Annotated in this window: 53 protein-coding genes, 3 tRNA genes and 1 pseudogene; 37 read left to right on the top strand and 20 right to left on the bottom strand. The window is 67.2% G+C overall.

Translation table 11 applies throughout. The features are described from left to right. Positions 1-81: 81 nt before the first annotated feature. The 3 genes from GSQ87_RS08635 (at position 82) to GSQ87_RS08625 (ending at position 1,893) form a co-directional block, all read left to right on the top strand. Positions 82-822: an NTP transferase domain-containing protein gene (locus GSQ87_RS08635; protein WP_216839142.1), complete on the top strand. Its 741-nt coding sequence runs from the start codon at positions 82-84 to the stop codon at positions 820-822. Further along, on the top strand, positions 819-1,619 hold the full coding sequence (locus GSQ87_RS08630; protein ID WP_158915083.1) for a phytanoyl-CoA dioxygenase family protein: 801 nt from the start codon (positions 819-821) through the stop codon (positions 1,617-1,619). The genes GSQ87_RS08635 and GSQ87_RS08630 overlap by 4 nt, the downstream gene beginning before the upstream one ends. Positions 1,620-1,722: 103 nt before the next feature. Beyond that, positions 1,723-1,893: a DUF1328 family protein gene (locus tag GSQ87_RS08625; protein ID WP_158915082.1), complete on the top strand. Its 171-nt coding sequence runs from the start codon at positions 1,723-1,725 to the stop codon at positions 1,891-1,893. A gap of 51 nt (positions 1,894-1,944) precedes the next feature. Here GSQ87_RS08625 and GSQ87_RS08620 read toward each other — a convergent pair whose 3' ends face one another. Beyond that, the gene (locus tag GSQ87_RS08620; protein ID WP_158915081.1) at positions 1,945-3,639 is read right to left on the bottom strand and encodes an AMP-binding protein; all 1,695 of its coding nucleotides are present in this window, start codon (positions 3,637-3,639) and stop codon (positions 1,945-1,947) included. A 196-nt stretch (positions 3,640-3,835) separates the two neighbouring features. Here GSQ87_RS08620 and GSQ87_RS08615 point away from each other — a divergent pair, with 196 nt between their 5' ends. Next, complete coding sequence (locus tag GSQ87_RS08615) at positions 3,836-4,426, top strand: DNA-3-methyladenine glycosylase I (protein WP_158915080.1); 591 nt, start codon at positions 3,836-3,838, stop codon at positions 4,424-4,426. Here the strand turns inward: GSQ87_RS08615 and phaC are convergent. Continuing rightward, a complete protein-coding gene (phaC, locus tag GSQ87_RS08610; protein WP_158915079.1) occupies positions 4,423-6,318 on the bottom strand; it encodes a class I poly(R)-hydroxyalkanoic acid synthase in 1,896 nt (631 codons plus the stop codon). The genes GSQ87_RS08615 and phaC overlap by 4 nt on opposite strands. Before the next feature lie 52 nt (positions 6,319-6,370). Here phaC and GSQ87_RS08605 point away from each other — a divergent pair, with 52 nt between their 5' ends. From GSQ87_RS08605 to GSQ87_RS08545, 13 genes are all read left to right on the top strand, one after another. Further along, positions 6,371-7,105, top strand: a complete 735-nt coding sequence (locus tag GSQ87_RS08605; RefSeq protein ID WP_158915078.1) for a hypothetical protein — start codon at positions 6,371-6,373, stop codon at positions 7,103-7,105. Continuing rightward, positions 7,102-8,394: a homoserine dehydrogenase gene (locus GSQ87_RS08600; protein WP_158915077.1), complete on the top strand. Its 1,293-nt coding sequence runs from the start codon at positions 7,102-7,104 to the stop codon at positions 8,392-8,394. Before GSQ87_RS08605 ends, GSQ87_RS08600 begins: the two co-directional genes overlap by 4 nt. 94 nt (positions 8,395-8,488) lie before the next feature. Beyond that, the gene (gene recJ / locus GSQ87_RS08595; protein WP_158915076.1) at positions 8,489-10,291 is read left to right on the top strand and encodes a single-stranded-DNA-specific exonuclease RecJ; all 1,803 of its coding nucleotides are present in this window, start codon (positions 8,489-8,491) and stop codon (positions 10,289-10,291) included. Positions 10,292-10,355: 64 nt separating this feature from the next. Continuing rightward, positions 10,356-10,430: transfer RNA gene (locus GSQ87_RS08590), tRNA-Glu, on the top strand. A gap of 386 nt (positions 10,431-10,816) precedes the next feature. After that, complete coding sequence (locus tag GSQ87_RS08585) at positions 10,817-11,446, top strand: cold-shock protein (protein ID WP_158915075.1); 630 nt, start codon at positions 10,817-10,819, stop codon at positions 11,444-11,446. Between the two features lie 107 nt (positions 11,447-11,553). Continuing rightward, on the top strand, positions 11,554-12,342 hold the full coding sequence (locus GSQ87_RS08580) for a glutaminyl-peptide cyclotransferase (protein WP_158915074.1): 789 nt from the start codon (positions 11,554-11,556) through the stop codon (positions 12,340-12,342). Positions 12,343-12,396: 54 nt separating this feature from the next. Further along, a tRNA-Pro gene (locus GSQ87_RS08575) sits at positions 12,397-12,473 on the top strand. A gap of 37 nt (positions 12,474-12,510) precedes the next feature. Continuing rightward, positions 12,511-12,816: an ETC complex I subunit gene (locus GSQ87_RS08570; RefSeq protein ID WP_158915073.1), complete on the top strand. Its 306-nt coding sequence runs from the start codon at positions 12,511-12,513 to the stop codon at positions 12,814-12,816. Between the two features lie 12 nt (positions 12,817-12,828). After that, positions 12,829-12,905, top strand: a tRNA-Arg gene (locus GSQ87_RS08565). A 162-nt stretch (positions 12,906-13,067) separates the two neighbouring features. Beyond that, positions 13,068-13,712: an isoprenylcysteine carboxylmethyltransferase family protein gene (locus GSQ87_RS08560; RefSeq protein WP_158915072.1), complete on the top strand. Its 645-nt coding sequence runs from the start codon at positions 13,068-13,070 to the stop codon at positions 13,710-13,712. A 91-nt stretch (positions 13,713-13,803) separates the two neighbouring features. Beyond that, on the top strand, positions 13,804-15,474 hold the full coding sequence (locus tag GSQ87_RS08555; protein WP_158915071.1) for a M28 family metallopeptidase: 1,671 nt from the start codon (positions 13,804-13,806) through the stop codon (positions 15,472-15,474). A gap of 17 nt (positions 15,475-15,491) precedes the next feature. After that, complete coding sequence (locus tag GSQ87_RS08550; protein WP_158915070.1) at positions 15,492-16,112, top strand: TIGR02466 family protein; 621 nt, start codon at positions 15,492-15,494, stop codon at positions 16,110-16,112. Positions 16,113-16,134: 22 nt separating this feature from the next. Further along, positions 16,135-16,935, top strand: a complete 801-nt coding sequence (locus GSQ87_RS08545; RefSeq protein ID WP_158915069.1) for an RNA methyltransferase — start codon at positions 16,135-16,137, stop codon at positions 16,933-16,935. Here the strand turns inward: GSQ87_RS08545 and GSQ87_RS08540 are convergent. Next, positions 16,932-17,702 (bottom strand): pseudouridine synthase, encoded by a 771-nt coding sequence (locus GSQ87_RS08540; protein WP_158915068.1) that lies wholly within the window; start codon positions 17,700-17,702, stop codon positions 16,932-16,934. The two genes, GSQ87_RS08545 and GSQ87_RS08540, sit on opposite strands and share 4 nt — an antisense overlap. 163 nt (positions 17,703-17,865) lie before the next feature. On the opposite strand from GSQ87_RS08540, the gene GSQ87_RS08535 reads away from it, so the two are divergent. Both GSQ87_RS08535 and GSQ87_RS08530 read left to right on the top strand, forming a co-directional pair. Continuing rightward, a complete protein-coding gene (locus GSQ87_RS08535; RefSeq protein ID WP_158915067.1) occupies positions 17,866-18,555 on the top strand; it encodes a response regulator transcription factor in 690 nt (229 codons plus the stop codon). After that, complete coding sequence (locus tag GSQ87_RS08530; RefSeq protein ID WP_158915066.1) at positions 18,552-19,910, top strand: HAMP domain-containing sensor histidine kinase; 1,359 nt, start codon at positions 18,552-18,554, stop codon at positions 19,908-19,910. The genes GSQ87_RS08535 and GSQ87_RS08530 overlap by 4 nt, the downstream gene beginning before the upstream one ends. 86 nt (positions 19,911-19,996) lie before the next feature. On the opposite strand, the gene GSQ87_RS08525 is transcribed toward GSQ87_RS08530, so the two are convergent. The 3 genes from GSQ87_RS08525 to GSQ87_RS08520 form a co-directional block, all read right to left on the bottom strand. Continuing rightward, the gene (locus GSQ87_RS08525) at positions 19,997-20,752 is read right to left on the bottom strand and encodes a hypothetical protein (protein ID WP_158915065.1); all 756 of its coding nucleotides are present in this window, start codon (positions 20,750-20,752) and stop codon (positions 19,997-19,999) included. 212 nt (positions 20,753-20,964) lie between these two features. Then, a complete protein-coding gene (locus GSQ87_RS22935) occupies positions 20,965-21,090 on the bottom strand; it encodes a hypothetical protein (protein ID WP_256375879.1) in 126 nt (41 codons plus the stop codon). Between the two features lie 78 nt (positions 21,091-21,168). Then, positions 21,169-21,762, bottom strand: a complete 594-nt coding sequence (locus tag GSQ87_RS08520) for a sigma-70 family RNA polymerase sigma factor (protein WP_158915064.1) — start codon at positions 21,760-21,762, stop codon at positions 21,169-21,171. Between the two features lie 124 nt (positions 21,763-21,886). Between GSQ87_RS08520 and egtB the strand changes: the two genes are divergently transcribed. After that, complete coding sequence (egtB, locus tag GSQ87_RS08515; RefSeq protein WP_254062829.1) at positions 21,887-23,206, top strand: ergothioneine biosynthesis protein EgtB; 1,320 nt, start codon at positions 21,887-21,889, stop codon at positions 23,204-23,206. A 25-nt stretch (positions 23,207-23,231) separates the two neighbouring features. Here the strand turns inward: egtB and GSQ87_RS08510 are convergent, their stop codons facing one another. Continuing rightward, positions 23,232-23,441 (bottom strand): general stress protein, encoded by a 210-nt coding sequence (locus GSQ87_RS08510; RefSeq protein WP_158915063.1) that lies wholly within the window; start codon positions 23,439-23,441, stop codon positions 23,232-23,234. Between the two features lie 235 nt (positions 23,442-23,676). Here GSQ87_RS08510 and GSQ87_RS08505 point away from each other — a divergent pair, with 235 nt between their 5' ends. The 3 genes from GSQ87_RS08505 (at position 23,677) to GSQ87_RS08495 (ending at position 25,680) form a co-directional block, all read left to right on the top strand. Continuing rightward, on the top strand, positions 23,677-24,291 hold the full coding sequence (locus GSQ87_RS08505) for a DUF1345 domain-containing protein (protein ID WP_254063123.1): 615 nt from the start codon (positions 23,677-23,679) through the stop codon (positions 24,289-24,291). Positions 24,292-24,481: 190 nt separating this feature from the next. After that, positions 24,482-25,264: a response regulator gene (locus GSQ87_RS08500; protein WP_158915061.1), complete on the top strand. Its 783-nt coding sequence runs from the start codon at positions 24,482-24,484 to the stop codon at positions 25,262-25,264. Positions 25,265-25,374: 110 nt separating this feature from the next. After that, entirely contained in the window at positions 25,375-25,680 is a 306-nt protein-coding gene (locus GSQ87_RS08495) for a hypothetical protein (protein WP_158915060.1), read from the top strand. Positions 25,681-25,686: 6 nt separating this feature from the next. Here GSQ87_RS08495 and GSQ87_RS08490 read toward each other — a convergent pair whose 3' ends face one another. From GSQ87_RS08490 to GSQ87_RS08475, 4 genes are all read right to left on the bottom strand, one after another. Next, positions 25,687-26,421, bottom strand: coding sequence for a hypothetical protein (locus GSQ87_RS08490; protein ID WP_158915059.1), 735 nt, complete (start codon positions 26,419-26,421; stop codon positions 25,687-25,689). A 39-nt stretch (positions 26,422-26,460) separates the two neighbouring features. Further along, positions 26,461-27,750, bottom strand: a complete 1,290-nt coding sequence (locus tag GSQ87_RS08485; RefSeq protein WP_371416662.1) for an ATP-binding protein — start codon at positions 27,748-27,750, stop codon at positions 26,461-26,463. Positions 27,751-27,821: 71 nt separating this feature from the next. After that, positions 27,822-28,586 carry a response regulator gene (locus GSQ87_RS08480; RefSeq protein ID WP_158917468.1) on the bottom strand — a complete coding sequence of 255 codons (765 nt, stop codon included), beginning with the start codon at positions 28,584-28,586 and terminating at the stop codon, positions 27,822-27,824. A gap of 75 nt (positions 28,587-28,661) precedes the next feature. Continuing rightward, entirely contained in the window at positions 28,662-30,311 is a 1,650-nt protein-coding gene (locus GSQ87_RS08475; protein WP_158915057.1) for an amino acid permease, read from the bottom strand. 124 nt (positions 30,312-30,435) lie between these two features. Between GSQ87_RS08475 and hrpB the strand changes: the two genes are divergently transcribed. After that, positions 30,436-32,886, top strand: a complete 2,451-nt coding sequence (gene hrpB, locus GSQ87_RS08470; RefSeq protein WP_158915056.1) for an ATP-dependent helicase HrpB — start codon at positions 30,436-30,438, stop codon at positions 32,884-32,886. Positions 32,887-32,933: 47 nt separating this feature from the next. On the opposite strand, the gene GSQ87_RS08465 is transcribed toward hrpB, so the two are convergent. Together GSQ87_RS08465 and GSQ87_RS08460 are read right to left on the bottom strand one after the other, a co-directional pair. Then, a complete protein-coding gene (locus GSQ87_RS08465) occupies positions 32,934-33,725 on the bottom strand; it encodes an RNA methyltransferase (RefSeq protein ID WP_216839138.1) in 792 nt (263 codons plus the stop codon). Positions 33,726-33,727: 2 nt separating this feature from the next. Beyond that, positions 33,728-34,654: a class I SAM-dependent methyltransferase gene (locus GSQ87_RS08460; protein WP_371416661.1), complete on the bottom strand. Its 927-nt coding sequence runs from the start codon at positions 34,652-34,654 to the stop codon at positions 33,728-33,730. Positions 34,655-34,739: 85 nt separating this feature from the next. On the opposite strand from GSQ87_RS08460, the gene GSQ87_RS08455 reads away from it, so the two are divergent. After that, positions 34,740-35,723, top strand: coding sequence for a threonine/serine dehydratase (locus GSQ87_RS08455; protein WP_158915055.1), 984 nt, complete (start codon positions 34,740-34,742; stop codon positions 35,721-35,723). A 5-nt stretch (positions 35,724-35,728) separates the two neighbouring features. On the opposite strand, the gene GSQ87_RS08450 is transcribed toward GSQ87_RS08455, so the two are convergent. Next, complete coding sequence (locus tag GSQ87_RS08450; protein ID WP_254062828.1) at positions 35,729-37,963, bottom strand: lytic transglycosylase domain-containing protein; 2,235 nt, start codon at positions 37,961-37,963, stop codon at positions 35,729-35,731. Positions 37,964-38,134: 171 nt separating this feature from the next. Here GSQ87_RS08450 and dapA point away from each other — a divergent pair, with 171 nt between their 5' ends. Together dapA and smpB are read left to right on the top strand one after the other, a co-directional pair. Beyond that, a complete protein-coding gene (gene dapA / locus GSQ87_RS08445) occupies positions 38,135-39,031 on the top strand; it encodes a 4-hydroxy-tetrahydrodipicolinate synthase (RefSeq protein ID WP_158915054.1) in 897 nt (298 codons plus the stop codon). Beyond that, positions 39,028-39,498, top strand: coding sequence for an SsrA-binding protein SmpB (gene smpB / locus GSQ87_RS08440; protein WP_158915053.1), 471 nt, complete (start codon positions 39,028-39,030; stop codon positions 39,496-39,498). The genes dapA and smpB overlap by 4 nt, the downstream gene beginning before the upstream one ends. A 3-nt stretch (positions 39,499-39,501) precedes the next feature. On the opposite strand, the gene GSQ87_RS08435 is transcribed toward smpB, so the two are convergent. The 3 genes from GSQ87_RS08435 to GSQ87_RS08425 form a co-directional block, all read right to left on the bottom strand. Next, positions 39,502-40,812 carry a TCR/Tet family MFS transporter gene (locus GSQ87_RS08435; protein ID WP_158915052.1) on the bottom strand — a complete coding sequence of 437 codons (1,311 nt, stop codon included), beginning with the start codon at positions 40,810-40,812 and terminating at the stop codon, positions 39,502-39,504. 126 nt (positions 40,813-40,938) lie between these two features. Beyond that, positions 40,939-41,595: a uracil-DNA glycosylase gene (locus tag GSQ87_RS08430; RefSeq protein ID WP_254062827.1), complete on the bottom strand. Its 657-nt coding sequence runs from the start codon at positions 41,593-41,595 to the stop codon at positions 40,939-40,941. A 4-nt stretch (positions 41,596-41,599) separates the two neighbouring features. Next, positions 41,600-42,220, bottom strand: a complete 621-nt coding sequence (locus tag GSQ87_RS08425; protein ID WP_158915050.1) for an NYN domain-containing protein — start codon at positions 42,218-42,220, stop codon at positions 41,600-41,602. Between the two features lie 6 nt (positions 42,221-42,226). Between GSQ87_RS08425 and folK the strand changes: the two genes are divergently transcribed. The 3 genes from folK (at position 42,227) to GSQ87_RS08410 (ending at position 45,523) form a co-directional block, all read left to right on the top strand. Beyond that, the gene (gene folK / locus GSQ87_RS08420) at positions 42,227-42,766 is read left to right on the top strand and encodes a 2-amino-4-hydroxy-6-hydroxymethyldihydropteridine diphosphokinase (protein ID WP_158915049.1); all 540 of its coding nucleotides are present in this window, start codon (positions 42,227-42,229) and stop codon (positions 42,764-42,766) included. A gap of 70 nt (positions 42,767-42,836) precedes the next feature. Continuing rightward, on the top strand, positions 42,837-43,196 hold the full coding sequence (gene rpoZ, locus GSQ87_RS08415) for a DNA-directed RNA polymerase subunit omega (protein ID WP_158915048.1): 360 nt from the start codon (positions 42,837-42,839) through the stop codon (positions 43,194-43,196). A gap of 248 nt (positions 43,197-43,444) precedes the next feature. After that, the gene (locus GSQ87_RS08410) at positions 43,445-45,523 is read left to right on the top strand and encodes a RelA/SpoT family protein (RefSeq protein ID WP_254063122.1); all 2,079 of its coding nucleotides are present in this window, start codon (positions 43,445-43,447) and stop codon (positions 45,521-45,523) included. A gap of 23 nt (positions 45,524-45,546) precedes the next feature. On the opposite strand, the gene GSQ87_RS08405 is transcribed toward GSQ87_RS08410, so the two are convergent. Further along, entirely contained in the window at positions 45,547-46,350 is an 804-nt protein-coding gene (locus GSQ87_RS08405; RefSeq protein WP_158915047.1) for a hypothetical protein, read from the bottom strand. A gap of 197 nt (positions 46,351-46,547) precedes the next feature. On the opposite strand from GSQ87_RS08405, the gene GSQ87_RS08400 reads away from it, so the two are divergent. The 5 genes from GSQ87_RS08400 to tuf all read left to right on the top strand — a co-directional run bounded on the left by GSQ87_RS08400 (position 46,548) and on the right by tuf (position 53,133). Next, positions 46,548-48,494 carry a S9 family peptidase gene (locus tag GSQ87_RS08400; protein ID WP_216839136.1) on the top strand — a complete coding sequence of 649 codons (1,947 nt, stop codon included), beginning with the start codon at positions 46,548-46,550 and terminating at the stop codon, positions 48,492-48,494. A 345-nt stretch (positions 48,495-48,839) separates the two neighbouring features. Next, entirely contained in the window at positions 48,840-49,211 is a 372-nt protein-coding gene (gene rpsL / locus GSQ87_RS08395) for a 30S ribosomal protein S12 (RefSeq protein WP_158915045.1), read from the top strand. A 13-nt stretch (positions 49,212-49,224) separates the two neighbouring features. Beyond that, positions 49,225-49,698, top strand: coding sequence for a 30S ribosomal protein S7 (gene rpsG / locus GSQ87_RS08390; protein ID WP_158915044.1), 474 nt, complete (start codon positions 49,225-49,227; stop codon positions 49,696-49,698). 109 nt (positions 49,699-49,807) lie between these two features. After that, a complete protein-coding gene (gene fusA / locus GSQ87_RS08385; RefSeq protein WP_158915043.1) occupies positions 49,808-51,886 on the top strand; it encodes an elongation factor G in 2,079 nt (692 codons plus the stop codon). A gap of 56 nt (positions 51,887-51,942) precedes the next feature. After that, positions 51,943-53,133 (top strand): elongation factor Tu, encoded by a 1,191-nt coding sequence (gene tuf, locus GSQ87_RS08380; RefSeq protein ID WP_158915042.1) that lies wholly within the window; start codon positions 51,943-51,945, stop codon positions 53,131-53,133. Between the two features lie 262 nt (positions 53,134-53,395). On the opposite strand, the gene xth is transcribed toward tuf, so the two are convergent. Beyond that, positions 53,396-54,175, bottom strand: a complete 780-nt coding sequence (xth, locus tag GSQ87_RS08375; protein ID WP_158915041.1) for an exodeoxyribonuclease III — start codon at positions 54,173-54,175, stop codon at positions 53,396-53,398. A gap of 40 nt (positions 54,176-54,215) precedes the next feature. After that, a complete protein-coding gene (locus tag GSQ87_RS08370) occupies positions 54,216-54,548 on the bottom strand; it encodes an iron-sulfur cluster assembly accessory protein (protein ID WP_158915040.1) in 333 nt (110 codons plus the stop codon). Between the two features lie 119 nt (positions 54,549-54,667). Between GSQ87_RS08370 and GSQ87_RS08365 the strand changes: the two genes are divergently transcribed. Together GSQ87_RS08365 and GSQ87_RS08360 are read left to right on the top strand one after the other, a co-directional pair. Beyond that, positions 54,668-55,858, top strand: coding sequence for a deoxyguanosinetriphosphate triphosphohydrolase (locus GSQ87_RS08365; RefSeq protein WP_254062826.1), 1,191 nt, complete (start codon positions 54,668-54,670; stop codon positions 55,856-55,858). 145 nt (positions 55,859-56,003) lie between these two features. Further along, a pseudogene (locus GSQ87_RS08360) lies at positions 56,004-56,208 on the top strand (SPOR domain-containing protein); the annotation flags it as partial.

Genomic DNA, 56,208 nt, shown 5'->3' with positions numbered 1-56,208 from the left:
TTCGGCGATGAGATATGCCTATCGTCACACCAGCGCAAACAGGACGTAATGAAATTGTCACCGTTGTCGGACTGCACGGCGTTGATCCTGGCCGCGGGCGTGGGCCGGCGGCTGGGGGACAGCCACGCCGGCCCCAAGGTTCTGCTGGAGTTTGACGGCGTTTCGTTGCTGGAGCGACACCTTTCCAACCTGACCGCTTGCGGCGTAAGGCGCGTCGCTATGACAGTGGGTTTCGAAGCAGAAACGATTCAGCGCGCGGTGGCGAAACTCCACCCGCGAATCGAACTCAGTTTTCTCACCAATCCACGGTTCCGCAACGGCAGCCTAGTCTCGCTGCAGGTGCAGGGCGAGCTTCTGCGGGCGGGCGGGGACATCCTGCTGATGGACGGCGATGTGCTTTGCGACGCCCGGATGATCGCGCGACTCGGACAGGGCGCGGCTGAGAACACCTTGCTGGTGGATCGTCACCTCGAACCGGGCGACGAGCCCGTAAAGTTGTGCTTCCGCAAGGGAGCGGACGGTCGCGACCGGATCGTGGATTTCCGCAAACAGCCGGAGCACGCCCACGACTGGCATGGCGAATCGGTCGGCTTCTTCCGCTTCTCGGCTCAGACCGCCGCCGAGCTGGCGGATCGATGCGATCACTATGTGGATACGGGCCGCCTCGACGTGGAATACGAAGAGGCGATCCGGGACTTGATGCTGGCCGAACCGAATCGATTCGGCGCGGTGGACGTCAGCGACCTGCCCTGGACCGAAATCGACTTCGAGGAGGACGTCGCGCGCGCCCGCTTCGAGATCCTGCCGCAGCTGGTGTCATGAACGCGATCACGCCCACCCAATCCGCCCCCGACACCCGCGACGGCCCTCTCGGGCCGCAGGATCTGGAGCACTACGCCCGCACCGGCTGGCTGGCGGCCAAGGGTCTGTTCACCGCCGAAGAGGCCGCCGAGATCGGCCGCTGGAGCGATGCGGTGGTGGCCATGCCGGAGGTCCCCGGCGAGCACATGGTCTATTACGAGAAGAGCCTGCTCGACGCCGAACGCAAGGTGATCCAGCGGATCGAAAACTTCTGCCCTTATCATGCGGGCTTCGATGGCGTCGTGCGGGGCGGCCGGTTGCCGGCGGCGGTCGAGCAGTTGATGGGCGGCCCTGCCGTGCTGTTCAAGGAGAAGATCAACTTCAAGATGGCCGGCGGCGCAGGCTTCGATCCGCATCAGGATCAGCAGGCGGGCTGGTCGACCTATGCCGCCATGTTCGTCACCGCCCTGGTCTGCATCGACCGGGCGACGGTGGAGAACGGCTGTCTGGAGATGAGTGATGCGCCCCGCTACGCCGGCCTGATCGGCCAGGAATGGGTCCCGTTGACCGCTGACGAGATGGCCGCCTTTAAGCTAATCCCCGTGGAGACCGAGCCTGGCGATGTGCTGTTCTTCGACAGTTATGCGCCGCACGCCTCCAAGCCGAACCTGACCGACCAGCAGCGTCGCATCCTGTATCTGACCTACAATCTCGCCGCCGACGGCGACCATCGCGCCCAGTACTATGCCGACAAGCGTGCGAGCTTTCCGCCCGACATCGAGCGCGAGGCGGGACGGGAGTACAGGTTCCGGGTCTGACGGCGCTCGCGTCTAGAGGGCGGCGGCAGGCCGAATCCAGCTTTGCAGGAACAGGCGGCGAGGTGAGGCGTTGGGTCTTCCAGATGAAACTGGAGGGACGACAATGCTGAAATGGGCCATTATCTTCGCGATCGTAGCCGTGATCGCCGGCGCGTTGGGTTTCGGGGGTATCGCCGGGGCCGCCGCAGGTATCGCCAAAATCTTGTTCTTCTTGTTCGTCGTGGTTTGCCTGCTGTTCCTGGTGCTGGGCTTCACCATCGCCAAGAAAATATAGCGCGTTTATTCGGATTTCACCTCCCCCGTTTCGTGGGGGAGGTGAAGTCGCCTACTTCGCCGGAGCCCGATCCTTCAGTATTGTGTCGCGCAGCTGTCGGCGCAGCACCTTACCGATATTGCTCTTGGGCAGGCTGTCGACGAACTTGACGGCCTTGGGCGTCTTGTAGGCGGCGAGCCGCTCGCGGGCGTAGGCGATCAGCATCGCCTCGGTCAGGTTCGGGTCCTTGCGCACCACCACCGCCAGCACGCTTTCGCCGGAATGCTCGCTCGGCTGGCCGATCACCGCGGCTTCGGCGACGCCGGGATTGTGGGCCAGCACGTCCTCCACCTCGTTGGGATAGACGTTGAAGCCCGACACCAGGATCATATCCTTCTTCCGGTCCACGATCCGCAGCCGCCCGTCGGGGTCCAGCTTGCCGATGTCGCCGGTCTTGAACCAGCCGTCCGCGTCGAGGGCCAGGGCGGTTTCCTCCGGCTGGTTCCAGTAGCCGTGCATGATGTTGGGGCCGCGCACGCAAATCTCGCCGACCTCCCCCGACGCGACCTCGTGGCCTTCGTCGTCGAGGAACTTCAGGTCAAGCGACGGCACCGGCAGGCCCGAGGCGCCGGTGAAGGCGGGCTTCATCAGCGCAGGCGTCACGCTCAGCACCGGCGATGTCTCGCTGAGCCCGTAACCGCTCAGGATCGGGTTGCCGGTCATTTCCTCCCAGCGTTTCGCCACCGCGGTTTCGGTCGCGGCGCCCCCGGCGATGGTGAAACGCAGCTGGCTGAAGTCGATGGTGTCGAACTTCGGATGGTGCATCATCGCGTTGAACAGCGTGTTGATGCCGATGAACAACCGCATCTTCAGCGGTGCGATTGTCTTTATCAGGTCGTCCAGGTCGCGCGGATTGGCGATCAAGACGTTGTTCATCCCCAGAGACAGGAAGCCGAAGAAGGCTCCCAGGGCGTAGACATGATAGAGCGGCAGCGGCGTGACCGCGACATCGCCCGCCTTGGTTGGCGGCTCCACGCCGCACTGCATGAAGGGGATCGACTGCAGGATGTTGGCCACCAGGTTGCGGTGGGTCAGCATCGCGCCCTTGGATCGGCCCGTCGTGCCGCCGGTGTACTGTAGGAAGGCCAGGTCCTCGCCGCTCAGCTCCGGAGAGGTGAACGACCGCCGCCGGCCGATCGCCAGGGCCTTGCGGAACGGGATCGCGCCGGGGATGGCGGCGTGCATCTTGCCGGCCTTGCGCTTGGCCACCAGGTTGAAAATCCAGCGCTTGGGCGCAGGCAGCAGGTCGCCGACGCCGGTCACGATCACGTGCTTGACGACGGTCTTGGGCAGGGCTGCGGCCAGGGCCGCGCTGGTGCTGTCGCAGACCAGGATCGCCTCCACGCCCGCGTCGCTGAGTTGGAAGGCGACCTCGGGAGTCGTGTAGAGCGGGTTGACGTTCACCGCGATCAGGCCGGCGCGCAGCAGGCCGACCAGCGCGACAGGGAACTGTTGCAGGTTGGGCGACATGATCGCCACCCGCACCCCTGGCTTCAGCTTGCAGTGGTTGACCAGGAAGCTGGCGAAGTCGTCGGCCAGCTTGTCGAGTTGGCGAAACGACAGGGACGAGCCGAAGCAGGTCACCGCCGGCGCGTCCCCGAATTTCTTCACGGCCGCATCGACCATGGCGGGAATATTGGGAAAGGCGTCCGGATCGATTTCGGCCGAAGCGCCCGGCGGATACGACCGCGTCCAGACCCGTTCCATCTTTCCTCCCAACCGATTGATCTCGGTGTTCATCGCTAGGGTGACGTATAGGTCAGCAGCGCGTCGGCGGCGAGACTTGTCGCGCCGTCGCCCATCGGGGAATGCCAGTTCGCTTTGTTCGTGGAAAGGCCCGCGCGTTGCAGCATATTGCGGGCGGCGCTTCGCGCTTTCCGTCCACGCTTCGCCAGGTGCGCCGATGTCGTCCGAACACCCCGTCGTCCGTTGCACCTGGGCCGGGAGCGATCCGCTGTATTGCGCCTATCACGACCAGGAATGGGGCGTGCCCGAATACGACAGCCGCGCCTTGTGGGAAAAGCTGATGCTGGATGGGTTCCAGGCGGGGCTCGCCTGGATCACCATCCTGCGCAAGCGCGAGGCGTTCCGATCCGCCTTCGCCGGCTTCGAGCCTGAGGTCGTCGCTCGTTTCGGCGAGGCGGAGGTGGCGCGGTTGCTGGGCGACACGGGCATCGTCCGTTCCCGCGCCAAGATAGAAGCGACTATCGGCGGCGCGCGCGCCTTCCTCGACATGCGTGAGGCGGGAATGGATTTCTCGCAGTTCGTCTGGGACTTCGTCGACGGGCGACCGATCCAGAACGCCTGTAAGGGCAGGGAAGATGTGCAGACCGACACGCCGCTATCGCACACCATCTCCAAAGCCCTGAAGGCGCGGGGCTTCAAGTTCGTGGGGCCGGTGATCGTCTACGCCTGGATGCAGGCGACGGGCGTGGTGAACGATCACCTGACGACCTGCTTCCGTCATGGCGAGGTGAAGGCCCTGGCCCGCTAAACCGTGTCCGACCGCACCCTGACATAGCTGCCCGGCGCATCCTCGATCGGCGTCAGCGGGCCGGTGGAGGGATCGCGCGCGGGAACCATCGGCCCGGAACGCTCGGCCAGCCATGCGGCCCAATGCGGCCACCATGAGCCCTTCGCCTCCACCGCGTCCGCCATCCACGCCTCGACCGTGCCCGGCAGCTCCGGATTGGTCCAGTGCTGGTACTTGTTGGCGTCGGGGTGGTTGATTACGCCGGCGATGTGGCCGGACCCCGCCAGGGTGAAGGTCACGGGACCGCCGAACAGCTTGGCCCCCCGGTATACCGAGCGCAGAGGCGCGATGTGGTCCTCGCGCGAGGACTGCACATAGACGGGCGTCTTCACGTCCTTCAGGTTCAGCGTCGCACCCGCGAGTTCGAGCTGGCCCAGCGCCAGCAGGTTGGCCTGGTAGAACTGGCGCAGGTAGCTGAGGTGCAGGGCCTTGGGCATCCGCGTCTGGTCGGCGTTCCAGAACAGCAGGTCGAAGGCCGTGGGCTCCTTGCCCAGCAGGTAGTTGTTGACGAAGAACGACCAGATCAGGTCGTTGGAGCGCAGCATGTTGAAGGCGCCGGTCATGGCCGAGCCGGGCAGCACGCCCCCCGCCGCGTCCATGCGCTTCTCCAGGTCCTGCAGCCATACCTCGTCGGTGAACAGCAGCAGGTCGCCGGCCTCGGTGAAGTCCTGCTGGGCGGCGAAGAAGGTGGCCGAGCTGACCGCCTCGACTTCGCGGGTGGCCATGTGGGCTAGGGCGCAGGCCAGCATGGTGCCGCCGATGCAATAACCCACGGTGTTGACGTAGGGCGTGTCGCACTGGGTCATGACCTGGGCGACGGCGGTGTAGGCACCCTCGAACACGTAGTTCTCAAGCGTCTTGCCGGCGAGCTCCGTATCCGGATTGACCCAGGAGGTCAGGAACACCGTGAAGCCCTGGCTGGTCAGCCAGCGGATCATCGAGTTCTCAGGCCGAAGGTCCAGGATGTAGTACTTGTTGATCCAGGGTGGAAAGATCAGCAGCGGGATGTGATGCACCTGCTCGGTGGTGGGCGAGAACTGCAGCAGCTGGAACAGCTCGTTCTGGAACACCACCTTGCCCGGCGCGGTGGCGATGTTCTCGCCGACCTTGAAGCGGGCGAGATCGGTCTGGCTGATCGACAGCTTGCCGCCGCCGCGGGCCAGGTCTCTGGCGAACTGCTCGGCGCCCTTGACCAGGCTTTCGCCTTGGGACTGCATCAGCTGCTTCAGGGCGACGGGATTGGAGATCAGGTAGTTGGACGGCGAGAAGGCGTCGGTCAGTTGCCGGGTGAAGAACGCCACCCGCCGCTTGGTCATCGGGTCCACGCCCTCGACGCTCGCCACCAGGTCGTTCAGCCAGGACGAGGTGACGAGGTAGGACTGCTTCATCACGTCGAAGATCGGGTTCTCGGTCCACTCCGGGGCGCTGAAGCGCTTGTCGATCTTCTGGGAGGCCACGATGGGGGCGGCCGGTTCGCCGGCGGCGCGCGCGGAGGCCGTGCGCCACAGGTCCATGTAGCGGTCGAACAGGTCGGCCTGGGCTCGGAGCAGTTTCTGAGGATCGGCCGCGAGCTGTTGCACCACCTCGGTGAGGGCCGGAGCGACGTGGAGCGGGTCCATGTCGGGCGCCTGGCCTTCGCCCTGGCGCAGGGCGGCCGAGGAGATCGCCGACTGCACAGTCATCGCCGCCTTGGCGAGGTTGAGCGAAAGCTGCTCGATGGCGGCCTTCTGCTCGGGGGTGAGCAGGTCGAATCCGAACGCCGACGCGGATTCGCGGCCCTGGCCGGAGGCGGGCTCGGCTCCGGGTGTCTTGGAAGATTCGGCGCGGGGTGCGGCGTCGGTGGTCTCGCTCATTTCGACCCCATCCTTTTCTATGTCTCCATCATCGCATAAGAGCCGTGACGGGATGAACGCCCCTATCAGAACACTCAGCGTGCGACCGGCCACGAGCTTCGCCGGCCTTCTCCTGCTCATGTCAACGCTCGTGGGCGTCGGGGGCTGCGCGGACGTGCGCCAGGCTGTCTGGTTGCCGCCGGTCAATCCCGAATCGCCGGTGGCGGCCGCCGTCACCGTTGCATCCGCGCGCACCTATGCACGGCCGAGGCTGCGCGATGTGCCGCCGCCGCCGAAGAACATCCCGAGCGCGCCCATGGTGAAGCAGGGCGTGGTCAAGCTGGTGGGCTGCCGTCGTGCGATCTACGGCTACGCCGCCGCCCATCCGCCGCTGACCCGAGGCGGCGAAGCCTATGCCGGCGATCAGCGCGAGATCGCGCGGGTCAATCCGGCCGACGTGCCGCCGCCCGACTCCGCCGCGCGCAGCGAGGCGCTCGCCGAGCGTCTGCGCGCCTTCGCCGCGCCTCCGGCGGCGTTGGGCTCAGGACCGGCGCCGACGGCGAGCATGGCCTTGCCGCCCCAGCAACCCGCAGCCTCGGCCGCTCCGGCGCCTCACGCCGCAGCGCCTGTGCACCCACGCACCCCGCCGGCGGCTCCGGCCCAAGCCGCCGCCCAAACGACGGTGGTGACGAGCACGCCCGTCGTCGCGATGCAGGATGAGACGACCGCGTCGGAGCCTTTGATCGACAAAGATATCCCGCCGATGCCGCGGCCCCTGGCCGATCCCCTGGTGGAGCGCTGTTCATGACCCCGCCGAATGTGCGCCGCATCGGCCTGGCTGGTCTGGGCACCGTGGGCCAAGGCCTGCTGGACCTGTTGAGCACCACTCCGGACTATGCGCCTTCGGGCGTCCGCATCGAGGTGGCCGGCGTCTCCGCGCGTTCGCGTTCCCTGCCTCGGGCGGCGGACATATCGGCCTATCCGTGGTTCGACGATCCCGTGGCGCTGGCGACCGCGCCGGGCGTTGACATCTTCGTCGAGCTGATCGGCGGCTCCGATGGGCCGGCCAAGGCGGCGGTCGAGGCGGCGTTGAACGCGGGCAAGGCGGTGGTCACCGCCAACAAGGCCCTGATCGCCCACCACGGCCTTGAGCTGGCGCGGCTGGCGGAGCGCAAGGGCGCGCCGCTGTTGTACGAAGCCGCCGTCATGGGCGGGGCGCCGGCGGTCAAGCTGCTGCGCGAAGGGCTGGTCGGCGACGAGGTCCTGAGTGTCGCGGGCATATTGAACGGCACCTGCAACTACATCCTCACCCAGATGGAGGAGAGCGGCCGCGACTTCGCCGACGTGCTGGCCGACGCCCAGCGCCTCGGCTATGCGGAAGCCGACCCGACCATGGACGTGGGCGGGTTCGACGCCGCCCACAAGATCGCCATCCTGGCCGCGCTCGCCTTCAACGGCGCGCCCAACTTCGCCGCCGCCTCGGTGGAGGGGATCGAGGCGGTGGAGCGGATCGATATCCAGCTCGCCAAGGAACTCGGTTTCCGCATCAAGCTGATCGCCTCGGCCGAACGGGGCGAGGGCGGGGCCTCGGTGCAGGTGGCGCCGGCCCTGGTGCCGCTGGACCATCCCCTGGCCGGAGCGGGCGGGGCGCTCAACGCCCTGTTCATCGAGGGCCGCAAGACTGGCCGGCTGTTCCTGCAAGGCGCGGGCGCGGGCGCGGGACCGACCGCGACGGCGGTGGCGGCCGATATCGCCGACGTGGTCGCGGGCATCGATCGGCCCGTGTTCCAGCGGGCGGCGGAGCAGCTCCAACCGTTGCCGGCCGCTGACCGGGCGGGGCGGACCTCGCGGATTTACATGCGCCTGATCGTGCGGGATCGGCCGGGCGTGCTGGCCCACGTCACCGACGCCCTGGCGCGCGCCTCGGTCTCCATCGACAGCTTCCTGCAGCACCCGGTCGCCCCGACCGGCTTGGTGCCGATCGTGCTGACGACCCAGCCGGCTTCCGACGCGGCGATACTGGACGCGGTCGAGCATATCGCGGCGCTGGACTCGGTGGTCGAACGGCCGCGCACGATCCGCATCGCGCGAAACTGAGAATCCGCGCATCATCGCGCCTCGGCGTTTTCGCCGTGCGTATCGCAGGGCGCAGACTTGACCCATCGCCTCGTCCATCAAGGAAAGTGGCCGCGTGGCTGACGGCTCCGGCGCTATAGCCTTCCTCGGGGTCGAGCGGTCCCTGACCGGACGCGCTTGGCGCGAGCGGCCGGCGGACCTGCGGATCGTGCGCGCGCACCAGCAGAAGCTCGGCCTCGGCGAATACCTGGCCCGCGCCCTGGCCTCTCGCGGCGTGGCGGAGGTGGACGGCGAAAGCTATCTGACGCCGACGCTGAAGGGACTGTTTCCCGACCCGTCGACCTTCGCCGACATGGACAAGGCGGCCGAGATCCTGATCGACGCCATCGCGAGGGGACGGCCGTGCGCGGTCTTCGCCGATTACGACGTCGATGGGGCGACCAGCTCGGCCCTGTTGGTGCGCTATTTCCGGGCGCTTGGTTGCGAGCTGCCGATCTATGTGCCCGACCGCTTGGTCGAGGGCTATGGCCCGAGCCCCATCGCCTTCCGCCGCCTGAAGGACCAGGGCGCCGAGCTGGTGGTCACGGTGGACTGCGGGGCTGCCGCCCACGACGCGCTGACGGCCGCCGCCCAGATTGGCCTGGATGTGGTGGTGATCGACCATCACCTGATGCGCGGGACGCCGCCGCCCGCCGCCGCCCTGGTCAACCCGAACCGGCCTGACTGCGGCTCCGGCCAGGGCAATCTGGCGGCGGCAGGGGTCACCTTCGTCCTACTGGCGGCGCTGAACCGCCGCGCTCGCGCCGTCGGCCTGTTCGAGACGCACGAGGAACCCGACATACGTAAATGGCTGGACCTCGCCGCGCTCGGCGCCATCTGCGACGTCACCGCCCTGGTGGGCTTCAACCGCGCCCTGGCCTCGCAAGGGCTGAAGGTGATGTCGGCCTGGGGCAATCCGGGCCTTAAGGCCCTGCTGGAGGTCGCGGGCGGCAAAGGGCCTGCGGGCGTGTTCCATGCCGGCTTCGTGCTTGGACCGCGCATCAACGCCGGCGGTCGCGTCGGGCGTTCGGACCTGGGCGCCCGGCTGCTCTCCACCGACGATCCGGTGTTGGCGCGCGAGCTGGCGCAGGAACTCGACGCGCTGAACGTGACCCGCAAGCAGGTCGAGCAGGACACGCTGGAAGAAGCCGTCCGCTGGATCGAACAACGTTCAAACCTCGACCCCGACGCGCCGGTGCTGGTGGTGGCGGGGCTGGGGTGGCACCCGGGCGTGGTCGGCATCGTCGCCAGCCGCCTGCGCGAGCGTTATCGCAAGCCCGTCGTGGTCATCGGCCTGGACGAGGCGGCCAACATCGGCAAGGGCTCCGGCCGTTCGCAGCTGGGCGTGAACCTGGGCGCAGCGATCCAGTCGGCCTTCGATGCGGGACTGCTGCTGGCGGGCGGCGGCCACGCCATGGCGGCGGGGCTGACCATCCGGCCGGACGTGATCCCGGAGTTTCGCGCCTTCCTGTCGGAGCAGTTGGCGGTGGAGAGCGCCGCGGCCTTCGCCGCCGACGCCTTGGATATCGACGCCCTGGTCTCGCCGAGCGGGGCCGACCGCGCGCTGTGGACCGAGTTCCAGCGGCTCACGCCGTTCGGGCCGGGCAATCCGGAGCCGATGTTCGCCATGGCCTCCGTGCGGGTGGAGCGTGCGATGGCGGTGAAGGGCGGCCATGTGCGTTGCACGCTGATCGATTCGAACGGGACCAAGCTTCGGGCAGTGGCGTGGCGTTCGGGCGACACCGACCTGGGTCGGCGCCTGTTGGCCGGCGACGGCGCGCTGCACGTGGCCGGTCGATTGAAGCCCGACGACTGGTCCGGCCGGGAGGGCGTCGAGCTTGAAATCGAGGACGCCGCCGATCCGCGGCGTTTAGCGTAAAAAACCTCGATCAGACCGCTTGCGCGGCGCGACGCAGACGGGCTATAGGGCTCCTCCCGTTCGTGGTCCCTTCGTCTATCGGTTAGGACACCAGATTTTCATTCTGGGAAGAGGGGTTCGACTCCCCTAGGGACTACCACGGGATATGCTTGCAATAGATACCGGCGAGGCCTCCGGCCTCCGGGAAGCGCAAGCTCTCTATCCCCTTCGCCAATGCGATTGCGATCCCTTCCAGAAACGATGTCTGCACGTGCGTCGTGCCGACTCAGGAGGCGCAATGCCCGGCTCGGCGCCAAGCCGAATCCGCGGCTAAGGCCGCGGGGGCGGGTCAGAACATTCTCAGCCCGCGGGATGCAAAAGGCCTGCTGAGCGGCGGTAGGGGCGATCCTGTCCTTCGGCCCCGCGACCTATTCGCGCTGTAGGGTGAATCTGCGCGCAAACCCCCTTTCGTCGGAATTTTCTTTCCGTGATATATTTTCGTCGGGGTGTCCGCAGAGAAAAATTTACGCGGACGAGAGGGGCGTCATGTCGGGGTTCGATTTCGAGTCGGTCGGTCCGCCTGATGAGGCGGTGCGGATTTCTGGGCGGGTCAAGTGGTTCGACGCCGGCAAGGGTTACGGCTTCATCGTGCCCGACGATCCCAACCAGACCGATCTGAAGGACGTCCTGCTCCACGTCACCAGTCTGCGTCAGACGGGACGCGAGCACGCGCTGGAAGGGTCGATCGTCGTATGCGACGCGGTGCGCCGGCCCAAGGGTTGGCAGGTCTGCCAGATCGTCGAGCTGGACGAGTCCACAGCGGCGCCGACGCCCCCGAAGCCTGAACGCGCCCGCGATCGCGACGATTTCAGCGGCGCCCGGCGTCCGCGCATGGATGGTCAGCGGGATTACGAAGGGACGGACGAAGGTTGCAGCCCCCGGACAGCCCTGTCGCCTGCGGGCCCGCCGGAACGCGCCCGGGTGAAATGGTTCAATCGCACCAAGGGCTATGGTTTCGTGGTGCGCGAAGGCTCCCCCGGCGACATCTTCGTCCACATCGAGACCTTGAGACGTTGCGGGATCGAGGATCTCCAACCCGGCGACGACGTCATGGTGCGCTTCGCCGAAGGGCCCAAGGGCCTGGTGGTCGCCGAACTGGAGTGTTCAAGCCTCTAGGACTTCGCCATCGATGCACGGTTTGGCGCAAGCGGGGCCGTGAGCGCTTCAAACCGGGGCGTTCAGGCCCTACACCTGTGTGCACGCATCGGAGATGGTTCACGCACATGAGGTTTCGGACGTTTTGGGCCGCCGTCGCCGCCCTGCTGCTGACAGGGTCCGTCCTTTCCCATTCGGCCGTCGCCGAAGTCCCCGTCTACGGTTTCCGCATCGTACACGCCTATCCGCATGACACTGGCGCCTTCACCGAGGGTCTGTTCTACCAGGGTGGCGAGCTCTACGAGAGCACGGGCCTGGAGGGGAAGTCGACCATCCGCCGGGTGGAGCTGGAGACGGGGCGGGTGCTGCAGGAGCGTCAGATTCCCGCCCAATATTTCGGCGAGGGGATCGTCGCCTGGAAGGATCGGCTGATCGAGCTGACGTGGCAATCCCAGATCGGCTTCGTCTACGATCTCAAGACCTTCGAGCCGCGCTCCAGCTTCCACTATCCCGGCGAAGGTTGGGCGCTTACCCGCGACGATCATCGTCTGATCATGAGCGACGGTACGTCGGACATCCGCTTCCTCGACCCCGACACCCTGGCCGAAACCGGGCGCATCCATGTGACCGACGAAGGCCGGCCCGTGCGGAACCTGAACGAGCTGGAGTGGGTGAAGGGCGAAATCTACGCCAACATCTGGCAGACCAACCGCATCGCGCGCATCGATCCGCAGACAGGCGTGGTGCTGGGCTGGATCGACCTGAACGGCCTGCTCAAGCCCGAAGACGTCCATGGCGAGGTCGACGTGCTGAACGGCATCGCCTACGACGCGGCGCACGATCGGCTGCTGGTCACCGGCAAGCTGTGGCCAAAGCTGTTCGAGATCAGGCTGGTTCGCCATCGGCCTCGCGAATAGACGCGGCCCGTTGCGGTGCGCGGCCCTGCGTGGCAAAGGTCTGCAACGTAACGTCGGGGCGTAGCGCAGCCTGGTAGCGCGGCTGTTTTGGGTGCAGCAGGTCGCAGGTTCGAATCCTGTCGCCCCGACCAACGACGATGAACCGGTACGAGGCCACAGGTCAGCTCCATGCTCGCTCGCATCTTCCGCCCCTCCAAGACGGCCATGCAGTCGGGCAAGGCGCGAACCAAGGATTGGGTGCTGGAATTCGAACGGGCCTCGGCGCGCCGTCCCGATCCATTGATGGGCTGGAGCTCGTCGAGCGACATGAACGCCCAGGTGCGGATCACCTTCGAGACCTCCGACGAGGCGGTGGCCTACGCCAAGGCCCACGGGATCGACTTCCAGCTGGTCCCCGAGCAGCGCCGCAGCCACATCATCAAGGCCTATGCCGACAACTTCGCCTTCCAGCGCCGCGAGCCCTGGACCCACTGAGGCTTACCCTTCGCGCCCTTAGCTCAACCGGATAGAGCACTCGCCTTCTAAGCGAGCGGTTGCAGGTTCGAGTCCTGCAGGGCGCGCCAAGCCGTCCCGCCACCGAGGTGTTGCGTGCAAACGTCGCGCATGTCCGGCGAGGGAATGTGGGCCGTCGGCGACCGGCCTTAACGGCTCATAAGCCGCTATCTGCGACTTTGATCCTCCACGCCCATGCTTGGCGTCGTGGGATGATAGGTCGAGGCTTGTAGATGGCCGAACTGGCTCTGAGACATTCGGCGCGGCCTACGGTGGTGGCGTGCCTCGACGTGGCCGAACGGGTGATCCTCATGGTCCTGTTCGCGCGGATGGCCATCATCAACTATGTCCCCATCACCCACGACGGGCAGTGGTTCAACGCCCTGGTGGTGTTCTCCGAAGGCCTGTGCGCCATGCTGGTGATGATCCGGCGCAAGTCGGACTCCGTGTCCGTCATCCCGTTGGATTGGCTGCTGGCCTTCTGCGCCACCGCGGGGCCGCTGCTGGTGCAGCCGGGCGGCGGTGCGCCCCTGGTTCCGCCGCTGGTCGGTATCGTGCTGCTGTTTGGGGGGACCGGAACTCAGCTCGCCGCCAAGCTGATCCTGCGCCGCAGCTTCGGCCTGGTGCCGGCCAATCGGGGCGTGAAGATCGAAGGGCCTTATCGCCTGGTGCGTCATCCCATGTATCTGGGCTACGTCATGGTGCACATCGGCTTCCTGCTGATGGCGCCCAACCTGTTGAATCTGGGCATCTACCTCGCCAGCTTCACGGTCCAGATCTTCCGCCTGCTGGCCGAGGAGCGGCTGCTGATGCAAGACCCGGCCTATGTCGCCTTCGCCCAGCGCGTGCGTTACCGGCTGCTGCCAGGCGTTTTCTAGGCAAGCCGCGCGACCTGGCTCTTGTCGATGGACTGACGCGCGCCTAAGGCGAACGCAACAGTCCGTTTAAGGACAGAGCCCAGGAACCGCCATGAAGACCGCCTTGCTCGCAGCGTCAGCCCTCGTCGGCATCCTCGGCGCCGCCTCCGTCGTCCAGGCGCAGGCCTTGCCGGTAACGCCGATCCAGCCCGCCAAGCTGTCCGAGCATATCCGGGTGCTGAGTTCGGACGCGTTCGAGGGGCGTGGGCCGGCCACGGCGGGCGAGACCAAGTCCATCGACTACATCTCCAAGCAGTTCGCCGCCGCCGGCGTGCAGCCGGGCGGCCCGCACGGCAGCTGGTTCCAGGACGTGCCGCTGGCCCGGTTCGAGGTGAAGGGGCCGGTCAAGCTGGCCCTGACGGCCGGCGGCAAGACCCAGGCGCTGACCCAGGGCGACCAAGCCGTGGTCCAGACCCTGCTGCCGGTGAACCAGGTCGCCATCCATAACGCGCCGCTGGTGTTCGTCGGCTATGGCGTCAAGGCCAAGGAGTGCGGCTGGGACGACTTCAAGGGCGTGGACTTGCACGGCAAGATCGCCGTGGTGCTGATCAACGACCCGGACTTCGAGAATCCCAAAGTCACCACCGGCCCTGGCTGCTTCGGCGGCAAGGCCATGACCTATTATGGACGCTGGACCTACAAGTACGAGGAAGCCGCGCGCCAGGGCGCGCTCGGCATGCTGATCGTGCACGAGACCGCGCCGGCCGCCTACGGCTGGGCCACGGTGCGTAACTCCAACGGCAACGCCCAGTTCGACATCGTGCGCGCCGACCCCACCAAGTCCCACGCCCTGTTGCAGGGCTGGATCCAGCGGGACGTGACAGTGGACCTGTTCCGCAAGTCCGGCCTGGACTTCGAGGCCGCCAAGCGCGCCGCCCAGAGCAAGGACTTCTACCCTGTGCTGCTGAAAGGCGCGAGCTTCTCCGCCGACTACGCCGTCGATCACAGCAAGATCGTCAGCCACAACGTGATCGCGCGTATGGCCGGCAAGACCCACCCTAACGAGACGGTGATCTACAGCGCCCACTGGGACCACCTGGGCGTCGGTGCGCCGGACGCCAAGGGCGACCGCATCTACAACGGCGCGGTGGACAACGGCACGGGGATCGCCGCCCTGCTGGAGCTAGCGCGGGTCTACGCCCATGCGCCACGCACCGACCGCTCGATCCTGTTCCTGGCGGTGACGGCCGAGGAGAAGGGCCTGTTGGGTTCGGAATATTACGCCACCCACCCGGTCTATCCGCTGGCGACCACGGTTGCAGACCTGAACATGGATGCGCTGCATCCCGACGGGCCGGCCCGCGACATCTCCATATCGGGTGGTGGCAAGGTCGATCTGGAAGAACGTCTGGCCGCCGCCGCCAAGGCCGAGGGACGTTCCTTCAGCCCGGACCAAGAGCCGGAGAAGGGCCACTTCTATCGCTCCGACCACTTCTCGTTCGCCAAGGTCGGCGTGCCGGCGATCTCGATCGAGTCGGGCATGGACCTGTACGTCGGCGGCAAGGCCAAAGGCGTGCCGCTGGAGGCCGAGTACGTTGCGCATAAATATCATCAGCCCGCCGACGAATGGAGCCCCAACTGGGACCTGCGCGGCGCGGCGATCGATGTCGGCCTCGTCTACAAGCTCGGCCGTCAGCTGGCCGATTCCCGCGTCTGGCCGCAGTGGAAGCCGGCCGCCGAGTTCAAGGGTGCGCGCGACGCCACCGCTTCCGCTCGCCAATAGGCAGGGGCGATAGGGGGATGACGCTGCGGACGCTGTTCCCGACGCGGATCTACGAGGCTAGCCTGGCGGAGGAGAGGGGCTTCTCCGCCTTCAACGCCGAGCTGGAGGAGGCGTGCCTGATGCTGGCGGCGGAGGATCGGGCCGGACGCGCCTGGTGCAAGGCAAATGGCTATGGCGGCTACACCTCCTACGCTTCGCTGGACGACCTGCCGCAGCGGGCCAGCGTGTTCGGCGACCTGAAGCGCAAACTCGACCGGCATGTGGGTGCCTATGCCGACGCCCTGGGCTTCGATCTCGGCGGGCGGCGGCTGAAGCTCGACAGCCTGTGGGTCAACGTTCTGAAGCCGGGTTCGGCCCACAGTGGTCACGTCCATCCCCATAGCGTGGTGTCGGGTACGGTCTATGTCCGCACCCCGCCCGGCTCCAGCGCGCTGAAGTTCGAGGACCCGCGCCTACCGATGATGATGGCAGCGCCGCCGCGACTGCCGGATGTTGGGGATGAGGCGAAGAGCTTCGTCTACCTGGCGCCCGCGGCGGGGACGCTCCTGTTGTGGGAGAGCTGGCTGCGTCACGAGGTGCCCGCCAACGCCGCCAAGCAGGAGCGGATCAGCATCAGCTTCAACTTCGGCTGGCGGTGAGCGGGCAGGGCGGACGCGCCCGATGACGCCGATCCACATCGACGACCCTGCCGATCCGCGCATCGAACTCTACCGCGACCTGCGCGAGCGGGACGTCGCCCGGCTCGGCCACGCCTTCGTCGCCGAAGGGGAGGTGGTGCTGGAGAAGTTGGTCGCGTCAGGTCGCCACCCGATCCTGTCGGTGTTGCTGACGAAACGGCGGGTGGCCCATGTGCAGTCCCTGCTCGACCGGCTTCCCACATCGACGCCGGTCTATGTCTGCGCCCAACCGGTGATGGATGCGATCTCGGGGTTCGCCCTGCATCGAGGCGTGCTGGCGCTCGGACAGCTTCCGACGCTCGATCCGGTGGAAGTCCTGCTGGCGGGCCTTGGCCCCGACGCGCTCGTGGTCTGCCTGATGGGGGTGAGCAACCACGACAATATCGGCGGCATCTTCCGCAACGCCGCCGCCTTCGGCGCGGACGCGGTGCTGCTGGACGGAGCCTGTTGCGACCCGCTGTATCGCAAGGCGATCCGGGTCTCGGTCGGGGCGGTGCTGACGACCCCCTATGCGCGCCTAACATCGGGAGAAGATCCGGTCACGCTGTTGAATCGGTTCAGTTTCGAGTCCCTGGCCCTCAGCCCCGCCGGTGAGGTCGAGCTGCATCAGGTCCGGCGCGCTGGCCGCACCGCCGTACTGTTCGGCGCCGAGGGGCCGGGACTGTCGGACGACGTGCTCGCACGATGCCGCACCGTGCGCCTGGCCATGGCCGACGGCTTCGATTCGCTCAACGTGGCCACGACGAGCGGGATCGTGCTGCATCACCTGGCGACGGCAGGTTAGGCGCCTCCCGGCCGCAGCAGCGCGGCCCGCTCATCCGCCGTCAATGGCCGCCACCGGCCCTCGGGCAGATCGCCGAGTTCCAATGGTCCGATGCGGATACGGAGCAGGTCGACCACATTCAGCCCGACCAATTCGCACATGCGCCGGATTTGCCGATTGCGGCCCTCCTTCAGCACGAAGCGCAGCCGCTGGTCGGAGATCCGCGAGACCTTGGCCGGCCTGAGCGTGCGCCCGTCCAGCTGTAGCCCATGACGCAGTAGGCCTAGCTTCCGCTCGTCGATCTGGCCCGCGACCTGGACCAGGTATTCCTTCTCCAGGTCCGATTCCGGCCCGATGATCGCCTTGGCCAGCACTCCGTCCTCCGACAGGATCAGCAGCCCGCGCGAGTCCATGTCCAGCCGGCCCATCGGGGCGAATCGGGTGCGCACATCTGGAATGGGCGAGGGCGGCCCGAACAACGCCGCCTTGGTCAGCAGACGCGCGGCGGGCACCTGGGCGCCCTCGGGCTGGGCCGAGACGATCCCGACCGGCTTGTGCACCACCACGCTGAGCTGGGTGTCTAAATGGGCCTGGGCGCTGTCGTTCAGCACCAGGGTCTGGCCCGCCTGGATCTTGCGACCGGGGTCGGCGACCGTCTCGCCGTCGATCTGCACCAGGCCCCGGGCGATCAACGCCTCGGCCTCGCGCCGGGAGCATACGCCGCTCTGGGCCAGCCAGCGGTTGACCCGCTGGGGCTCGGCTTCGGCGTACAGGCGGGTCCAGGCCATGCGTAAAACGTTTCCCGTAGACGGATCACCTGTCTAGGCTGGGCCGGGACCATTGCTCAAGCCTGGGCGTTCACCCTGGCGACAGGGAGCCCGGACTACGGCTTCCAGGCCGGCGCATGGAGCGGCGGGCGGTGCGGATCGTTTGGTCTGCATCGGGAAAGGAATGAACTTGAGCGGACGCGTTCTGGTCGTCGAGGACGACATCGATGTCGCCGACTATGTGACCAAGGGACTGCGCGAGGTGGGCTACACCGTCGAGCATGTCGCCGACGGCCGCGACGGTCTGTATCTGGCCTCGTCCTCCACCTTCGACGGGGTGATCATGGACCGGATGCTGCCGGGCATGGACGGCCTGTCGGTGATCAAGGCGCTGCGGGCCGCAGGTGTGGAAACTCCCATCCTGATCCTGTCGGCCCTGGGCCAGCTCGACGAGCGGGTGATCGGCCTGCGCGCGGGCGGCGACGATTACCTGACCAAGCCGTTCGGCTTCTCCGAGCTGCACGCGCGGCTGGAGAACCTGACCCGACGGCGCACCGGCAAGTCGATCGAGACTGTGCTGCGCTGTGGCGACCTGGAGATGGACCTGCTGGCGCGCAAGGCGACGCGGGCGGGTAAGTCGCTCGATCTTTTACCCAGGGAATTCAAGCTACTGGAATACTTTCTTCGCAACAAAGATCGGGTGGTGACGCGCACCATGCTGCTGGAACAGGTCTGGGATTACCGCTTCGATCCCCATACCAGCATCATCGACACCCACATCAGCCGCCTGCGTAAGAAGCTTGACGAGACCTTCGACAGGCCGCTTCTCCATACCCTGCGTGGGGTCGGCTACAGGTTGTCGGAGACGTCATGACCAAGGGCGGGCTCCGCCGTCTCGCACCTTCGAGCTTCCTGCTGTTCGTGGTCCTGCTGGCGGTGGCCGCCAGCGCTGCGGCCTTGGTCGTGGTCTATCGCACCGGCGGGCGGATCATCTACGAGCGCGAGCGGGCCGAGGCCCTGGCCGAACAGGACCAGTTGGAAGAGGTCGACCAGGAGCAGGGGCTCGCCAACACCGTCAGCGTGGTGGCGCGCAGCGTGCGCTTCGCCACCAGCGGCGAGCACTACGGCCTGTTCAGCAACACCGGCCAGGCGTTGGCCGGCGACATCACCACCTTCGACCCGGTCTTCCGCAACGCCGACTGGAAGATCGTGCGCCTGACGATCGGCCAGCGGCAGGAACGCCTGCATGTGGTCGGCAGCACCATGACCGACGGGGCGGTGCTGGTGGTGGCGCGCAGCCTGACCAACATGCGCCGGTTCGAACGCTCGATCTTCTACGGCTTCGTCGCCGCAACCGCCATCGTGGCGGCGGCCGGGTTGTCGGCAGGCCTGCTGATGAATTTCCTGATCCTGCAGCGGGTGGAGGCGATCGCCAACACCGCCGAGCGCATCGCCAACGGCGACCTGTCGGCCCGCACGGCGGTTTCGGACAACCGCGATCCCTTCGGCCGGGTGGGTTCCTCGCTGAACGCCATGTTGGAGCGGATCGAGGAACTGTTGACCGGTATGCGCACGGTGACCGACAGCCTAGCCCATGATCTGCGCTCGCCGCTGACCCGCGCCAAGGGCGCCTTGTCGCGCGCGGTGCACGAAGGCGCGACCCAGACCGAGCGCCTGGACGCCATTGATGCGGCCCACCGCGAGGTGGAGCACGTGCTGGCCACCCTGTCGGCCATGCTGGACATCGCCCGCGCCGAGACCGGCCTATCGCGCGAGATGATGCAACGGATCGACGTCGGCGCCCTGGTGGCCGAACTGGCCGACTTCTTCACTCCGGTGATCGAGGACGCGGGCCAGCGCCTGATCATCGACACCCCGGCCTACCCCGTGATCACCCGCGTGCACGAACCCTTGTTGCGACAGGCGGTCGGCAACCTGCTGCACAACGCCTCCCAATATGCAGGCGAGGGGGTGTCGGTGCGCGTCTCGGTCGAGGAGGACCTGACCGTGGTGCGGGTGGTGGTGGCCGACACCGGCGCCGGAGTGCCGGAGGATCAGCGCGGGCGCGTTCAGGAGCGGTTCGTCCGGCTCGATCCCGCGCGAAGCGCCGGCGGCTCCGGGCTGGGGCTGGCCATCGTCGCGGCCTGCGCCAAGCTGCATCGCGGTACGCTCAAGCTGGAGGATAACCGTCCCGGATTGCGGGCGGTGTTGGAAATCCAGCGGAGCTGACGTTTCCGTCCCCCGACCTGTCATCCCGGATAAGCGTTGGCGCGCTTTCCGGGATGACAGATAGAGGTGCGGATTAGGGCGGCCGCCTAATGCTGGTGATCGCCCCGCTTGGCTTGCTGTTCCAGCGCCTTGCCCTCGCGCTTGGCGTCGTCGGTCTGGCTGCCTGTGCCGCCATCCGCTATGTCGGCTAGGGCCCGATTAGCCCCATGCACGCCGGTCGTCGCCAAATCGGGCGACGCGGTTTGAGCGCCCCCACGATTGGCCCGCCAGCCTTCGAAGTCCTGGCTGAAGGCGGTGTGGCGATCGTTGCGCCAGCCGCTGTAGTCCTCGTCGTAGCGTCTGGCCTGCTCCGCGCGCCAATGGGCGTAGTCGCGGTCGTGGGTGTCGAGCTGGGCGTCGCGCCAACGGCGATAGCTGTGGTCGTGATGCGGGCTGCCCGCCTCGGAGCCGTAGGTCGGCTGGCCATAACCCTCGGGGCCGAACCGGCTGCCGCCCTGGCTGTAGTTCGAGCCCTGGGTCATGGGGCCATATCCGCCCTGGCCCCATTGGGAGTTTAGCCCGGACTGGCCGAAGCCGCCCACATTGGCCCCGCCATAACCGCCCTCGGGTCGATCCGACGAGCCCTGGGTCATCTGGCCATAGGAGGAATAACCGCCGTCGCCATAGCCATCTCCGGTTCCAGCACCCCGACTCCGATCACCTGCGGGATCGCCCCGATGGCGTTCCTCCGCGCGGAACGAGCGTTGCTGTTCCCGGTAGCGGTCTTGCGGTTGATCGCGCCAATCCTCGTTGCGCCGCGCCGCGCGTTCCTGTTCGCTTCGATAGAAATCCCGATCCGACATGCTCTAGCTCCTTCTTTGGCTGGAAGCCTTTGTTCAACCTGCCGTCAGGGGACGATGTTCCAGTGGGGGAACGGCCTTCGGGGACGCGACGCCACCCATGCGCCGGTAAACCGCTGAAAATCCAAGGCTGGACGGATAAGCGTCAGATTGGTAACAAACTTGAGGAACTAAGATTCTCGGGGACGGCGGGAGTCCGAACTTAGCTGATGTTGTCATTTCAGCAGATTGGCGTTGAGGCCAGGGCGGTCGCCGATACCGCCGACGAGCCGTTTGGCGATCGCCTCAAATGCTATTTCGACACCCTCACCGCCGGTCCCTGTTCGGATCGGCTTGCGCAATTGACCGAGGCCCTCGAATTGGCCCTGGAGCGCGGGGAGTTACAGAGTCCCGCTCGGCCACTGAGAAGCTGATCCATATCAGGGATCTGCGGGTGGACCCCAGTCGCTGGTTCCGGCGTCTTCGGCGTCCATGATCTTCAACAGCTTGGCGCGGGCCCGGTTCACCCGGCTCTTGATCGTGCCCAGGGCGCAGCCGCAGATTTCGGCCGCCTCCTCGTAGGTCAATCCCGCCGCCCCGACCAGCACCAGGGCTTCACGATGCTCATGGGGGAGCCGTTGCAACGCCGCCTGAAGCGAGCGTATGGCGACGCTCCAGTCCTGGGTCGGCGGCGCGCTGAGGGTGGCGGCGTGTTTGCCGTCCTCATCGGGCACCTCGCGGCGCTTCTTCGACAGGCTGGTGTAGTAGGTGTTGCGCAGGATCGTGAACAGCCAGGCCCGCAGATTGGTGCCGGGCTCGAACTTGTCGCGGTTGGACCAGGCCTTGATCAGCGTCTCCTGCACCAGGTCGTCGGCGTCGGCGCTGTTGTGGCTAAGCGACCAGGCGAAGGCGCGAAGAGGGGGCACCAGGGCCACTACATCGTCGCGCCAGGCTTCCTCGTCGGAGCTTCCACGCCGGGACCTGTCAGGGTCGGCGCCGGGCGTGGCGACGTTGCAGGCGTATGGCTCCGTCATGCCAACTCAACCGGACATGTCCCCTTACTAGGACAGCGAAGAAACGTATCCTCCCTATATCCGTTCCTCCTTCCGGGCCCCACATTCGGCCCAGGGGCGGACCAGCCAGCGTCGGGAGCCAACGATGACCGAACGATCTTCCGTGGTCGAAATGTTCGCCGAGGACGCCACTGGCGACGCGCCGGAGCCCGCGTCGCCGGCAAAGGCGCGCCGCGAGCTGTTGGAGCGGTTCGTCGAGGTGCGTCGCGGGTCCGAACGCCTGGCCGCGCCTTTGTCGGCGGAGGACCAGCTGGCCCAATCCATGCCGGACGCCAGCCCGACCAAATGGCATCTGGCCCATACGACCTGGTTCTTCGAGACCTTCATCCTCAAGCCGCGCGGCTATGCGGCCTTCGATCCGGCCTTCGGCTATCTGTTCAACTCCTACTACGAGGCGCTCGGCGCCCGGCAGCCGCGCCCCGAGCGCGGACTGTTGACGCGCCCGTCGAGCGCGGAAGTGATGGCCTATCGCCGTCACGTGGACGCCGCCATGATCGAGTTGCTCGACCGCCCGAGCGTCGATCCCGAGCTTGCCGAACTGGTCGTGCTGGGCTTCGCCCACGAGGAGCAGCACCAGGAGCTGATCCTGATGGATATCCAGCACCTGTTCGCCCAGAACGTCCTGCGGCCCGCCTATCAGACAGGTCCGGCGGCCAAGGCCACGCAAGGGGCGGTCAGCGCCGCGCCGACATTCATCGAACGGCCGGGCGGGTTGGTGGAGATCGGCCATCACGGGGATGGTTTTGTCTTCGACAACGAGCGCCCAAGTCACCTGGTCCATCTCGCACCGCATCGCTTGGCCAACCGGTTGGCGACGAACGCGGAATGGCAGGCCTTCATGATGGACGGCGGTTACGGACGTCCCGAGCTGTGGCTGTCGGACGGTTGGGCTTGCGCGCGGACCAACGAATGGGAGGCGCCGCTCTATTGGGAACGGAAGGCGGCCGCCTGGTGGCGCTTCAGCCTGAACGGCATGGCCGAGGTCGAGCCCGACGCCCCGGTGGTCCACGTAAGCTATTACGAAGCCGACGCCTTCGCCCGCTGGAGCGGCCGGCGTCTGCCGACGGAAGCCGAGTGGGAGGCGGCCGCGCACGACGCGCGCCGTCCCGGCGCCTTTCTGGACGACGGCCAGTTCGAACCTCAGCCGTGCACGAACGGCGACGGCTTGGCCCAGATGTTCGGGGATGTGTGGGAATGGACCGCCAGTCCCTACACCGGCTATCCTGGGTATCGACCGGCCGAGGGCGCGGTGGGCGAATACAACGGCAAGTTCATGATCAACCAGATGGTGCTGCGCGGCGGAAGCTGTTTCACGCCGCGTCGCCATGTCCGCGCAACCTACAGGAACTTCTTCGCGCCCCACCAGCGCTGGCAGGCGGCGGGAGTGCGGCTGGCGGACGACTGAACGTCCGCCGCCTCAGGCCGGCGTCCTAGACAGGACGACGGCGTGCGCCTTGCGAAGCTTCCCCGCCCTTGCGACCGGCGGCGGCCGCCAGTTCACGGTCCTGGGAAAAACTGCGCTTTTCGTGCGGGACGCTCTCACCGCCCTTGCGGGCGATCTCACGTTGCTTGGCTCTATCCATGGAGGCGAAGCCACGGTTCGACTTACCGCCTTGTCGGCCTTCCACTTGCTGCGTCATCGGGGACTACCTTTGCGCGTTAGGTTCGAACTTAGCCGATAACAGCCCTCGCCAGCCTGGAGTTCCGCCAATGTTTCATTCCGGACGTTTCATCTAACGAACGATCCGACCTGGCGGCCCTTGCACGTGGCGCCGTTGACGCCGAACCTGTCTGATCGTTGAACCGGGAGTCGCCATGCTTATCGAGGGGTTCAGCCGGTTCATCCGCTTTCGATGGCGTGCGCTATTGGCCGGCGTGGTCGGCGTTCCGGTGGGGTTTGCGGCCTGTCGGATGGGGCTGCTGCCGGGAGCGTCCGCATTGGTCGGCTGGCTCACGGCGGCTACGATCTATCTCGTACCGACCTGGCGCATGTTCCTCTTCGACGACGAAGCCATGGTGCGCACCAGGGCGGGGCGCGAGGATGAGACCCTGGTCGTGATGACCGGCGTCATCCTGCTCGCCATCGCCGCAAGCCTCTGCGCCATCGTCGTCGCCCTGCACGAGAGCAAGACCAAGTCCCACGGCCATTCGATCATGCCCGCCCTGCTGTCCGGCGGGACCCTGGTCTCAGGCTGGCTGGTGATGCAGTCGCTGTTCACGCTTCACTACGCACACAGATATTTCGGGGATCGGGATGGCGACGGCAGCGCCGACAAGGGGATAGATTTTCCCGGCGATCCGCCGCGCACCTATCGGGATTTTATCTATGTAGCGATCTGTATCGGCGCGACATTTCAAGTTTCGGATTTCAACATCACCCACGCTCGATTTCGAAATCTTATCACCGTCCACGCCGCAATCGCGTTTTTCTTCAATACGATGGTGCTGGCGTTTGGCATCAACATCCTGGGCGGTCTCGTGGGTCAGTAGGCCACTGCGGCGGTTTGCGCCGTAAACGTTGTCAGCCCATCGGCCTATGCTGGCGCGACCGGCTGGCCGATGGGCTGTTTACGGGATTGGAACCTTGGAGTTTTGGCGTCGTTCCGATGCCGTCGAAGGCAGGCCCAGCCTCGTCGACGGCAGAAACCTCGGTCAGGACACGGAGGGCGAAGGAAGGTCCATGCCGAGGCAGATCGGCCGACAAGCCCCGTATCTTCGCCGCTACGCCCGAGCCTTGACCGGTTCGCAGGGCGACGGCGACGCCCTGGTGCAGGCGACGATGGAGCGTCTGCTGGCCGGCACGTTCGCGCTCGGCCGCGACATGCCGGTGCGCCCGTCGCTTTACGCCGCCCTGCACGTGACGTGGTTGGAGACCAGCCGTCCCAGCGCCATGCCGATCAGCGGCCTGGTCGCCGATGAGCGCCTCCAGACCCTTACCCAGGACGAGCGCGCCGCCTTGCTGCTCGTCGCCATGGAGGGGTTCACCCTTTCGGAAGCGGCCTTGATCCTGGGCGTCGACGATCGCGAACTGTCGGATCGGTTGGACGGGGCGGAGAACACGCTTCAGCGCCAGCTCGCCACCGACGTCCTGATCATCGAGGACGAGCCGATCATCGGCCTGGATTTGACGCGGCTGACGCGCGAGCTCGGCCATCGCGTCAGCGGGGTCGCGGCGACGCGGACCGAGGCGGTGGCCCTCGCCGAACAGACCCGCCCGGGGCTGGTCCTTGCGGATATCCGCCTGGCCGACGGTTCCAGCGGCATGGACGCGGCGGCGGACATCCTCGAGAGCTTCGACATCCCGGTGATCTTCATCACCGCCTTTCCCGAGCACTTGCTGACGGGCGATCGGCCGGAACCTGCCTTCCTGATCACCAAACCGTTCAGGGAAGAGGCGGTGAAGGCCCTGATCGGTCAGGCTCTGTTCTTCCACAGACCACAGACGCTGCAAGCGAACGTCTGAGCTGCTAGGGTGGCGGTCTTGGCGGCGTCATGCGTCGTCGGGCCGCGCCCCCGGAACCCCGCAGGGCCGCAGGTGTTTCCACATCTCGAGCCTTGCCATTGGAGCGGTTCATGACTGAAGCGAGCGTTGGACAACAGGTGGAAGACGCCAAGGCCACGGCCGAAGCTGAAGCCGAAAAGGCCGCCAACAACGTCGCCGGGACGGCGGAGCAGGTGAAGAAGGTCGTGGTCGAAAAGGCTGGCGTCGCCAAGGAATGGGCCGGCGACCGGGCCGGCGTGGCGCGCGACTGGGCCCTGGATCAGAGCGACGTCATCCGCGACACGGTCCAGACCAAACCGTTCATCTCGGTCGGTGTATCGGCGGCCTCCGCCTTTGCCGCTGGACTGGTGCTGGGCGTGCTGCTCACCCGCAACTAAGCCCGATCAGGGCTGAGGCGGCGCGGCGTGCTTTTGTTTGGCGCGCCGCTCGATTTCCTTTTGCACCGGTGTCTTGGGCAGCTTCGCCAGGGTCAAGTAGCCGACCTCCTTGGGATCGAGCAGGTCAAACCGGCGATCCGCCGTATCTACGAATTGCTTCAGCGTGATGCGGCCGTTGAATTCCGTGTCGGCGGCGGCGACGGGTTCCGGCTCGTTCAGCAGGGAGAACAGTCCCGCGCCCTGTATCCCCGTGCCGCTCGCCGGACCCGGCTGGCGCGGCGCGCGATAGCCCTTGCGGCTTGAACGATCCGTGTCCTGATTGCGCTGATCCGTACCTAGCGGAAGCGAGGTATCTGCACCCTCGTCGGCCTTCAGTCGACCGAGATTGGGCAGGATTTCAGGCGCCACCGACTCCTCGTACCGCCCCACCTCATCGCCATCGAGAACACCGTCGTGGTTGAGGTCGAGCGTCTTGAAGAAGGCGGCGGCGTCCTGGCGGAATTCCTCGCGCGTCAGCCGGCCGTCATGGTTGGCGTCAGCTTCGGCGAACCAGGCCCCGACCGGATAGGGCGCGCCGTTGGGGGCGTGGAATGGCTTGCCCTCGGGACTGATGAACACGTTGGGCAAGGGGCCCTGGGGGCCGCGTCCGCCCCCGCCGTGACCGGCTCCGTCCGAGGCGCAGGCGCTGAGCGCGCCCAGAGCAAGGATCGAGGCCAGGACCGAGAAGGGCGTGCGCGTCATAGGGGCATTTGACCCGTCCCGAGCCGCAATGCAATCGCCTCAGAGGGGCAGGCGCGCCCGCGCCCGCAAGCCACCCTCGAGACGGTTTTCCAGCGTGGCGTCTCCGCCATGCGCGCGCGAAACCGAGCGCACCACCGCCAGGCCCAGACCGGCGCCGCCGGTCTGGCGGCTCCGTGACGGCTCGCCGCGATAGAAGGGCTCGAACACCTGTTCGCTTTCCTGTGCGGGAATGCCGGGCCCATTGTCGTCGACCTCGATCACAGCGCAGGCGTTCTCGATATAGACGCGGGCGCGGGCGCGGGTCCCGAACTTCACCGCATTGTCGAGCAGGTTGCTGACCAGCCGGCGCAGTGCGATCGGGTCGGCGTCGATCACCACGGGGGCGCTGCTTTCGGCGGTCACATCGAGGCCGGTTTCGGCCATCTCGTCGGCGATGCTCTCCACCAGCGACACCAGTTCCAGCCGCTGCCGTTCGCCGGGGTGGCTGGCGTCGCGCACGAAGGCCAGGGTCGCCGAGATCATCGCGTCCATCTGGTCGATATCGGCGGTCATCTTCTGGCGGACGCCCTCCGGCGCGCTTTCGACCCGGAAGCGCAGGCGGGTCAATGGCGTGCGCAGGTCATGGGCGACCGCGCCGACCATGGCTGTCCGATCCTCGACGTAGCGGCGCAGGCGATCCTGCATGTCGTTGAAGGCGCTGACCGCCTGGGTCACTTCCAGCGGTCCATCCAGCTTCAGGGGCGCCGCGCCCGGATCGCGACCGAGGCGTTCGGCCGCCGCTGCGAACGCCGATATCGGCCGCGCCAGGCGGCGGGCGATCAGATAGGCGGCCGGCGACAAGGCGAGCGCACAGAGCACGAACCAGAGGAAGATGCGGATTTGCCAGGGGCTGGGAAATCCCTCCCTCGGCGTCACCACCAGCCACCGGCCGTCCGGCTGATGGATGGCCACCTTGAACGGCGAGGGCAGGATATGGTCGTCGCGCGAGAAACCCTGGCGGAACAGGCGCGGCGACCTGCCGAAGCGGCGAGGGGGATGGGGGAGGCTCCAGCGCACGGGCTCGTTGCTGACCACGACGTCGGCGGGACCCAGGTTGAAGTGGTGCTGGAGGTCCTGCGAGGCCTCGCGGGCGAAGCGGCCGAGGTAGAAGGCGTCCGGGGGCGTGGAGGTGTGATAGGTGGCCAAGGGTACGCCGTCGCGCGACACCACCGTTGCGCCCTGCAGAGCCTGGATGATCTCGCTCACCCGATAGATGTTTGGCGGCGGCGGCGGCAGGTTGAGAATGATGCCGATATTGATCGCCTGTGCGGCCAGCAGGCTGAGCAGCACGAGGACAGCGAGCTGAACGAACAGAGGCGCCCTCAGTGGCGCGCGCGGGCGTTTAACCCGCAGGCCGGGCATCACCTTCGCGAGACCCGCGCCATGAACATATAGCCCTCGTTGCGCACGGTGCGGATCAGTTCGCTGCCGCCGCCGTCGTCCAGCTTACGCCGCAGGCGGCTGATCTGCACGTCGATCGCGCGGTCATAGGCGTCGCTGTCGGGACCCCGGGCGAAGTCAAGCAGTTGGTCACGCGTCAGCACCCGCTGCGGGCGTTCGACGAAAGCCCGGAGCAGGGAGAACTCCCCCCCGGACAGGTTGACGATCACCCCGTCGGGCGTGCGCAGCTCGCGACGCACCAGGTCGAGGCGCCAGCCGGCGAATTCGCATTGCGCGCCGAGGTCCGATTCGCTCCCCCGCGGTTCGCCGCGACGACGCAGCACCGCGCGCACCCGCGCCAACAGCTCGCGCGGATTGCAGGGCTTGGGCAGGTAGTCGTCGGCGCCCAACTCCAGGCCCACGATCCGGTCGGTCTCCTCGCCCATGGCGCTGAGCATGATCACCGCCGGCGCGTCCGGACCTCCGCCCGACAGCCGCCGGCAGATGTGCAGGCCGTCTTCGCCGGGCAACATCACGTCGAGCACGATCAGGTCGGCGGTCTTCACCGCCAGGGCCCGGTTGAGGCCGGCGGCGTCGGCCGCCGTCTCCACGTCGAAGCCGTGCCGGGTCAGGAATTCGGAAACTACATCGCGGATGCCGGGGTCGTCGTCTACCACGATGATCCGGCCCGGGTGAGACTCTTCCATTTCGGTCGCGTCAGACGCGTCTTGTACGGCGAGGTTCATCCATCTTGGATGCAGGACGATGGTGTCGCCTGGATGTCTGGTCGGAAACATGTGTGTCTGACCGCATACCCTAGCCTATCTATTCAGCGGGTCCCCGTGGCCGGGCGCAAAAGCTTCTTCCGGACCCGGACCGGTGTCGAGGATGTCGATCCCCTTGGCCAGCTTCGAATTGCCATAACCATAACCGATGTAGATCGCCGCTCCAATCAGGCAGTAGACCACCAGGATGGTGAGCGGCAGAGGATCGCCGGACAGCGCCTTCTGGACCATGGGCAGCAGGTTGAAAACGGCCAGAGCCATGCACGAGATGATCCCGAGCACCGCCGTGGTCACGCCGCCTGGCGCGCGGAAGGGCCGGTTCAGCTCCGGATGCTTCTTGCGCAGGTAGATCACCGACAGGCAGACGATCGCGAAGGCCAGGGCGGTGCCCAGCGACACCAGATCGCTCAGCAGGTCGATCGGCAGGAAGGCGGCGGCCACCGCGATCAGCACGCCCAGCAGCAGGGTGCCGATCCAGGGCGTGCGGAACCGGGGATGGATGGTGGCGAACACCTTGGGCAGGAGGCCGTCGCGGGCCATGGTGTAGAAGATGCGGGTCTGGGCGTAGAACAGCACCAGCATCACCGACGACAGGCCGGTGACCGCGCCGAGCTTGATCGCCAGTGACACCAGGTTGAGCTGGTGGCTGGCGTTCGCGGCATAGGGGATGGCGGCCCAGGTGGGGTTCATCCGGTCGATCGCCACCGCGATGGGGTCGGGCACGCCCAGCTGCTTGAACGGCACCACGCCGGTCATCACCGCCGCCACCGCCATGTAGATCAGGGTGCAGATGAACAGCGAACCCAGGATGCCGATCGGCACGTCCTTGCTGGGGTTCTTCGACTCCGCCGCCGCCGTCGACACAGCTTCGAAGCCCACATAGGCGAAGAAGATGATCGCGCCGCCGCGCAGCACGCCGCTCCAGCCGAAGGCGCCGAACTCCCCGGTGGTGTTCTTGGGCAGGAAGGGATGCCAGTTGGCGGGGTTTATGTAGTTGACGCCGATGACCACGAAGGCCAGCAGCACCAGCGATTTGATCACTACGATGACGTTGTTGACCTTGGCCGACTCGCTGACGCCGAGCATCAGCAGGCCGGTCACCGCCAGGATGCCGACGGCGGCCACGATGTTGAGCGTGCCGGTCGGCTGGAAGCTGATGTGGCCAAGCGCGTTGGGCAGGGCCTGGATCAGCGGCGTGGCGAACGCCGGCGCGGCCTGTCCGCCGACCACGATGCTGGGAAAGTCGATCCCCAGGTCGTGCAGCAGCGACACGACATAGCCCGCCCAAGCCACCGCGACCGTGGAGGCCGCGACGCCGTACTCCAGCACCAGCAGCCAGCCCATGATCCAGGCGGCGACCTCGCCCAGCGTGCCGTAGGCGTAGGTGTAGGCCGATCCGGAGACGGGCATGGTGGCGGACAGCTCTGCGTAACAGAGACCTGCTAGCCCGCAGGCGATCCCGGCGACCACGAAGGACAGCAGGATCGCCGGACCGGCGTTGGCCGACGCCACCTGACCCGTCAATACGAAGATGCCCGCGCCGATGATGGCGCCGACGCCCAGGCTCACCAGGTTGAAGGCGCCCAGCGTACGCTTCAGGTCGTGATGGGCGGCTTCGGCCTGAATCTGGGCGATCGACTTCTTTAGGACGAGCCGATTTCCTCGGCCCGCGGCGTCCCATGCCATCCTGGATTCCCTCGAACGCCGAAGCCGTCTGGTGATGTATTCGTCCGAGGTTAGACAGGCTATTCCATGCGCGCAACGGGATGCGGCATTGCGCTGCCCTCGATGCTCGCTTAGCGCAAAAATCATGCTCCCGATCGAAGATGTCCTCGACCCGCTCCGCCAGGCGCTCGCCCGGCGCGAGGCCGCGGTGCTGGTGGCGCCGCCCGGCGCCGGCAAGACCACCCGCGTTCCCCTGGCCCTGATCGGCGAGCCCTGGGTCCGGGGCGGCAAGCTGATCGTGCTTGAGCCCCGGCGGTTGGCGGCCAGGGCGGCGGCGACACGGATGGCTGCGACGCTCGGCGAGGAGGTCGGCCGCACCGTGGGCTATCGCGTGCGGATGCAGTCGCGGGTGTCGCGCGACACCCGCATCGAGGTGGTCACCGAGGGGGTGTTCACCCGGATGATCCTCGACGACCCGGCGCTGGAAGGCGTGGCCGCGGTCCTGTTCGACGAGTTCCACGAGCGCAGCCTCGACGCCGATCTGGGGCTGGCCCTGGCGCGCGACGCCCAGGCGGTGCTGCGGGACGACCTCAAGCTGCTGATCATGTCGGCGACGCTCGACGGCGCGCGCATATCGGCCCTGCTGGACGACGCCCCGATCATCGAGAGCCAGGGTCGCGCCCATGCGGTGGAGACGCGCTATCTCGGCCGCGATCCTGCGATGCGCGTGGAGGATCAGGCGGCGCGCGCGGTCCGCGCGGCGCTTGGCGAGGAAACCGGCTCGATCCTGGTATTCCTGCCGGGTGCAGCCGAGATCCGGCGCACGGAGACCCTGCTGAACGAGCGGCTGGGCGGGCGGGACGACATCGCGGTGACGCCGCTCTACGGCGCCCTGGCCCCCGAGGTGCAGGACCGCGCCATCGCGCCTTCGCCGCCCGGCAAGCGCAAGGTGGTGCTGGCCACCTCCATCGCCGAGACCAGCCTGACCATCGAGGGCGTGCGGGTGGTGATCGACGCCGGCCTGTCGCGGGTCCCGCGCTATGATCCGTCGAGCGGGCTGACCCGGCTGCAGACCGTGCGGGTGAGCCGCGCGGCGGCCGACCAGCGGCGGGGCCGGGCGGGGCGCACCGAGCCCGGCGTCTGCTACCGCCTGTGGGACGAGGCGGAGACCCGCGCCCTGGTCCCGTTCGGCCGTCCGGAAATCCTGGACAGCGACCTGTCCGGTTTCGCGCTCGACCTGGCCACCTGGGGGGCGAGGGATGCGGCGAACCTGGCCCTGCTCGATTCGCCGCCGGCAGGAGCCTTCGCCGAAGCGCGAGCCCTGTTGGGTCGCCTGGGTGCGCTGGACGTCAGCGGCGACCTGACCGTCCACGGGCGCCGCCTCGCGCGCTTGCCGCTGCCGCCGAGGCTGGCGCACCTGGTGATCGAAGGAACGCGTCGGGGCGTCGGCCCGCGCGCGGCGCGGATCGCGGCGGTGCTGAGCGAGCGCGGCCTGGGCGGCGACGGGACGGACCTGACCGAAAAGCTGCAACGCTTCGCCGCCGACCGCAGCCCACGCACCCGCGACGCAAACGCCCTGGTCGAGCGCTGGACCCGGTTAGCGCAGGGCGGCGAGGTTGCGCGGCAAGACACCGGCGACGGCCTGCTGCTGGCCTTGGCCTATCCCGAGCGCATCGCCCAGGCGCGCGGCGCGCCGGGTGAGTTCGCCCTGGCGAGCGGGCGGGGCGTACGCCTCGATCCCACCGACCGGCTGGCGCGCGAGCCTTGGTTGGCGGTCGGCGAGCTTGGCGGAGGCGATCGCCGTGACCGCGTGCTGCTGGCCGTCCCGCTCAGCCTGGAAGAGATCGAGGAAGCCTTCTCCGACCAGATCGAGACCACGACGGACGTCGAGGTGGACGCCGGCGGTCGCGTCGCGGTCCGCCGCACCAGACGGCTCGGCGCCTTGAAGCTGGAGACCCGGCGGATCGAGCGTCCTGCCGCCGACGTGCTTCGCGACGCTCTGATCGGCCATGTCCGCAACGTCGGTCTGGAGAGCCTGCCGTGGGGAGAGACGGTCCAGCGTCTACGCGCGCGGGTCGGTTTCGTGCGGGCAGGCGAAGGCGAGGTCTGGCCGGACCTGAGCGACGCGGGCCTGTTGGCGACGCTCGATCAATGGCTGGGACCGGTGCTGGAGGGACGCAATACGCTCGCCCAGGCCCCACCCGCCGAGCTGGATGCAGCGGTACGGGGCCTGATCCCCTACGACCTGCAGCGCCGGCTGGACGTGGAAGCGCCCGAGCGCTTCGTCGCCCCGACCGGGACGGGGGCCGCGATCGACTATGGGGCGGAAGGCGGCCCTCGGGTGGAGGTGCGGGTGCAGGAGTTGTTCGGCCTGGCCGAGCACCCCACCATCGGCCGCAGCCGCACGCCGCTCACCCTGGCCCTGTTGTCGCCCGCGCGCCGGCCGGTCCAGGTCACGCGCGACCTGCCGGGGTTCTGGCAGGGATCGTGGAAGGCGGTGCGCGCCGATATGCGAGGGCGCTATCCACGCCATCCCTGGCCGGAAGATCCCTTGTCCGCGCCCCCCACGACGCGCGCCAAGCCGCGCGGAACGTGAGGGGAAGACCGACGGCCAATACACCTACGAGCGCGGTCTAAAGCCGCTCACCCCGTCGCGGCGTAGATCATGATCCCCGTCGCCACCGACAGGTTCAGGCTGTCGGCCCGGCCGCGCATCGGGATCTTCACCGCCACGTCGCAGGCCTGGGCCAGTTCCGGCGGGAGCCCCGCCTGTTCGTTGCCCATCAGGATCAGGCTCGGGCGCTGATAATCCGCCGCGCGGTAATCGGTCGTGGCGGTGAGCAGGGTGCCGACCACCGAGCCCGGCCAGCGCGCGCGCCACGCCAGGAACTCCGGCACGCTGGCCCGAAAGATCGGGGTGGCGAAGATGGAGCCCATGGTCGCGCGCACCGCCTCAACCGAGAACGGATCGCAGCAGTCGCCGACCAGGATCACCCCGCCGCAGCCCGCCGCATCCGCCGTGCGCACGATGGTCCCCAGATTGCCCGGATCGCGCACCGCCTGCAGCGCCACCCAGCAACTGGCCTGCGCGGGGTCCAGCGTTTCGAGCGAGCGGAACATCTGCTCGAACACCGCCACCACGGTCTGGGGATTGTCGCGGCGCGAGACCTTCTCCAGCACGTCGCGAGTGACCTCGACCACCTCGCCGCCGGCCTCGCGGGTGGCGGCGGCGACCCGGCGGAACACCGGATGGTCGGCGTCGGGACCGTGCATCAACGCCTTGGGTCGATGGCCAAGGTCCACCGCCTCGGTGACAATCTTCAGGCCCTCCGCCAGGAACAGGCCGCTGGCCTCGCGGTCCTTGCGCAGGTGCAGGCTGCGGGCGAGCTTGACCAGGGGGTTGGCCAGCGAGGTGATGCGGCGGTCGTCGCCCACGCTCAGCTCCGCCGCCAGCGGGCGAAGAAGGACAGGCCGATCTCGCGCCGCTCCGCTGGGTGGCCATCTTCGCACAGAGCCAGTTCGCCCCAATCCAGTTCCCCGCCACGTGGGCCCAGCGCCTCGGCCAGCAGGTGCGCCAGCGATAGGCCGGAGATGCGCGCCGCATAGCCGTTCAGCAGCAGGAAGTCCGCGTCGTCGGACAGCAGGGCGGCGCACAGGCGCGCCAGTTCCGGCAGGTCCTCGAACAGCCGCCAGACCTCGCCGGTCGGACCACGCCCGTACTTGGGCGGGTCGAGGATGATCCCCTGATATTTGGAGCCGCGATTGACCTCGCGCTGCACATAGCGACGCGCGTCCTCGCAGATCCAGCGCACGGGCCGATCCGCCAAGCCGGAAAGGGCGGCGTTGTCGCGCGCCCAGCCGACCGATTTCTTGGAGGCGTCCACATGGGTCACCGCCGCCCCGGCCGCCGCGCAGACCAGGCTGGCCACGCCGGTATAACCGAACAGGTTCAGCACCTTGGGCTGATTATCTAAGGTGCGGACCCTCTGGTCGAGCCAGGCCCAGTTGGCGGCCTGCTCGGGGAAGAAGGCCAGGTGGCGGAAGCTGGTCAGGCGCGCCTGGAAGCGCGCCTCGCCCCAGGACAGCGGCCAGCTCTCGTCCAGCTTGCGGTTCATCCGCCAGCGGCCAGCGTCCTCCTCGTCGGCGGGGTCGAAGATCGCGTCGGCGGTGTCCCAGCGTTCGGGCGGTAGGCGCGGCTTCCACAGGCATTGCGGCTCGGGGCGGACCACCGTGGTCTGCCCATAGCGCTCCAGCTTGCGGCCGTCGCCGCTGTCGAGCAGGGCGTAGTCGGCCCAGGGCTCGGTGCGCAGGACGATGGGTTCGGGCGCCAGCTTGGGCGCGGGGAGGGCGAGGATATTGCTCACCCGCGCGCTCTAGCGCCCAATGCGGGCGGGCGCTACCCGCGACGGAGTCTGGACGTGTGGCCGGACGTTATGCGACGGGGAAAACATGAGCACGATCCAAGCCCCCACCTTCGCCGATGTGGAAGACGCCGCCGCCCGCCTGAAAGGCCATGCGGTGCTGACCCCGCTGATCCGTTCCGAAGCGCTCGACGCGGCGGTGGGCGGGCGGGTGTTCGTCAAGGCCGAGGTGCTGCAGCGCACCGGCTCGTTCAAATTCCGCGGCGCCTACAATCGCCTCAGCCGGCTCACGGACGCCGAGCGCAAGCACGGGATGGTGGCGTTCTCTTCGGGCAATCACGCCCAGGGCGTGGCGGCGGCGGCGGGGCTGGTCGGCTGTCCGGCGGTGATCGTGATGCCGTCCGATGCGCCGGTGATCAAGGTGGAGTCCACCCGCGCGCTCGGGGCCGAGGTGGTGTTCTACGACCGCTTCACCGAGAGTCGCGAAGCCATCGCCGAGCGGATCGCCGGGGAGCGCGGCGCGGTGGTTGTCCCGTCCTACGACGACCCCTTCATCATCGCCGGCCAGGGCACCGCGGGGCTGGAGGCCGCGCGGCAGCTCGAGGCCGCTGGCGCTCGCGCCGACGTGCTGCTGTGCCCGGTCTCAGGCGGTGGCCTGTTGGCGGGGATTGGACTGGCGTTCGAGGCGCTGTCGCCGCAGACGCGGCTCTACAGCGTCGAGCCGGAAGGTTTCGACGACCATGCCCGCAGCCTCAAGGCGGGCGAGCGGGTCGAGAACGCCGCCGGCGGCCGCAGCCTTTGCGACGCCTTGCTGGCCTCGACACCGGGCGAGATCACCTTTGCCATCAACGGACGCCGCCTGTCGGGTGGGGTGGCCGTGAGCGATGCGGAGGCCCTGGCGGCCATGGCCTTCGCCTTCCGTCACCTGAAGCTGGTGATCGAGCCGGGCGGGGCCACCGCCCTGGCGGCCCTGCTTTGCGGGCGGGTGAAGCTGGACGGCGGCGTGGCGGTGGTGATCGCGTCCGGCGGCAACGTCGATCCGGCCGTCTATGTGCGGGCTATCGGCGGCTAGGCCGCTCAGCGCATCAGGTTGCCGTCCATCGGCGCTGACGGGGTGGTTGGCGCCATGGAAGCGCCGGCGCTTCCCGCATAGCCGGGGAGGACCGGATGGGGCGTCGGCGTGTAGCCTGTCGGCGCCGTTGCGCTCCAGCCGCCGCGCTTCAGGTCGGTGGCGATGGTCAGCGGGGCGGAGCCGCCGTGCAGGCGGGCGCGGTAGACCTGCGTCGCCTCCATCACCCGCATGACGTAGTCGCGGGTCTCGGAGAAAGGGATGCACTCGATGAAGTCGGCGGCGTCCGTGCCGCCGTTGCGCGGGTCGCCACAGGAGGTGATCCATTGGGGCGGTCGGCCCGGCCCGGCGTTGTAGGCCGCCGTCGCCAGCACATAGGAGCCGCTGAACTCGTCGGTCAGCTGGCCGAGGAAGGTCGCGCCCAGCTTCATGTTGTAGTCGGCGTCGTCCAGGCGCGAGGGCGAATAGTCGATCCCCGCACGCCGCGCGACCACCGAGGCGGTCGAGGGCATCAGCTGCATCATGCCCCGCGCGCCGACGCCGGAGTGGGCGTAGGGGTCGAAGCTGCTTTCCTGGCGGGTGATGGCGAAGATGAAGGCCGGCTCCGGCAGGCCGTAGCCCATCGGCGCCATGCGCACCGGATAGCCGCGCTCGGGCAGCACGATTCCCCGCGAGGCGGCCGATCTCACCACCCGCATCGACAGGGATTGATCGCCGTACATGCGCACCAGGTCGACCAGCAGGCCCAGTTCGGCGGGGGTGTCGATGTCCTCTTCCGTGGCCATGGCGAAGGCGGCCATCAGCGGCCGGTCGCCGGCGTCGCCGACCATGCGCAACGCCTTGACCACGCCGCGCGCCTCGAAGCGGGCGCGATCGGCGGCGGTGGCGACGGGGTCGACCCCCAGGTTCAGCGACGTCTGGCCGATCTTGGCGGCCGAGAGCTGGCCGTAGAAGACGGTGCCGTACTTGGCGCCGTCGGACCATAGCAGGCGCGCATCCACCACATCGCCCTTGGCCTCCGCCGCCCGGCCGCGCCAGTAATAGCCGCGCGCGAGGCTGATCGGGGTGGTGACCCCGGCCTGCAGCTTGACGAAGTGCTGTTCGGCCAGATCGGCGTTCTTGAGCTTGGTCAGGGCGATCCAGCCGGCGAAGAACTGGGCCTCGGCCGCGTCCTGGCCCGGTTGCAGTCCAGCGTCGGCCGCCGCCGCATAGGCGCCTTTGTAGTCCTGGCTCTGCAGCGCGGCGTACATCAGCGCGCGCCGTTCCTTCCAGATCTCCTTGGTCACCTCCGGCTGTTCCGGCGTGGCGGTCGGGAAGTCGCGCACCAGGCCGGCGGCCAGGGCCTCGAGGTTGTGCTTGCGGAAATAGTGGGCGCGGTCGAAGGCCAGATCCGGGCTGTTCTGCAGCGTCAGGGGCAGCTGGCTGAACAGCAGGGACGCGTCGCTGCGCTCGGTATGGAAGGCGATGCGCGCCTGGGCCAGGGCCTGCTGGTCCGTCGAGACCAGGGGCAGGAGCTGATGCACCTCGGGACCGGCCGGGCTGTAGAGCAGCATCTCCAGCCGGGCGGCGTGGTCGTCGGGCGTCAGAAAGATCCCGAATCGCCCAAGCATGGCCGACTGGCTATCGGCGTCGAACGCGTGGTTGCGCCAAGCGTGCTTGATCAGGGCCTGGGCGTCGGCCTGCCGGCCCGCCGACTGATAGGCGGAGGCCAGCGCGATCGTCCCTTGGCCGGTTTCCGGATCGCGGCCCTGGAACAGGTCGATCACCTGTTGGGGCGGCAGGGCGGTGGTGGCCAGGGCCTTCTCCAACGCCGCACGAAGGCGGGCCGGGCGAGGAAATCCCTCCAGGTCGCGCATGGCGCTGACCAGGGTGTAGTAGTCGAGTTCCGATCCCGCCGAATCCACCATGGCCCAGGTGACCAGTTTTTGGGCGGTTGGGTTGGCCAGGCCGCTGCGCAGGGCCGTCGCGCGTGTAACGTCGCCGGCGCGAGCCGCCTGTAGGGCGGAGCGCAGGGTGACGGCGTCCTGCTCGGACAGGCTGCTGGACAGGGCGACATAGGGCGTGGCCCCGACGACCGGCGAATAGGGAAGCGCGGGCGCAGTTCCGGGGACGACGTCCGGCGAGGTCTGCGCGACGGCGCCGGTGCACACCCCCGCCAGCAATACGGCGGCCAGAACCCGCAACCGCACGATCATGCGGCCTTGGGGCGTACGATCCGGGGGCGAGGACACGCCAGCCGTCATGGCTTTGCTCCTAAACACGACCGCGAACCCAGCCATGCGCGAGACCGCTGTTGCGGGCAAGCGTTAGGGGCGGATATTCTACGAGTGAAATTGTCATACCCTTAACTGTGTCGGAACGGGCGCGCTCTGCGCCCGCTACAGATCGCCAAAGCGCGGAAATTGGTCCCTTTCATGCCACAGCCATTGTTCAGGGGCGTCCTCACCGCCCTGGTCACCCCTTTCCGCGACGGCGCCGTGGACGAGGCGGCGTTCAGATCCCTTGTGAAGCGCCAGATCGAGCGGGGCGTGCACGGCCTGGTGCCGGTCGGCACCACCGGCGAGACCGCGACCTTGAGCCACGCCGAGCACAAGCGCGTGGTCGAGCTGTGCATCGAAGAAGCGGCCGGTCGTGTCCCGGTGATCGCCGGTTGCGGCTCCAACGCCACCGCCGAGGCCATCGACCTGATGCGTCACGCCAAGGCGGTCGGCGCCCACGGGGCCCTGGTGGTCACGCCCTATTACAACCGGCCCAGCCAGGAAGGGCTGTATCGCCACTATGCAGCGCTCAACGACGCCGTGGAGCTGCCGATCCTGGTCTACAACGTGCCGAGCCGAACGGCGGGGGACATCTCCAACGAGACCTTGGCCCGGCTGGCCAAGCTGCCGAATATTGTTGGTGTCAAGGACGCCACCGGCGACCTCGCGCGCGCCAGCTTGATGCGGCTGATGTGCGGCGAGGACTTCGTCATGCTGTCGGGCGACGATCCCACAGCACTTGGCTACATCGCCCACGGTGGGCATGGCTGCATCTCGGTGACCTCCAACGTCATGCCCGGGTCCTGCGCCAAGATGGTGGAGGCGGCCCTCGCCGGCGATTTCGCCGGCGCCCTGGTCTGGCAGGACAAGCTGATCCGGCTGCACAAGGCGCTGTTCCTCGACGCCTCGCCCTCGCCGACCAAGTTCGCGCTCGCCAAGCTCGGCCTGTGCGGGGAAGAGGTGCGTTTGCCGTTGGTTCCCTGCGCCGACGCGGTGAAGCCCGCCATCCTGGACGCCCTGCACGCAGCCGGCATCGAGGTCCCGCTCTCGTGACCGCCGAACCACAGGCTCAAAAGCTGATCGCGGAGAACCGCCGCGCGCGATACGACTATTTCATCGAGGAGAGCCTGGAAGCGGGACTGTCGCTGACCGGCTCGGAGGTGAAGTCCCTGCGCCTGGGCCGCGCCAACGTGGCCGAAGCCTATGCGGCGGTGGAGGGGCGCGAGATCGTGCTCATCAACTCCTATATTCCCGAATACCCCGCCGCCAGCCGCTTCAACCACGAGCCTCGGCGCCCGCGGAAGCTGTTGTTGCATCGCAAGCAGATCAACCGGCTGATCGGGGCGGTCAACCGCGACGGCCGCACCATCATCCCGATGCGGCTCTATTGGAACGAGAAGGGACTGGCCAAGCTGGAGCTGGCGGTGGCCAAGGGCAAGAAGGCGCATGACAAGCGCGAGGCCCAGGCCGACCGCGACTGGCAGCGCGACAAGGCCCGGCTGATGCGCGACAAGGGCTGAAGCCTATTCCGCCTCGTCTTCCGGTTCCCGCTCGCCACGGGTGACATGCCAGGCCCAGACCGCGCTTCCGGCCAGGATCGCCGCCGCCAGCAGGAAGGGCGCGCCGGCCTCGGTGATGCTGTGTCCCGGCGTGACGAAATAGGCGAAGGTCAGGGTGAAGATCGACGGGCCGATCAGTTCGGAAATCCCCGTCAGGCTGGAATTGGCGCCCTGCAGCTGGCCCTGCTCGGCGGCCTCGACATGGCGGGTCATGATGGTTTGGTTGGCGACGCCCGATATGCCCCATAGCGCGATCACCGGTATGCCGGCCCAGAACACCCATTGGTTGGGCGCGATGCCCGCGATCAGCATCCCGCAAGCGCCGAACATCAGTCCGACCACCAAGGTCCATCGATTGCCAATGGCCTGCACGATCCGTCCGAGGGCGAACACTTGGACCAGGATCAGGGCGATCCCGGTCACCGCCAGGGTCAGGCCGACGCGCCCTGTCCTCCAGCCGTAGCGGTGCAGCGCGTAAAGCACCAGCGTCGAGGGTATGCCCACCTGGGCCAGGTTGCTGAGGAAGGCTACCGAGGCCAGGCCGGTCAGCTCGGGGTGGCGGCGCAGCAGGATCAGCGCCCCGATCGGATTGGCCCGCTTCCAGCTGAAGCCGCTGCGCAAATGGCGGGGCAGCGATTCCGGCAGCACCCAGAAGCCGTAGGCGGCGTTGGCGAGGCTGAGGCAGGCCGCCAGCACGAAGGGGACGCGAGCCCCGTATTCGCCCAGCATCCCGCCGAGCGCCGGGCCGAGCACGAAGCCGGCCCCGAAGGCGGCGGCGATCACCCCAAAGGCGGCGGCGCGCTTATCGGGCTCAGTGGTGTCGGCGATATAGGCGCTGGCGGTGCCGAAGCTGGCCCCGGTGATGCCCGAGATCACCCGCCCGACGAACAGCCACTGCAAGGTCGGCGCCCAGGCCATCAGCGCATAGTTCAGGCCCAGACCGATGTTGGAGGCCAGGATCAGGGGCCGTCGCCCGAACCGGTCGGACAGCGAGCCGATCACCGGCGAAAAGAAGAACTGCATCAGGGCGAACACGGTGTTGAACAGGCCGTAGATCACCGCCGCCATCGACACCGTCTGGCCGGGCAGGCGGCTGAGCAGGTCCGCGTGGTGGAGCAGCTTGGCGCTGAGGTGCGATCCGGCCAGCAGTTCGGTCACCAGGCTCGGCAGCACCGGCGTCACCATGCCAAGCGCCATGATGTCGAGCAGCACGGTGATGAAGATGAAGGTGAGGGCGGCCCGTCCCTTGGGCGGCGTTCGCGCGGGATCGCTCATCGTGAATTCACGCACCGCGAATTCACGCGTCGTAGGGAATGTCTGGTCGGCAGGCGGGGCATGGCGGTACGGGAAACTGGCCTCGTCTTGGGACGGTGAAAATTATCCGCCAAGGTTACCGAAGTCCTAAGCGGCATGTTCGCCCAGGTGCGCGCGCACCTTTCGAAACACGTCGTGGAACATCGCAGGGGTCAGCCGCCCGGTGTTCGTGTTGAGCCGCGAGCAGTGATAGCTGGAGAGCAGCACGTAGGGGCCGACCTCGAAGCGCGCGCCGTGACCCGCTGTACCCGCTGGAAGTTTCTGGCCCAAGGCTTTGAAAACGTTGCGCCGCGCCACATCGCCGAGTGCGACGATCACCTGCAGCTTGGGGAGCTGATCGAGCCGCGCGGTCAGGAATGGCCGGCATGTGGCCTCTTCCAGCGGCAGGGGCTTGTTGCCGGGTGGCGCGCAGCGCACCGCATTGGTCACCATGCAGTCCACCAGTTCGAATCCGTCGTCGGGACGCGCGTCATAGGTTCCGCGCGCGAACCCGAACTTGGTCAGCGTCTGGTAGAGCAACACCCCCGCGTAGTCCCCGGTGAACGGTCGGCCGGTGCGGTTGGCGCCCTGGCGTCCCGGCGCCAGTCCCACGATCGCGAGGCGCGCCGCCGGATCGCCGAACGAGGGGGCCGGGCCGTTGAACCAGTCGGGATGGTCGGTGCGGTTTTCCCCGCGATAGGCGACGAGCCGAGGGCAGAGCGGACAATCGCGCGGCGGTTCGGCATTGGGTGGGGGGCCGGGCATCGGCTCAGTCCTCGTCGTCCCCATAGGCGCCCGTCCGCTCCGGTCGCGTGCGTTCGCCCGCGCCTTCCTGCAGGAAGCGTGGGACCGCCGAGGTGCGCGGCCGACCGATCAAGTTGGCCAGGTCGGCAAGCTCAACGAACGAATCGGCCTGTCGCCGCAGTTCGTCCGAGGCCATCGGCGGCTGCGATTTGACGGTGGACACCACTGTCACGCGCACGCCCCGACGCTGCACCGATTCCACGACCCGACGGAAATCGCCATCGCCCGAGAACAGCACCACATGATCGAGGTGCGCCGCACTCTCCATCACGTCCACCGCGATCTCGATATCCATGTTGCCCTTGGCGCGCACGATCCCGGTGCTCTGCTCGGTGTAGCGTTTGACCGGCTTGGTCACGACCGTGAAGCCGTTGTAGTCCAACCAATCCACCAGCGGGCGGATCGGGGAGTAATCCTGATCCTCGACCAGCGCGGTGTAATAATAGGCCCGGAGCAGGACGCCGCGCTTGCGAAATTCTTCGAGCAGTTTTTTATAATCTATGTCGAAATTCAACGACTTGGTCGCGGAGTATAAATTTGCGCCATCAATGAAAAGCGCGATCCGATCGGTGGGGTAGAACGTCATCTAAGAATGAATCTTTCAAAACCGGAGGAATATTTGAATTTGGATAATTACGATTTGGCCGTGATCATAGCGCTGGGTAGCAATCTGTCCGTATTGCCTAGCGCTCCGAGCGACATCCTGTGCGCCGCATTGGATCAATTTCAAAAATCTGGTCTTAGCGTGGTCCGGCGTTCGTCGTTCTGGGGTTCGGCCGCATGGCCCGACCCCGCGGAACCTGACTACATCAACGCCGTTGCGCTTGTCGAGACGACCCTGGAGCCGGAAGCGGTGCTTGAGACCCTCCACGCACTGGAGGCGCGCTTCGAACGGGTCCGCGGCCGGCCAAACGCGCCGCGCACCTTGGATCTCGATCTGATCGCCTATGGCCGGCAGGTGAGGGCGCAGTCGCTCATCCTCCCGCACCCCCGCGCGGCGGAGCGATTGTTCGTGATGGGCCCGCTCGCCGAGATCGCGCCGGGTTGGACGCACCCCCTGAATGGACGCACCGCCGCAGTGCTCGCAGCCAGTGCGAGCGTCGGGTGCGACGCAAGACCTTTGCCGGACTGAGGGTCGATGCATTGCAAATGCGGGCGCTTCCGCTTATCTGGCCTATTACTCCGAAGTTGAAGGACGAATCATGGCCCGCGTTACGGTCGAGGACTGCGTCGAAAGAGTTCCGAACCGCTTCAGCCTCGTTCTGTTGGCCTCGCATCGCGCTCGCGCGTTGTCCACCGGCACCGAGCTGACGGTCGATCGGGACAATGACAAGAACCCCGTCGTCGCCCTGCGCGAGATCGCCGAGGACGCTGTCGACGCCACTCTGCTGCGCGAGAACCTGATCTCCACCCTGCAGCGGGTGGACGAGCGCACTGAAGCTGAGGAAGAGGCCGAGACCCTGGCCCTGCTCGCCGATCCCCAGCACATGCACATGAGCGAGCAGGAGCTCGTCCGTGCGCTGCAGAGCGACCGGGACGGCGGCCAGGAGGATCGCTACTGACCCCCGAGGGGATCAGTCTAGCCCATCCCGAGGCGGTTCGGGACCCTCTCCCGTCCGCCTCCCAAACTTCTTCGTCCGACGTTCAGCCTGCGCCTCAATCCGGCGATGTTCGGGTAGAGGCGCCTACGCCGGATGCGCCTGCGCGCCCGCGGCTTAAATATCTCCGCCAGTACGAGCTGATCGAGCGGGTCAAGAGCTACGATCCCACAGCCGACGAGGCGGTGCTTAACCGGGCTTACGTCTACGCGATGCGGATGCACGGGTCCCAGCTCCGGGCCTCCGGCGACCCCTATTTCGCTCACCCGATCGAGGTGGCGGGCATCCTGACCGAATACCGGATGGACACCGCCGCCATCGTCTCGGCCCTGCTGCACGACGTCATCGAAGACACCGTGGCCACCCGCGCCGACATCGCCGAGAAGTTCGGCGAGGAGGTGGCCGGCCTGGTCGAGGGCGTCACCAAACTCTCCCGCCTCGAACTGCAGTCCGAACACGCGCGCCAGGCCGAGAACCTGCGCAAGTTCATCATGGCTATCTCGCGCGACGTGCGGGTGCTGGTGGTGAAGCTGGCCGACCGGCTGCACAACATGCGCACCCTCCACTTCATCAAGAAGCCGGAGAAGCGTGAGCGCATCGCCCGCGAGACCTTGGACATCTATGCGCCGCTGGCCCGCTCCATCGGCATGCACCGCATCTGCGCGGAGCTGGAGGAACTGTCCTTCCAGTATCTGAACCCCACCGCCCGTGACGCCATCCTGCGCCGGCTGGAGGTGTTGCGGGTGCAGCAGGGGCCGGCGGTGGCGGTGGTTTCGGGCGAGATCACCTCTCGGCTCGAGGCCGTCGGCGTCAACGCGCGCGTCCACGGTCGTCAGAAGCAGGCCTATTCGATCTGGCGCAAGCTGCAGCGCAAGTCGGTCGCCTTCTCCCAGCTGTCCGACATCTACGCCTTCCGGGTGATCGTGCCGGAGGAGGACGACTGCTACCGGGCGCTCGGCGTGATCCATCGCGCCTGGCCGATGGTCCCGGAGCGGTTCAAGGACTACATCTCCACCCCCAAGCGCAACAACTACCGCTCGCTGCACACCACCATCGTCGGGCCGCGCGGCATGCGTATCGAGCTGCAGATCCGCACCGAGGCGATGGACCGGGTGGCGGAGGAGGGGGTGGCGGCCCACTGGCGCTACAAGGGCAAATCGTACGGCTTCGACGCCCAGGCGGCCGGCGCCGACGGCGGCCGCGATCCCCTGATCAACCTGCGCCATCTGGTCCAACTGATGGAGCACGGCGGCGACGCCGAGGAGATGGTCGAGCACGCCAAGCTCGAGATGTATCTGGACCAGGTGTTCGTGTTCACCCCCAAGGGCCAGCTGATCAGCCTGCCCAACGGCGCAATGCCGCTGGACTTCGCCTACGCCGTCCACACCGATGTGGGCGACACCACGGTCGGGGTGAAGATCAACGGGGAGCTTCGGCCCCTGCGCACCGTCTTGCAGAACGGCGATGTGGTGGAGGTGATCCGCGGACCCAAGCCCACCGCACCGCCCGACTGGCGTTCGCTGACCGTCACCGGCCGCGCCCGTTCGGCCATCCGCCGCCATATCCGCCTGAGCGAGCGCGAGGAGTTCGTGCGCCTAGGCCGCACCGCTATCGACCAGGTCTTCGCGCGTGCGGGCCGAGATCGGGCCGGGGTGTCGTTGCGTCCGGCGCTGGATCGTTTCGCCTTCGCCAACGAGGAGGAGCTGTTCGCCCAGACGGGCCGGGGCGAGATATCCCCCGTCCAGGTTCTTGAGACGGTGTTCCCAGGCCTCAAGGAAAGCGAACGGGCTGCAGCCGTCGCCCGCGTCCGCATCGAGGACGGCCACGTCGGACGGCTTTACATCCAGGGCGGTGGTCTGACGCCCGGCGTGTCGCTGCACTTCGCCAACTGCTGCAGCCCACTGCCGGGAGATCGCATCGTCGGCATTCTGCAGCCGCACGGCGGCGGCTTGGCGGTGCATACGATCGATTGCCCGCGCCTGGCCGAGTACGAGGACCAGGACGACGTCTGGCGCGACCTGCATTGGACGCCGGAGGCCGAGCGCGACACCGTCTCGCGGGCGCGGCTGTCGGCCACGGTGCGCAATGCGCCGGGCGTGCTGGGGACGGTCTGCACCCTGATCGGCGAGGCGGGCGGCAATATCGCCAACCTGCGTATGCATCACCGGCAGTCGGACTTCTTCGACGTGGATTTCGACATCGACGTCACCGGCGCCAAGCACCTGACCCACATCGCCGCCGCCCTGCGTGCCTGTCCGGCGGTGGAGACGGTGGAGCGGGTGAAGGGTTAGGGCGACCGGAAGCCTCTAGCGGCTTAGGGTCTGGGAATTCCCGACTCTTCCGTCCCCGCGCCCTGCGGCGCGATCACGCCGCAATTGCCGTACTTGCACCCGAAGCCGATCCCGTGACCGGCCTGGCCCGTCCAGCTTGCGCCGCCGGGGCTGGTGTCTACCGGCGTGCGGGGATCGTGCATCTGCTGATAGGCCTGCTGCACCGCGTCGTAATAGGCCCGCTTGCCCGAGGGGAGCGCATCGACCTTCAGGTTGGCGACGGCGCGTGCGTCGCGACCGACGCGACGGTCGCAGGCGGCGCGCTCCAAGGTGTTGAGGTGAAGATACTCCTCGTGGGAGCAGCCGACCGTGGCGCGCAGGAAGTCGCGCACGCCGTCTCGCGCCTCATCGCCCGGTAGCGGGCCCGCGCCGCCATGACCACCGCCGGCGCCGCCCCCACCGACGCCCGCATTCGAACCGGCGCGCGTCCCCGCCGCCGGGATCGAGGCCATGGCGGGAGCCGGCTGCGTTTGAAGCGTGGGCGGAACGGGACGGGGAATTGTGCGGGCGACGGGGCGAGGCGGCGCCGGGATCGCGTGGGTCGGAGCCGAAAGGACGGCCCTAGGCCTCAGGGCCACCGTCGAATCGCGATGTGAAGCTTCGTGCGCCGGAGATTGAGCATGCTGGGGCGCGGTCAGGGGGACCGGCGAGGGCGCGATGGGTTCTTCGATGGGCGCAAGCGACAGCTGGATATCGGGCTGAGGCCCATAGGACGGCGTGCGCAGCACCGCCGGCGACATCCGCGCCAGAAAGGCGAACAGCGCGACGTGCAGGACGGTCGACACCACGATGGCGATCGATGTCCTGCGGCTGCGATTTCGCCGAGCGTCGCGGATAGAGCCTCTCCTTCTTCATGCCCGTCGCGCGATTCACGCCGTCTTGCAGCGTAACCTTCGAATCGGACGCTTGATCCGCGCCGCCGGGACGGCTTCAGTAGCCTCCTCATGTAGGGGGTCAAATTTTGAAATCGACCGGATTCGCGGCCTTGGCCGTTGTCCTCGCCGTCGCAGGGCCAGCCAGCGCCGCGCCGCCACAGGCGACAGAGGGTGTACACGCCTATGGCGCCGTCGCCCTTTCCCCCTCGGGCGACAAGGTGGCCTATGTCGATACGATCGAGCCGTTCGCCGATGTTCGCGAGCAGCCGCACGGCCACATCGTGGTGCGCGCGGTCAAGGGCGGCGCCCTGATCGCCACCTACGATCCATGTCCGACCTGCCGCTACACCGGTCTGGCCTGGTCCCCGGATGGCGGCGGCCTGGCCTTCGTCGCCAGCGATTCGAAAATCCATAGCGCCGCCTTGGATGTGCTGGTCGGCGGTAAGGTCGCCACCCTGGCGCAGATCGACGGCGTGGCCCAGACGCCCCGCTGGTCGCCGGACGGCTCCACCTTGGCGCTGCTGGCCATCGCCGGCGCCCATAAGCAGACCGGCGCGGTGGAGGCCGGCGCGGCGCGGGTCGGCGAGATCGATGCGGTCGAGACCGAGGACGAACAACGCATCGCCGTCCTCCCCGTCAAGGGCGGTTCGCTACGCTACGTCTCCCCGGCCGACACCTTCATTTACGAATACGACTGGACGCCGGACGGCCGTGGTTTCGTCGCCACCGCCGCCAAGGGCAACGGCGACAACAACTGGTGGGTGGCCAAGCTGGAGGCGGTCGACCTGGCTACCGGCTCCACGCGGGTCGTCGCCGCGCCAAAGATGCAGATGAACGCGCCCAAGGTGTCGCCGGACGGGCGCACGGTCGCCTTCATCGGCGGCCTGATGAGCGATTTCGGCTCGGTCGGCGGAGACGTCTACACCGTACCGCTGGCGGGCGGCGCGCCCACCGACGTGACGCCAGGCTATGCGGGGACGTTCACCTCGCTGATCCAGCGGCGCGACGGGCTCTACGCCACCGCGTTGGTCGGGGACCACATGGCGTTGGCGCGTCTGGACCCGGCCGCCCATGGCGTGGCCCTGCTGCGCTCCAGCCCTACTACCTTGAGCGCCGGCGACGGCCGTGTCGCCCTTTCGGCGGATGGACGGATCGCGGCGGCTTCGGAGCAGGATTTCGAACATGCCGCCCAGATCGTCGGCGGTGCGGTCGCGGCGCTCGAGCCGATCACCCACGACAACGACGCCCTCATGCCCCAGGTGAAGGCGCAAAGCGTGCATTGGCGCAGCGACGGGGCGGACGTGCAGGGCTGGTTGCTCGGCCCCACCACGCCGTCCGAGCCCGGCAAGCTCCATCCCATGATCGTGCTGGTGCATGGCGGTCCAAGCGCCGCGACCACGCCGGACTACATCCCGGCCCACACTAGCGGCGCCACCCGCGGCCCGATTCCCGATCTGATCGCGCGCGGCTACTACATCTTCCAGCCCAATCCGCGCGGCAGCTACGGCCAGGGCGAGGCCTTCACCCGCGCCAACGTGCGCGACTTCGGCGGCGGCGACCTGCGCGACGTGCTGGCGGGGGTGGACGCGGTGGAGAAGATGGCCCCGGTGGACGACAAGCGGCTCGGCGTGTTCGGCCACAGCTACGGCGGCTTCATGACCATGTGGACCGTGACCCACTCCCACCGCTTCCATGCGGCGGTGGCGGGCGCCGGGCTCGCCAACTGGATCAGCTATTACGGCGAGAACGGCATCGACCAGTGGATGATCCCGTTCTTCGGCGCGTCCGCCTACGACGACCCCGCGATCTACGAGAAGCTGTCGCCGATCTCCTCGATCAGGAACGCGACGACCCCGACCTTGATCTATGTCGGCGAGCGCGACGTGGAATGCCCCGCGCCGCAGAGCTTCGAGTTCTGGCATGGCCTGAAGGCGGTCGGCGTCCCGACCTCGCTGGTGGTCTATGCGGGGCAGGGGCACGCCATCCACGATCCGGCGGACCTGAAGGATCTGCGCCAGCGGGAAATCTCCTGGTTCGACAAGTATCTGCAGCCCTGACGGGTGGATGACCAACAGCTGTCGTCCCGGATCTCCGCTTTGGCCGGGATGACAGCGCGTTGTTGACGGGGACGGCGACAGAAGGTACAGACGCGCCTCTGTTTCGAGGCTGTGCGGCTCACGCTGTGCGGCTCGGGGACATAGCTGGGCCTGAGCGCCCGCCGGAACGCCCACAGCGCGCGTCCCGGCCTATCGCGTTTTCGATAGGGCTTCGTTTCCGGCGGGCTTGGAATCGGACCCAACCGGGCGTGGCCTCATCATCTGGAGGGCGCGACCAAGAAGAGGCGCGAGGGCGTCCGGCCGAAAGGTACAGCCCTCCATCACAGACGAGAACGATAAGAGCGTATGCCTACAGTCAACCAGCTCATCCGCAAGCCGCGCACCGCGCGCGTCAAGCGCAACACCGTCCCCGCGCTGAAGGGCTCGCCTCAGCGTCGCGGCGTCTGCACCCGCGTCTACACCACCACCCCGAAGAAGCCGAACTCGGCGCTTCGTAAGGTCGCCAAGGTGCGCCTGACCTCGGGCATCGAGGCGGTTTGCTACATTCCGGGCGAAGGCCACAACCTGCAGGAGCACTCCGTGGTGCTGATCCGCGGGGGCCGCGTGAAGGACCTTCCGGGCGTGCGTTACCACATCCTGCGCGGGGTGCTCGACACCCAGGGCGTGAAGAACCGCAAGCAGCGCCGCTCGCTCTACGGCGCCAAGCGTCCGAAGTAAGGAACACTGAGAAATGTCCCGTCGTCGCCGCGCAGATAAGCGCGAAGTTCTCCCTGATCCCAAGTTCGGCGATCTGGTCGTCACCAAGTTCATGAACTACGTCATGTACGAAGGTAAGAAGGCCGTGGCCGAAAACATCGTCTACGGTGCGTTCGACCTGATCAGCACCCGCCGTCGCGATATCGACAACCTGACGGTGTTCCACACCGCGCTGGACAACGTGGCTCCGGCCGTGGAAGTCCGCTCCCGCCGGGTCGGCGGCGCCACCTACCAGGTGCCCGTGGAAGTGCGTCCCGAGCGTCGTCGCGCCCTGGCCATCCGCTGGCTGGTCAACGCCGCGCGCAATCGTGGCGAGAACACCATGACCGAAAAGCTGGCCGCCGAGCTGTTGGACGCGTCCAACAACCGGGGTTCCGCGGTGAAGAAGCGCGAAGACACCCACAAGATGGCCGAGGCCAACCGGGCTTTCTCGCATTACCGCTGGTAATTCCTATATACCGGCATGACGTCGCGGGTGGTTTGCGCTAAACCGCCCGCGACGCATCCTTGACCAAATCCCAAGTCGCTTAAGCCGTCCGACCGAAGAGCCGTTTCCCATGCCCCGCATCCACGCTATCGAGGACTACCGCAACTTCGGGATCATGGCCCACATCGACGCGGGCAAGACCACGACGACAGAGCGGATCCTGTACTACACCGGCAAGAGCCATAAGATTGGCGAAGTCCATGACGGCGCCGCCACCATGGACTGGATGGAACAGGAGCAGGAGCGGGGGATCACCATCACCTCCGCCGCCACCACCGCGTTCTGGAACGGCAAGCGCCTCAACATCATCGACACCCCCGGCCACGTGGACTTCACCATCGAGGTGGAACGTTCGCTGCGCGTCCTCGACGGCGCGGTGGCCGTGCTCGACGGCAACCAGGGCGTGGAGCCCCAGACTGAAACCGTCTGGCGCCAGGCCGACCGCTACGACGTCCCGCGCATCGTGTTCGTCAACAAGATGGACAAGATCGGCGCCGATTTCCAAAAGTGCGTCGAATCCATCCGCGAGCGCCTGGGCGTGAAGGCGATTCCGATCCAGCTGCCGATCGGTTCCGAAACCACCCTGAAGGGCCTCATCGACCTCGTCCGCATGAAGGCGGTCGTTTGGGAGAACGACGGCCTGGGCGCCAACTACCACGACGAGGAAATCCCCGCCGACATGGTCGAAGAGGCCAAGGCGGCTCGCCATTATATGGTCGAGAACGCCGTCGAACTCGACGACGAGGCGATGGAAGCCTATCTCAACGGCGATCAGCCTTCCGAGGAAGTGCTGAAGAAGTGCCTGCGCAAGGCGGTCCTGGCCGGCACCTTCTTCCCGATCCTGTGCGGCTCGGCGTTCAAGAACAAGGGCGTGCAGCCCCTGCTCGACGCGGTCGTCGACTATCTGCCCTCGCCGGTGGATATCCCCCCGACCAAGGGCATCGACTACAAGACCGAAGAGGAAGTCGTGCGCCGGGCGTCCGATGACGAGCCCCTATCGGTTCTGGCCTTCAAGATCATGGACGATCCCTTCGTGGGCTCGCTGACCTTCTGCCGTATCTACTCGGGCAAGCTCGAGACCGGCATGGGCCTGCTCAATTCCACCCGCGACAAGCGCGAGCGCGTCGGCCGCATGCTGCTGATGCACTCCAACAATCGCGAGGACATCAAGGAAGCCTTCGCCGGCGACATCGTCGCCCTGGCCGGCCTGAAGGACACCCGCACCGGGGACACCCTGTGCGATCCGAGCAAGAGCCCGGTCATCCTGGAGAAGATGAACTTCCCGGCGCCGGTGATCGAGCAGTCGATCGAGCCGAAGTCGAAGGCCGACCAGGAAAAGCTGGGCGTGGCGCTCGGCAAGATGGTCGCCGAGGACCCTTCCTTCACCGTCTATACCGACCCGGAGTCGGGCCAGACGATCATGAAGGGCATGGGCGAGCTGCACTTGGACATCAAGGTCGACATCCTGCGCCGGACCTACAAGGTGGACGCCAACATCGGCGCGCCCCAGGTGGCCTATCGCGAAAGCCTCGGCCGCAAGGCGGACATCGACTACACCCACAAGAAGCAGACCGGCGGCACCGGCCAATTCGCCCGCGTGAAGATCATCTTCGAGCCGGGCGAGGAAGGTTCGGGCTTCGTGTTCGAATCCACCGTGGTCGGCGGGTCGGTTCCCAAGGAATTCGTTCCTGGCGTTCAGAAGGGGCTCGACTCCTCCAAGGACAACGGTCTGCTCGCCGGCTTCCCGGTGATCGACTTCAAGGCGACCCTGTATGACGGCGCCTACCACGACGTCGACTCCAGCGTGCTGGCGTTCGAGATCGCGGCCCGCGCGGCCTTCCGCGAATTGCGCGAGAAGGCTTCGCCCAAGCTGCTCGAACCCATCATGAAGGTGGAAGTCCTCACGCCCGACGAGTACATGGGCGACGTGATCGGCGACCTGAACTCCCGTCGTGGGCAGATTCAGGGCACCGAGACCCGAGGCAACGCACAGGTGGTGACGGCTTTTGTTCCGCTCGCCAACATGTTCGGCTATATCAGCTCACTTCGTTCGTTCTCCCAAGGACGGGCGCAGTATTCGATGCAATACGATCACTACGAGCCGGTGCCGCAAGCGGTGGCCGACGAAGTGATCAAGAAGTACGCCTAATATCCCGAAGACCTTTTACGCCCCGACGATAGGTCTTTGGGGCTGGAGCTAGAGAAATGGCCAAGGAAAAATTCAACCGCAATAAGCCGCACTGCAACATCGGCACCATCGGTCACGTTGACCACGGCAAGACGACTTTGACTGCCGCGATCACCATGACCCTTGCCAAGTCCGGCGGAGCTACGGCGAAGCGCTACGACGAAATCGACGCGGCGCCGGAAGAAAAGGCCCGCGGCATCACCATCAATACGGCTCACGTCGAATACGAGACCGCGAACCGGCACTACGCTCACGTGGATTGCCCCGGTCACGCCGACTACGTGAAGAACATGATCACCGGCGCGGCCCAGATGGACGGCGCTATCCTGGTCTGTTCGGCCGCCGATGGCCCCATGCCCCAGACCCGCGAGCACATCCTGCTCGCCCGTCAGGTCGGCGTGCCGGCCCTGGTGGTGTTCCTGAACAAGGTCGACATGGTCGATGACGAGGAGCTGCTCGAGCTCGTCGAAATGGAACTGCGCGAGCTGCTGTCGTCCTACGATTTCCCCGGTGACGATATCCCGATCACCAAGGGTTCCGCCCTGGCTGCGGTCGAAAACCGCAACCCGGAAATCGGCGAGAACGCCGTCATTGCGCTGATGAAGACCGTCGACGAATACATCCCGCAGCCGGAACGTCCGGTCGACCTGCCCTTCCTGATGCCGGTGGAAGACGTGTTCTCCATCTCGGGCCGTGGCACCGTGGTGACCGGCCGTATCGAGCGCGGCATCGTCAAGGTTGGCGAAGAAGTCGAGATCGTGGGCATCCGTCCTGTGCAGAAAACCACCTGCACCGGCGTCGAGATGTTCCGCAAGCTGCTCGACCAGGGCCAAGCCGGCGACAACGTCGGCATCCTGCTGCGCGGCACCAAGCGTGAAGACGTCGAGCGCGGCCAAGTGCTGTGCAAGCCGGGCTCCATCACGCCGCACACCAAGTTCATGGCCGAAGCCTATATCCTCACCAAGGAAGAAGGCGGTCGCCATACGCCGTTCTTCACCAACTACCGTCCCCAGTTCTACTTCCGCACCACGGACGTGACCGGGATCGTGAAGTTGAAGGAGGGCGTGGAAATGATCATGCCCGGCGACAACGCCGAGCTTGAAGTCGAACTGATCACCCCGATCGCCATGGAAGAGAAGCTGCGCTTCGCTATCCGTGAAGGTGGCCGTACCGTCGGCGCCGGCGTCGTGGCCAAGATTCTCCAATAGGGGTTTGGGCGGGGCGGCTTCGGCCGCTTCGCTCACCTGCTCGAATTGAAGACGCCGCCGTTGGAGCAATCCAGCGGCGGCGTTTTTGTTGAAGAGGTCCCTAGGATTCGCCATGAGGTCGCTCAGCGGCTCTGCGTCCTTCGAGACGCCGCTGTGGGGCTCCTCAGGATGACGGGCCTTGGGGGGGATTGCAGAAACCTTCGTCATGCCGAGGAGCGGCGTGTGCCGCGTCTCGAAGCACGCAGGCGCCGGGGCGCGTCTATTAGTCCGCCAGCGTCGCCATCACGGGCGTATGGTCCGACGGCCGTTCCCAGCCGCGGACGTGGCGTTGGACCTCGCTGGCCTCCAGCCGGTCGGCGGCCTGGGGCGAGAGCAGCAGGTGGTCGATGCGAATGCCCCGGTCGTTCTCGAAGGCGTCGCGGAAATAGTCCCAGTAGGTGTAGGCGTGCGGCTCCGCGCCCACCGCCAAGTGCGCGTCGGTGTAGCCGAGGTTGACGATCGCCCGGTGCGCGGCGCGGCTCTCGGGCTGGAACAGGGCGTCGTCGACCCAGTTCGAGGGCTTGTCGCAGTCGAGCGGGGTGGGGATGACGTTGAAGTCGCCGGCCAGAACCACGGCCTCCTCCAGCGCCAGCAGACCGGCGGCGTGGGCGCGCAGGCGCTCCATCCAGGCCAGCTTGTAGTTGAACTTCTCGGTACCGATCGGATTGCCGTTGGGCAGATAGATGGAGGCGATGCGGATCGGGGAGGGCGCTTCGACGATCGCCTCCAGATAGCGGGAATGGGTGTCCTCGTCCCCGTCGGGCAGGCCGCGCCGGACTTCCTCCATCGGATATTTCGAGAGCAGGGCCACGCCGTTGTAGCTCTTCTGGCCGTGCACCAGGATGTTGTAGCCGAGCGCCTCGACCGGTTCGGAAGGGAACTTCTCGTCGACGCACTTCAGCTCCTGAAGGCAGACGACGTCCGGCTGGCTCTCTTCCAGCCAGCGAAGCAGCAGCTCCAGGCGGGCGTTGACCGAGTTCACGTTCCAGGTGGCGATGCGCATGACTTCAGTTAGCGCGAGCCGGCGAGGGCGGAAATCGAAATCAGATCGAGAAGCTGACGCCGCAACCGCAGCTCGACTTGGCGTTCGGATTGCGCACGCGGAACTCGGCGGCGGCCAACTCCTGCACGAAGTCGATCTCCGATCCGGCCAGGAAGGGGACCGAGACGTCGTCCACCAGGGCCGAGGCGCCGTCGCGCTCCACGCGCAGGTCGTCGCTTTCGCCGCTCTCCACCAGGTCGAACAGGTACTGGAAGCCCGAACAGCCGCCGCCCTCGACCGCCACGCGCAGCATCAGCGGCTTGCCCTCGGCCGCCCCGATCTCCTGGATGCGGCGGGCGGCGGCGAGGGAGAGGGTGATGGGAGCGGCGGCCATGGCTGTTTGCGGACTCAAAGATTGGGCGGGGTCGTGCAAGCCGATATATGAGCGCACAAGGGCCCCGGCGAAAGACCGTGGCCGTATTGTCTTTCACGCCGTCCCTCCAGGAGAGCTGTTTGCCCCCCGCCGGTACCTACACGCCCCCCGCGCCGGCCAGCTACGCCGCCGATCCCCGGGCCTCGCACGGCCGCCGATATCCCGAGGGCGAAAGCGCTACCCGCACGCCGTTCGCGCGCGACCGGGACCGGGTGATCCACTGCTCGGCCTTCCGCCGGCTGAAGGAAAAGACCCAGGTGTTCGTCGCCCACGAGGGCGACCACTACCGCACCCGCCTCACCCATAGCCTGGAGGTCGCCCAGATCGCCCGCTCCATCGCCCACGCCCTGGGGCTGGACGACGACCTGGCCGAGGGCGTGGCGCTGGCTCACGATCTCGGCCATCCGCCCTTCGCCCATGCCGGCGAGGACCAGTTGCGCGATTGCATGAAGGCTTACGGCGGTTTCGACCACAACGTGCAGACCTTCCGCGTCGTCACCCGCTTGGAGCGCCGCTATCCTGACTTCGAGGGGCTGAACCTGTGCTGGGAGATGCTGGAGGGCGTGGTCAAGCACAATGGCCCGATCACCGGCCACCTGGGCGAGCCGGCCTATCGCGCCATCGTGCAGTTCGACCGCGAGTTTCCGCTCGGTCTGTCCACCTACGCCTCGGCCGAGGCGCAGGTAGCGGCGCTGGCCGACGACATCGCCTATAACAACCACGACGTGGACGACGGGCTGCAGGCGGGACTGTTCGGCATCGACGACCTGCTGGAGATCCCGCTGATCGGGCCGAGCATCCGTTCGGTCCAGACCGACTATCCCGATATCGAGCTGCGGATGCTGCGCCTGGAGTCGGTGCGGCGGATGATCGGGGTCATGGTGGGCGACGTGATCGCCGAGACCCGCGCCCGCGCCAAGGCCGCCGGGGTCGCCACCGCCGACGACGTTCGCGCCATGAAAGCCCCGCTGGTGGGCTTCTCCGCAGACATGCTGGAGGACCTCAACCGACTGCGCGCCTTCCTCTATGAGCGGATGTATCGCCACTATCGGGTCAATCGCACCCGCAGCGCGGCGCGGCGCATGCTGCGCAACCTGTTCGGCCTCTACATGGAGGAGCCCGACGTCATGCCCGCCGCCTGGTACGAGCGGGCCAGGGTCGACGACCAAAGCAGGCGCGCGCGGGTGGTGTGCGACTATATCGCGGGCATGACGGATCGGTTCGCCATCGAGGAACACCGACGTTTATTCAATCTCGAGAGCTGGCATTAACGCGAGCTTAACCATCCGGGGCTCGGATCGGATTACAGTCGATCCCGCGTGACCGCCGCTCGGCGGAACGACGGGGAAGAGGTAGATTTGTGCGAGTCTTGCGATTCGGTCCCCGCCGTGTCGTTCGCCTTCCGGAGTAAACGTCATGGCCGACTACGACCGCGGCGCCTATACGCCCCAGACCGACACGCCGCTGGCGTTCGACCCCCGCCGGCCCAGCGAGCGCCGCCCCATGCCCATGGCCCTGATCGGCAGCGCCGTGGTGCTGGTGGTGCTGCTGGCGGGCGTGGCCATGGTCTATCGCAGCGGGGTGCGCCATGCCGGGGAAGCGCCGCGTCCGGTGGGCGAGC

The sequence above is a fragment of the Caulobacter sp. S45 genome, assembly GCF_009765965.1.
Lineage (GTDB): Bacteria > Pseudomonadota > Alphaproteobacteria > Caulobacterales > Caulobacteraceae > CAHJWH01.
Note: the sequence above shows the minus strand (reverse complement) of the source record. Positions and strands in the feature narration are given on the sequence as shown.

Coding starts and splice junctions, on each gene's coding strand:
- GSQ87_RS08630 (WP_158915083.1), top strand. CDS start 819: ATGAACGCGATCACGCCCACCCAATCCGCCCCCGACACCCGCGACGGC.
- GSQ87_RS08625 (WP_158915082.1), top strand. CDS start 1,723: ATGCTGAAATGGGCCATTATCTTCGCGATCGTAGCCGTGATCGCCGGC.
- GSQ87_RS08620 (WP_158915081.1), bottom strand. CDS start 3,639: ATGGAACGGGTCTGGACGCGGTCGTATCCGCCGGGCGCTTCGGCCGAA.
- GSQ87_RS08615 (WP_158915080.1), top strand. CDS start 3,836: ATGTCGTCCGAACACCCCGTCGTCCGTTGCACCTGGGCCGGGAGCGAT.
- phaC (WP_158915079.1), bottom strand. CDS start 6,318: ATGAGCGAGACCACCGACGCCGCACCCCGCGCCGAATCTTCCAAGACA.
- GSQ87_RS08605 (WP_158915078.1), top strand. CDS start 6,371: ATGAACGCCCCTATCAGAACACTCAGCGTGCGACCGGCCACGAGCTTC.
- GSQ87_RS08600 (WP_158915077.1), top strand. CDS start 7,102: ATGACCCCGCCGAATGTGCGCCGCATCGGCCTGGCTGGTCTGGGCACC.
- GSQ87_RS08585 (WP_158915075.1), top strand. CDS start 10,817: ATGTCGGGGTTCGATTTCGAGTCGGTCGGTCCGCCTGATGAGGCGGTG.
- GSQ87_RS08580 (WP_158915074.1), top strand. CDS start 11,554: ATGAGGTTTCGGACGTTTTGGGCCGCCGTCGCCGCCCTGCTGCTGACA.
- GSQ87_RS08570 (WP_158915073.1), top strand. CDS start 12,511: ATGCTCGCTCGCATCTTCCGCCCCTCCAAGACGGCCATGCAGTCGGGC.
- GSQ87_RS08560 (WP_158915072.1), top strand. CDS start 13,068: ATGGCCGAACTGGCTCTGAGACATTCGGCGCGGCCTACGGTGGTGGCG.
- GSQ87_RS08555 (WP_158915071.1), top strand. CDS start 13,804: ATGAAGACCGCCTTGCTCGCAGCGTCAGCCCTCGTCGGCATCCTCGGC.
- GSQ87_RS08550 (WP_158915070.1), top strand. CDS start 15,492: ATGACGCTGCGGACGCTGTTCCCGACGCGGATCTACGAGGCTAGCCTG.
- GSQ87_RS08545 (WP_158915069.1), top strand. CDS start 16,135: ATGACGCCGATCCACATCGACGACCCTGCCGATCCGCGCATCGAACTC.
- GSQ87_RS08540 (WP_158915068.1), bottom strand. CDS start 17,702: ATGGCCTGGACCCGCCTGTACGCCGAAGCCGAGCCCCAGCGGGTCAAC.
- GSQ87_RS08535 (WP_158915067.1), top strand. CDS start 17,866: ATGAACTTGAGCGGACGCGTTCTGGTCGTCGAGGACGACATCGATGTC.
- GSQ87_RS08530 (WP_158915066.1), top strand. CDS start 18,552: ATGACCAAGGGCGGGCTCCGCCGTCTCGCACCTTCGAGCTTCCTGCTG.
- GSQ87_RS08525 (WP_158915065.1), bottom strand. CDS start 20,752: ATGTCGGATCGGGATTTCTATCGAAGCGAACAGGAACGCGCGGCGCGG.
- GSQ87_RS08520 (WP_158915064.1), bottom strand. CDS start 21,762: ATGACGGAGCCATACGCCTGCAACGTCGCCACGCCCGGCGCCGACCCT.
- egtB (WP_254062829.1), top strand. CDS start 21,887: ATGACCGAACGATCTTCCGTGGTCGAAATGTTCGCCGAGGACGCCACT.
- GSQ87_RS08510 (WP_158915063.1), bottom strand. CDS start 23,441: ATGACGCAGCAAGTGGAAGGCCGACAAGGCGGTAAGTCGAACCGTGGC.
- GSQ87_RS08500 (WP_158915061.1), top strand. CDS start 24,482: ATGCCGAGGCAGATCGGCCGACAAGCCCCGTATCTTCGCCGCTACGCC.
- GSQ87_RS08495 (WP_158915060.1), top strand. CDS start 25,375: ATGACTGAAGCGAGCGTTGGACAACAGGTGGAAGACGCCAAGGCCACG.
- GSQ87_RS08490 (WP_158915059.1), bottom strand. CDS start 26,421: ATGACGCGCACGCCCTTCTCGGTCCTGGCCTCGATCCTTGCTCTGGGC.
- GSQ87_RS08480 (WP_158917468.1), bottom strand. CDS start 28,586: ATGAACCTCGCCGTACAAGACGCGTCTGACGCGACCGAAATGGAAGAG.
- GSQ87_RS08475 (WP_158915057.1), bottom strand. CDS start 30,311: ATGGCATGGGACGCCGCGGGCCGAGGAAATCGGCTCGTCCTAAAGAAG.
- hrpB (WP_158915056.1), top strand. CDS start 30,436: ATGCTCCCGATCGAAGATGTCCTCGACCCGCTCCGCCAGGCGCTCGCC.
- GSQ87_RS08455 (WP_158915055.1), top strand. CDS start 34,740: ATGAGCACGATCCAAGCCCCCACCTTCGCCGATGTGGAAGACGCCGCC.
- GSQ87_RS08450 (WP_254062828.1), bottom strand. CDS start 37,963: ATGACGGCTGGCGTGTCCTCGCCCCCGGATCGTACGCCCCAAGGCCGC.
- dapA (WP_158915054.1), top strand. CDS start 38,135: ATGCCACAGCCATTGTTCAGGGGCGTCCTCACCGCCCTGGTCACCCCT.
- GSQ87_RS08435 (WP_158915052.1), bottom strand. CDS start 40,812: ATGAGCGATCCCGCGCGAACGCCGCCCAAGGGACGGGCCGCCCTCACC.
- GSQ87_RS08430 (WP_254062827.1), bottom strand. CDS start 41,595: ATGCCCGGCCCCCCACCCAATGCCGAACCGCCGCGCGATTGTCCGCTC.
- GSQ87_RS08425 (WP_158915050.1), bottom strand. CDS start 42,220: ATGACGTTCTACCCCACCGATCGGATCGCGCTTTTCATTGATGGCGCA.
- folK (WP_158915049.1), top strand. CDS start 42,227: ATGAATCTTTCAAAACCGGAGGAATATTTGAATTTGGATAATTACGAT.
- rpoZ (WP_158915048.1), top strand. CDS start 42,837: ATGGCCCGCGTTACGGTCGAGGACTGCGTCGAAAGAGTTCCGAACCGC.
- GSQ87_RS08410 (WP_254063122.1), top strand. CDS start 43,445: ATGCGGATGCACGGGTCCCAGCTCCGGGCCTCCGGCGACCCCTATTTC.
- rpsL (WP_158915045.1), top strand. CDS start 48,840: ATGCCTACAGTCAACCAGCTCATCCGCAAGCCGCGCACCGCGCGCGTC.
- rpsG (WP_158915044.1), top strand. CDS start 49,225: ATGTCCCGTCGTCGCCGCGCAGATAAGCGCGAAGTTCTCCCTGATCCC.
- fusA (WP_158915043.1), top strand. CDS start 49,808: ATGCCCCGCATCCACGCTATCGAGGACTACCGCAACTTCGGGATCATG.
- tuf (WP_158915042.1), top strand. CDS start 51,943: ATGGCCAAGGAAAAATTCAACCGCAATAAGCCGCACTGCAACATCGGC.
- xth (WP_158915041.1), bottom strand. CDS start 54,175: ATGCGCATCGCCACCTGGAACGTGAACTCGGTCAACGCCCGCCTGGAG.
- GSQ87_RS08370 (WP_158915040.1), bottom strand. CDS start 54,548: ATGGCCGCCGCTCCCATCACCCTCTCCCTCGCCGCCGCCCGCCGCATC.